Consider the following 57,671-nt stretch of genomic DNA (forward strand, 5'->3'; position numbering starts at 1 on the left):
GGAACCGGGCTGGGGTAAATCAAGGCTACTCAGGTACTCCTTTATCTTTGTCTGATCAAGAAATCTTTTCATCAGACTCATCCCGCCAAATGGGGTCACTGGCTTGTCTGAATATTCGATAGGAAGATTAACCATTTTGGTGAATGTTGATCCTATTAAAAATCCCCTTTTTTATCCTCCATTCAAACAATTATCAATGTTTTTCTATTCCTAATGCATAATCACGGTTAAACCTTTTATCTTTTTCTACTATTTGAAAGTCGTTGTCGAATACTGTTTTTTGTTTTGTCATTAAAATGTTACTAACTAGTTTATTTATAAACATCCGCTGTACTTATTTGAAAGATTCTGTCAGATAAATGCACCACGATCACCTTTACACCTCCACACATTCGCATTTCACGTCCTCCAAAAAGCTCCTAAAAATACATTTCCTTTCCTTCACCCACAAGATTTAGTTTTGGAATAGAAGTAAAAAGTTTAAACAGCAGAAATGAGCACTTACCCCTTCCTCAACAAATCAAACTCCACCTTCCCATGTCCGTCTGGAGTAGTGAAAAATGGTCGCTTTTCAATTTCGTAGTTAGTATCAGAAGCAATTCCCAATGCATGATAGATGGTCTGGTGAATGCTGTCAATTTTGATGGGATTTTCTATGCTTTTGCATGGTCGTTCATCAGCGGTCTTGCCATAGACATGACCTTGCTTTATACCACCACCAAATAGCAACATAGAGCAACCATCCGTAAAATGTCGGTGCATTCCGTAGTTTTTCATGTCTTCGATCACGTCAGGCACCTCCACTTGGTCCAGCACTTTCAGGCCAGGTCTTCCCTCTGTCAGCATATCCCGGCTAAACTCACTCGCTACGATAACCAGTGTTCTGTCCAGTTTCCCACTTTCATCCAGATCAGAGATAAGTTGGGCAATCGGGGAATCGATCATTTTCTTCATATCCTTCAACCGGGTATGTCCATTGTCATGCGTATCCCAGCCCATAAAGGGTTCGTATTCCGAAGTCACTGTAATGTATCTTGCTCCTTGCTCTACCAGCCTTTTTGCCAGAAGGCAACCTAGTCCAAACTTGCCATTATTGTATTTGTCATAGCTTTTTTTGGGTTCCAGACTTAGATCAAAAGCCTTTGCTTCCGGGGAATTAAGCAGAATATAAGCTTGCTCCATGGATCTCTTCAGGGATTCTTTTTGATAATCAGAACCGTACTCGCCCATCGCACCGGCAGAAAGCAGGTTTTCATACAATTGATTTCTAGACTCAAATCGTTGAGTGGACATCCCGATAGGAGGGCGTACACTTTCCAAACCAGCGGAAGGGTCTGGTATCAAAAATGGTCCATGCTCGCTTCCCAAAAAACCCGCACTATGAAAGGCTTTCAATTCTTCGCCTTCGCCAACTGAAAAGCGCTGTCCAATATTAATGAATGAAGGAATCACGGGATTTAGAGGGCCTAGCTCCTTAGAAATCCAGGAACCAAGATGCGGAACGACCACTGATTGTGGAGGCTCATAACAGGTGTGAAAATGGTATTGGTGCCGCGTATGTAGAATGTGTCCCAGATCTGCGGCCACATATGATCGGATCAAAGTTCCCTTGTCCATCACTTTGGCGATAGATTCCAGACCTTCGGAAAAGTTGACACCATCTAATGCGGTAGGGATGGAGGGGAAAGTGCTTAGAACCTCTTTGGATTCCATTCCTTTACGAAATGGAGTGTATTTCTTTGGATCAAAAGTTTCGGTGTGAGCCATGCCACCTGCCATGAAAAGCAAAATAACCGAGTCTGCCGTTGCCGGGATTTTGTCAGTTCCGCATGAAGATAAAAGCCCAGCCAAGGGAGCACCCATTCCCATGGTTGCCATCGCAGCAGCAGAGGTTTTTTTGATAAAGTCTCGTCGGTTAAGTGGTGTTTTCATGATGTTTCTCTACTTATGTGTTTTAAACTTGAAAGTAGCTATAACTTGACGATGGGATGCTAGATTGACCAACTCCCCCTTTTCCAAAGGGGGTAGGGGGATTTAATACAAGGATTTTTTCAAAATCTTTTTGCACGTGTTAAAATTACTAGTTGTCATGTTCTCAAATATATCTATTCATAATTAACCTTATTACATTTGCGGATTGCGAAATCCCCCTTGCCCCCTTTAAAAAAGGGGGAGTACCTCAAATGGACCTCAGCCTTTCTCTTGATTACTAACTCATCCTCACTGAAGACTGATCACTGCGACTGAAATCTTCGATTGACCACTCACCATTTGTCTTCTCACAGAGCATACATCGGTCACCCGACACCCCGACATCGGACATTAACTCACTCCACCATCTGAAATTCCGGCAGCAGAATCACCGCCCAGAATAAATCCTGAATCTTGGCTGCATCCGGGTTCTGTCCCAAGGCTTTGGTTGCGATAGCCAACTCATTCTCATTGGGCTTTCTGTTCAGTGCTTTTTGATATAATTCCTCCGTAATCTGAACAGGATCACTCAGATGCGATTTCCATTTTTCAGCACCTTTTTGCAAAGCTGTATTCAATCTTTCCCCATTTGTGAGTTCGAGCGCCTGCAACAAATTCCCCTGGGCATCTCTGCTTGTTGAGACAATCTCACGATTTGGTCTCCCCAAAGCGGTGAGAAAAGGGTTATTGGCGACAAGTGATGCTCGCGCAAAAGAAGGTTTGATATGCTCTGGTTTCTGAAGTTCAAAAGGATTGTACTTGATTTCTTCTTCAGGGAATAGCGGATATACGATTTCACTTACAGCATCAGAAAACTGCTCGGCTGTCATTCTCTTTCGAACCATCCCATTGAATTTATAATCATCGGCCATTACGGCATCGTAGGATTCGTAGCCAACGGATTGCGATTGGTAAATCCTGGAACTTGCTATCTGGTAAATAAGCTCCTTCAAGTCATAGCCATTTTCCACAAAATCAGAAGCCAGCCAGTCCAATAGATCCTGACTCCACGGCATATTGTCCATTTCGTCTACCGGCTCCACTATCCCGCGACCCATCAGTTGCTTCCAAACCCGATTCACAATCGTGCGGTACATTCTGCCATTCGCTGGCTGCACTAATTTATCCGCAAGCTGTCTGAGTTTCTCAGCTTTTGTGGCCGTACTGTCGATGTCTCCTAATTCTTCCCAAAGGATTTCGGTCTTGGCAAACTTGCCTGTAGGGATCTCACAGCGGCTGACTTCTAGGGTGCTGTCTGCGAAAATATTTGCAAAAGCATACGATTCTTCCAGTTTCCAGTCAGAGATAAAACTATCGTGACATGAAGCACATTTCAGATTCAAGCCCAAAATAACCTGCCCCACATTTTGCGCAGCCTGCATTTCTGTTCTTTGACTGGCATTTACTGTTCCGCGCCAGCGAATTCCTTCGATAAAACCCTTCGACTTTTCAGTAGGATTGAGTAATTCCCTGACAAATTGATCGTAGGGTTTATTGTCGCGAAGGGAAGTATAAAGCCAGTCCGTGATGTTGAAGCGGCCATTGGTGATGTAACCCGTTCCGGTGTAGTCATTACGAAGCGCATCATTCCAAAAGCTCAGCCAATGAGTCGCATAATCATCTGATAGGTTTAATAAATCCTGAAGCCAAATGTCGCGTTTATCAGGCCTTTGATCATTTCGAAATTCTTCAAGGTCTTGTGGACTTGGGATTAAGCCTGTGATATCTAAATAGATTCTTCGGAGGTAGGTTTTGTCATCTACTACCTTATTCCATTTTAATTTATTTTCTTGGAAATATTCATCTACCCAAAGATCAATGGGGTTGTCCAGACCTGCTTTGTAAGCTGGAAGTAGGGGATTTCGGGGTGCTAATTCGGCTACCCGATATACAGATTGCTGGGCAGCGCCATCTGGCCAAGGCGCACCTTTCTCTATCCAAAGTGCGATTAGCTCCCTCTCTTGTTTGCTTAGCAATTTACCTTTGGCTGGCATCACATCATCGTGATTTTTGCGCAAATTAATCCTTCGGATAATCTCACTTTCTCCGGGATTTCCTGGGATCAAAATTTGCCCCGATTTACCTCCTGCAAAAACAAACTCTTTTTCATCCAACCGTAATTCTCCTTCTATTTTGGCTCCGCTGTGGCATTTGTAGCAATTATGAGCCAAGACCATCCGGACTTCTCCGATCAGTTTCATTTCTTTTTCCGGAGAAAGTTCTGCTTGGTATGAGGCTAGGTTTATCGGGGTTTTTTCAATTTCTGATTCAATGGCATTGACGGGTAAAACTTCCGTAAGGAAATCCTCACCATGCGTTAGCGATCCTCCAAAATGCCCAGCGACCGCTACACAAATGGCTGTAAGAAAAAGTGAAGTTCTAAAGACTTTTATCTGAGAAGGATTGGGATTGCTTCTGATTTTGGAGAGGAAAAATAAGGTAACAATACTCAAGCCGGCCGTTCCGATTCCTACCCATTGATGCAAATCCAGAAGGTCACCAGTTGTGCCTTCATTAGTGGCTAAAAGCCATCCCATAGGAGCAGCGATGATTGCGCTCACTGCACCAATAGCTGCTAAAATCAAAATTCCGGGCCTGATCTTAGGGTTGAATTTCCCGAAAGTAAACAGCTCCATCAATGCCGCAACAATGATTAGGGCAATCGGGAAATGGACAATCAAGGGATGCAACCTTCCAATAAATTGCCAGAGCCAGAAAGATGCTTCCTCCGCAGAATCAACAGGTTCTGTTTGTCCAAAAGTTGAGAAATTAATCAAAACCATGCCTCCTATAAAAAAGAGGTATAGCCAAAGCATGGAATATTTTTGAGATTGATTTTTCAAGACTGTACTGTAAGTGCGACCAGTTTAATACTTGCTGATTATGAGCAGAGTACTTATCCAACAATTGAAAAATAAGGGTTTTGTTGAGTAAATGTATCCTGTTGTGGGATTGATTTGATGGGTGGGGGTATTTCCCGCAGATGGACGCTGAAAAGGTTTGCAGATAGGTGAGGAATTTTAATCCAGCTTCTGGAGAAGCAGGATAACAGGAACCGCCAGATTGAAGAGCGTAATTTCTTTGAAGGAATCTGTGATAATCAGCGTCTTTTTCTGCGATAATCTGCGGGAACCTTTATCAATAACCTTTATGATTCTTTGAGGTTTAAAAAAACCGACCTAGTAATGAAACAGAGCTTTATGCTATCAAAGTATTTCGCTCTTTCAGAGCTTTGGAGACTCTATGTATTCAAAGTGATCCAGTCCTAGCGAACTGGGCTTTGTTATAGCGGGCTTTCAGCCCTAATTCAAATTTTTTAAACAATGGTCTCTGTGGAAATCTCTGTTATTCTCAATGGTTAAAAAAGTTAGACAGAAAAAGCTAAATCCAGCTTCTGGAGAAGCAGGATAACTGCGCTCTCCGTGAAAAACTCCGTGATCCTCTGTGGTTAAAAAAAGCCCTGTCTCGTAATGAAACAGGGCTTGTGCTATGTAAAAGAACTATTAATTTATTTTGTCGGAGAACTGGACTTCATTTATACTCATTAAAATCTCTTCTCCTTTTACTTCAGGGTTTTTGAAAATGATATACACATCGTGCTTACCGCTAACCGATGAGACAGCTACTTTACCAAGACTGGAGTTTTGCCTTCTCCAATCTATAAAGTTCATATTTGGTGGTGGTCTGAAACCGGCGACTTGTTTTGGTATCAGAGGTTCAGTCTGTCCAATTATTTCTCCGGTAGGTGAATCAATTCTGATTTCCACCGATCCGCCTTTGGCGTCTACCCTTTGCGAGATACTGGCAAAAACTATGATTTCCTTGATTCCGGTTAAGTCTAGGTTTTTGAAACCTATATGCGAATGATCACCTACCATAAAGAAATTTACACTTGGAGTGGTCAGTAGGTTTACTCCTTTCCTGATTTCGGCAATTTGTGGATCTAAATACGGGTTTTTCAAAGCGACGAAGTCACTTCCGGTCAAAGCCGGGACATCTCCGTTTCCTTTGTCTATATAGGTCGCCTGCAACAAGAAGCTGCCTTGGCCATCCTCACCGTTAGGAATGGAAGTGTTCACAATTCCCTCCAAAGGCAATGTTTTGGCGGTTGCTTTAACGGCGTTCATATTCATGATGTAGTCAACCATTCGTTTTGCATCAGCTTTCAAAAGTTGTGGATGGGCACTCATCGCATGCTCACCCCATACGCCAGCTCCGCCATTGATGATTTTGCCTACCAGCATGTCTACATTTGCTGGTGTGTTTTCATACTTGGCAGCTACAGCCTCATAGCTTGGCCCGATTGAAGTCTCCGCATATTGGTGACAAGACTTGCAGTCGCTTGCCTCAATCAGGTTTCTTCCAATATTACTTACAGCCTCCGATTCTACACCACTTTGCTTAGACGCAATCTCAATTGGATCAAATCCTGAAGGAACATAATCAAAGGTGACCGCAACTTCATTCGCTTGAATTTTGCTGTCCGTCGTGCTGCCATCCTCATTGTCAGTGACAGAAATACTGTATGGCAGGGGCTGGTCTCCGAAATAAAATGAAGTATTCGCTCCTTTGAAGTCAATGGAAACCTTAGGGGCTTCATTCCCGGCGATTACATCAAAAGATGAAGTATTCGCTTCACCTTTCGTATCAGTCACTGTTAGGGTTACCTGATGTTTGCCAGCTTCTTCAAAAGTGTATGTTGCATCAGCGCCTTTCAATTCAGTAGTCTTTCCATCTTCACCGGTTATTTGCCAAGTGTAATCGAGGTTGTTTTGGTCATAATCATCGTCGTCATTGGTGCCTTCGGAAGAGAAATTAGCGGTAAATGGAATTACTCCTGACATTTTATCTGAAGTCGCATTTACGTTTGGCTTACGGTTGCCGGCATTGTATTCGATTTTTACGATTCGGGAATTCGCATTTCCACGAAACCAGGCACTTCCATACTCTAAAACATACAGCGCTCCGTCGGGGCCAAAGTCCATATCAATTGCGGAGCTGAATGTTTCATTAGGCAGGAACCGCTCCATAGATTCAAAGTCCCCATTTGCATCCATAGTCACGGACATAATCCATCCGCGCATAAAATCCACAATCAACCATTTTCCTTCGTAATATGCAGGGAAAACGTAAGGGGAATCTGACTTAAAATCTGTTTTTCTAAATACAGGGCCACCTGTAGCACTTCTTCCCGAACTTCCTAAAATCGGAAACTCTTCAGAAACTCCATAAGGATACCAAATCATGGCAGGAACCACTGGAGTTGGCAAGTCACGAAGTCCAGTATTATTTACAGATTCATTCACCGGCTGATTTACATCATAAGGCTCTCCATACGTCTCAGTCTCTAAGTCGTGGCGGTTGTAGGGAATATTATCGCCAATGAAATATGGCCAGCCAAAGAAGCCAGGGCCTTTTGCCTGATTGAATTCGTCATATCCACGAGGTCCCCATATCGAGTCTTTTGCAGCATCAGGGCCCACTTCACCCCAGTATAAATAGCCAGTTTCGCTATCCAAAGTTGGTCTCCAGGGATTCCTGTGTCCCATAGTGTAGATCTCGGGTTTTGTTTTTTCTGTTCCTTCGGGAAAAAGATTACCATCAGGAATGGTATAGGTTCCATCATCTTCTGGGTGGATACGAAGGATTTTACCTCTTAAATCATTCGTGTTTCCAGGAGCTCGCTGATCATCTGAGTTTTCATGTCCTGGCCGCTCATCGAGATTGGATGTTCCAGAGCCTGGATTCACCGTGTTGTTTCCTACGGTCAGGTATAAGTTTCCTTCTTGGTCAAAGACCATTCCGCCTCCTGTGTGGCAACATTCTTCCCGTTGGGTAGGCACGGCCAAAATCACTTTTTTGGAAGATTCAACTAATGTATTCCCGTCTAGTTCCCACCGCGTGAGTATATGTTGGGTGTCATCGGGATCAGCATAATACAAATAAATCCAATGGTTTTTCGCAAACTCAGGATGAGCGATTACGCCCATCAAACCTTCCTCAGCTTCACGGACTACTCCTTCTTTGTTGGTGTATTTGGTGTTGACCGGAATGGTGGCTACAAGCGTCACTTCACCAGTGCTTTCATCCAGAATTTTAACTCCTCCTTTGCGCTCTACAAAAAGGATCTTTTTGTCTGGCAGAAAAGTCATTTCCATAGGCTCATCCATTCCTTCGGTGAGGACTACTTTTGTGAAGCGGTTATCTTCAGGTTTCTCAGTGGACTCTATCTGCTCGGGTTTGTTGCAGGAGAAAAAAGTAAGCATCAGCGCTAGACCCTGCATGCAATAGGATCGGTAATGTTTTGTCATGGGCTATTTTTTGGGAAAATTGAAAAGGTATATAGAAAGAAGAACTGCAAATACTGTGTTGATACTGGCTAATAGTCTTTGCAAAGGCAGGTTGTCTATTTCCTTCCAGCAATTTGCAGATATAAGAAGTAGATCCTTAAATATATTGTGTCACATTGAAAAAATACAAAAAATGAAGTTATTTATTTTGCCTGTTCTCTGATTTTTGAGGTGATAAAACAAAAAGCTGAAGACTTTCCCTGGAATCCTTTTGAGTTGTATCAGGATTTTTGGGGAAAATCTTCAGCTAAATTAAAGTGGTCTGTTATTTTAAATGATTGATCTGACCAATCCCCCCTCTACCCGGATGGAAGCTCCATTGGTAGCGGAAGCCAAAGGGCTGGAATAATACACCACGGTGTCTGCCACTTCTGCCACCGATGCAAATCGCTGTATCAATGAAGTAGGACGCATATTCTGGAAGAATTCCTCTTCAACTTTCTGTATTGATTTACCAGTCGATTCTGACAAATCTTCTATGAATTTGCCTACTCCTTTTGATTTGGTAGGGCCAGGCAAAATCGAATTTACTGTGACATTGGATCCTTTGGTCAATTCTGCCAATCCTCTTGCCACTGCAAGCTGAGCTGTTTTGGTCATGCCGTAATGGATCATTTCATCTGGTATGAAAACGCCTGACTCACTGGAAATAAAGATTATTCTTCCCCAGTTTTTTGCAAGCATTTTCGGGAAATACTGTCTAGAGAGACGAATTCCACTCATGACATTCATCTCGAAGAATCTAAACCAATCTTCATCAGGAATATCTGCAAAGGCTTTTGGTTCAAAAATCCCTACGTTATTAACCAGAATATCGACTTCAGGAAGAACCTTCAGCAGGTTGTCAACTTCTTCCACTTTTGAGAAATCAGTTGGAATTCCAGTGATCTTATTGCTTCCTGTTTCAGATTTTAATGCTTTAATAGCTTTGTCTACACCTTCCTGAGATCTGCCGTTAATGATTACTATGGCTCCTTCCACTAGGAATCTCTTTGCGATAGCAAATCCAATCCCTGCTGTGGAACCGCTTATAAATGCTTTTTTGTCTTCTAATTTTAAATCCATTGTTTATTTTTATTAAAAATATTCCGATGCAACGTGGCTAAGTCCCACATGCTAGAGTAAACTAAAGTGGAGGTTAGAAAATTCGGATGAGGGCGAAAATCCAGAGAAATTTTTTGCGGAGATTGCTGCCGTTCGTGTCCTCACGAACGGCTTAAATTTTAAGTTCATTTCGGTTTGTGGAGACACAAACCGAGGCGAAGATGTCTACGAACATTTCGGTTTGTGAGACAAAAAAGCTAGGGAATAATTAAGAAACGAATTCTTTTTTCTCATTCCATTAAAAGTGGATTAGCTTTTAATCTAACGGATTTTGTGAACTATTTAAGTCTATTTTTCCACTTTTTAGGGTGCTGGTTTGTATTAAATATAGATATGACATCGATATTGTTTCCATTAAGGATATACAAAATTAAGTATGGAAAACGATGCACTACAAAAGCCCTTACAATCTTTTTGTAGCGTATTGGATATGTTTCTGGATTGCTAGTTATAGCGTGCGAAGCAGCATCAATTGACTCTAAAAAATCTTCCCCCAACCCCTTTGTTTGCTGTTCATACCAGAGGTAGGAGTCGTAAAGGTCTGATTCTGCTTCTTCGGACAGCCGGTAATTAAAGGGCATCTTTAGCGCGGCTTCGTACCCTTTCCTTTACTTCGTCCCATGGAGAAAATTTTATTTCCCCATTTTCATATTTTTCAAGCCTGCTGTCCAGTTCCTTAATTTGTTTTTCACTTAAATCAAAGAAACTTTCCTGTTGCTCCTTAAGTCCTTGAAGCTGTTTAAGGATGGATTTGTCTTGAAGCTCAGTAAGCCAATGGATAAGGTCAATTTTAACAGATTGTACGTCCATATTCAAAGGATCATTTATATGTGTTCGATAAAGTTAACGGTTTTTATGTTTGGAAAAGTTTCCAACAAAATTCCGGTTGGTGAAGTCACGAACCGAGTGAGATAGGGACTTAATTGCATAGAAACAAGCTGTGCCCGCTGCGTTTCCTTTGTGCTCTTCGCGGTTGAGAAAATTTTAGACTTTTTCTTTCACCAGTTGATCCATCACCCAGTTCGCTCTTGCTCCACTCACTCCAGTACTTTGGCAGGTATCTGTTCCTAAAAGATCGCCCACTATGGTTTTGATCAAGGGTTGCTGAATATGTTTTGGAAGTTCGAACGAGAAGGTTTCTGTTCCCTTTTCATCTGTAATGAGGGTAAATTCTCCTTTTCCGAAGGTCTCAAATTGGATTGTCCCTTTACTTCCATAGATCGTTGTTTCATCTATTTCAGCATTTGAAGAGGTGCTGAAGCACCAATTCCCCGTACCCAGAACTCCGTTTTCGAATACAAAACTTCCTACGACAATGTCTTCAGCTTTGTAAGTATTTGCTTGATTCGAGGCAAATCCATTTGCATGGGTGATTTTTCCAAAGAAAAAGTCCAACAAGTCTAACTGATGAGAAGCTAGGTCAAAGAAGTATCCACCGCCAGCTAGCTCAGGATCTACCCGCCAATTGGTGTCAACTTTTGTGATCAGAGATGCATCAAGCTTTTGCTTGAGATTGATATGAACTGTACGGATTTCTCCAAGTATTCCTTCGGTAATCAGTTCTTTGATTTTAAGAAAGTGCGGCAGCTCTCTGCGGTAATAGGCTACATAAAGCGGGACATGTGCTTTCTCGCAAACATCAATCATCTCCAAGCATTCGGCGTGTGTTCTCGCCATTGGCTTTTCCACATAAACGGGTTTGCCAGCTGCTGCCGCAAGTGTAGCTAGTTCTAAATGTGCATTTGGAGGAGTTGCAATATAGATTGCGTTTACTTCAGGATCATTGATCAAGTCTTCTGCGGAAGTGTACCATTTGCCGATTCCATGCCGCTGGGCATAGTCCTTAACTTTCTCTTCCGAGCGGCGCATTACCGCAATTATTTTGCTATTGGGAAGGAGGTTCATTGCAGGTGCGGATTTGACTTCGCAGACATTTCCCACTCCTAAAATACCCCATCGTACTTCGGTGTCTTGAATTTTGCTCATAACTTAAAAATAGGGCATGCGATTCATTCCCAGACTATCAAATACCCTAAATTTTAAGATTGTTTATTCTGCTGGAGGAGGACTTCTTCTTTTCATTACCAAACTATCTGCTGGATAAGTAGCCTTCAAGTAGGCCATTTGGTCTTTTGCCCAGTCAATAATCACTTGGCGATCCGCATCAGAAAGATTTGCTTCAGGATGAAGTCCAAAGTAAGTGTAAGACTCCAAGGGCATCTCCTTCTCTTCCACCAATTCTATAACTTCTTCAAACTTGTGATTTTGCCATGCCAAAGGGCGATTAGTGAATTCGTCAAAATTCAAATCCCCTTTTCCATCTTGTATATGGGTGTTTAGCCAATAGCCAATGGGTTCCACACTTGCATACCATGGGTATTCGGACGTATTGGAGTGGCAATTTTTACAGGCATTAACAAGTAACTTATTGACATTGTCTGGGATGTCGTAGCTTCCAGCGATTGGGTGCTCAGCAGGTTTGCCCTCATTCTTCTCATAAGGGATAAACTGGATTGCGACTAAGACGACTAAAATGACTAATCCGATTTTTTTCAACATGGCTAAAAAGATTTATTAAAAGATTTGTCAGTTAGACTCAGAGAATATGGCCGAGTTTAATTTATCAAATAATTTATTGAAAGACAATTCAAGTTGAGTTTGCAATAGGGCTAAGTATGATTGTAATCAAGTTGCCTGCATTCACTTATTGAATTGCTCTTTCAAATAAATTTTCTGACCTCAACCTATCTAATAACACTTATTTTTTAAGCAGAAAAAGCATCTGTACTTTAAAATAGGGAGTGGCTCAATGTCTAATTAGCTTCTTGCATGGGGCCTTTTAGATATTTCAGAATAATTACTACCGCTTGTGCCAAGATTTTCCTTTGTTCTTTGAGTAAAAACTCCCTTTTGGACTTTCTCCTAATAATTCTTTTCCGCCGTCGGCTAGGTCTGTAAACTCCCCCGGACTGGCTGGATTTCCCATATATCGTTGATTCCAAGTCTCGCCCTCATCGACAGAATATTCAATTTTAAGCGAGTTGGTAGGGCAGATACGAATTAGCTCTTTCCCTTTTTTAATCATTTGTGCCATTTATCAATTATTTAATTATCGCCAATCTAAGAATGCTTGTCGTTTAAAAAAAAACTAAGCAAAGTTTTTATGGATAAAATCCTATTTATTATTACTTCCTTCTAGAATATTTTTTTGATTTTCATACTTAAAATACCCTATTGTCCATCCAATAGTTGCCCTAAGTCCACTTAAAAAAAGCATGAATTAAGGTTTTTGGTTTGGAAGGTTCTTCATTTGGCTGGTTTGTACTACACTATTATAATATCGAAACCCGTTCAAAATCAACTTGAACGGGTTTCGAATGATTTATTTTTAAAGGAAAATTACATTTCCCATCCTTCTCGATACGTACGTCCAACAAATTGGTTGGCTTCTTCGAAGTTTGTGATGAGAAGTTTGTCTCCATCCCAAAGCAATTTCTTACGTCCGTAGAATTCTGGTTGCCCTTTGCTGTTTTCTCTTCGAAGCATATAACTACGGATAGCTAGATTACCCATCAATACAGTTTCGGTCATCGGACCAGCATAGTCAAACGAGGAAGTCAGTCCTTTGTGTTCGTCACTTCCAAAACCTGCTTTACAAGCATCTACCCATTTTCTCTGGTGTCCGTATTCCGGCTCAATGTTTTCTTCCGTTTGAGGACCAAACTCTTGTGTTCCATCATTCAGATATAACTTTGGCATCAATGGAGAACTGTCGTTGATATTGGTAGAAATGATTCCCTTATCTCCAATAATCAAAACTCCATTAGCACTTCCGCCTCCTCCGATATCATGATCTGCGGGGATGATATCTGGGTGTGCAGGACGAATACCGCCGTCACTCCATGTCATATTGATAGGAGATTTACTTTTGGTTGTTTCCTTAAAATTTAAGGATATAAATGAGGAAGCAGGGCAGCCATCTGGGTGATAATCTGGTGTCCACATACCACTATATACTGAACCTACACTACATTCCGCGTCAGTAGGATAATGTAAGCCTAATGTTCTAAAAGGAATATCGATCAAATGGCATCCTACATCGCCTAGTGCACCTGTGCCATAATTCCACCAGCCTCTCCAGCTGAATGGGTGAAGTTCTGGAGTATAAGGAATCTCCGGAGATGGCCCTAACCATAGATCCCAGTTCAATGCATCGGGCTTAGCGCTGGGCTGAGGCTTAGGAAATGCACCGCCTTGAGGCCAAACAGGCCTATTTGTCCAAACTTCTACTTTGGATATCTTACCGATTTTGTCATCATCTACCCATTTCTGAACCAGTTTCAACAGTTCATTTGATCCGCCTTGATTACCCATTTGGGTTACTACTTTCTGACTTCTTGCCATCTCAGTCAGCATTCTTGCTTCCTTGATATTATGAGTCATTGGCTTCTGTACATAGACATGCTTGCCACGCTCCATTGCATATTTGGCTGCTGGTCCGTGGACATGATCGGGAGTAGAAATGGTCACCGCATCGATATCCTTTTCCTTGTCAAGCATTTCTCTGAAGTCAGCATATCGCTTCGCGTCTGGGAATCTCTCTACTGAAGCTTTGGCAGATCCCGAAAAATCAACATCACAAAGTGCTGCTACTCGCTCACGCCCATTTACTGAGGCATTTCTAATATCGCTGGCACCTTTTCCTCCAGCACCGATTGCTGCTAAATTCAATTGATCACTTGGAGCAATAAATCCTACTCCACCCAGAACGTGCCGGGGAACAATCATAAAAGAGGAGGCAATTGCAGCATTTTTGATAAAATCCCTTCGGGTTTGTCCCTCAGAATTTTTCTTGGGGTTACGCATGAGGTTATTAGTTTAAGGTCAAATAAGTATCCTAAAATAGACATTTATTTTTTTGGAAGAATCCTGTTTGTTTTTAAACCATGAATAAGGAATGATCAGTGGTAAAGTCTAAAATTGTATGAAAATCATATTTTTATAAATAATGGGTTCTGACTTCTTACTTATTTTAAAAAAATGGTTACTCAATGAAAAATCCGGTTAAGATTTATTGTGCAATCGATAGCATTAGCGGTGAGTTGTCAGTTTTTTGGTTTAAGTTTTATTTTATGAATTTTCTTTTTGTCAATAGAAAATATCATGAAATAGTAAAAAATCAGGATAATGCAGGTAGCTCATGCAATAATTTCCTACTTTCTTTGAATTATTGAAACGTAATAGCTTTGAAATAAACAAATTCAAATAGCCTGAAATGAAAATAGGAGTTTTAAAAGAGACGAAGGAGGGTGAAAAGAGGGTAGCACTTAGTCCTGATGTCATCAAGCAATTGATCAAAAAGGAGTTTACGGTCATTGTAGAGCAAGGAGCTGGTATCGGATCCAATTTTTCTGATGAGGACTACAAAGAAGCAGGAGCTACAGTAGTTAATACACAGGATGTATTTGCGACAGATGTTCTACTTAAGGTCAATCTTTTTACTAAAGAGGAAATTTCTCAGATGAAGAATGGCGGTGCCTGTATGTCCATTATGTATGCTTATAACTATCCGGAAATTCTGGAAGAATTGAATAAAAAATCCATCATGTCTTTCTCTATGGATGCGGTGCCCCGCATTTCCAGAGCACAAAAAATGGACTGCTTGAGTTCGCAAGCCAATCTTGCCGGCTATAAATCCGTGATTCTTGGCGCAAATTACCTCGAGAAGATTTTTCCATTGATGATGACTGCCTCGGGCACAATTACTCCTGCTAAGGTCTTGATCTTCGGGGCTGGTGTGGCTGGTCTTCAGGCCATCGCTACTGCCAAGAGACTTGGCGCGGTGGTTGAAGTCAGTGATGTGCGTCCCGAAACCAAGGAGCAAGTGGAGTCTTTGGGGGGCAGATTTCTGACCGTGGAAGGAGCGGAAGAGGTTAAGGTAGAGGGTGGATATGCTTCTGAGGTTTCTGCTGAGTTTTTGCAAAAGCAGAAGGAACTCATTCAAAATAAAATCAAGGATTCAGATCTTGTGATTACCACTGCTTTGGTCATGGGAAAAAAATCACCAATTCTAGTGACTGAGGAAATGGTCAAAACCATGAAAAAAGGTGCAGTGATCGTAGATATGGCAGTGGAGTCCGGAGGGAATTGCGAAATCTCTGAGAAGGATCAAATAATCAGGAAACATGGAGTGACCATCATTGGTGAGTCAAATTTGCCCTCGCTTCTGTCCACTAATGCAAGCCAGCTTTACGCTACCAATATCAGCACACTACTGCTACACTTAGCTACCAAAGATGGATTCAATCTTGACCGGGAGGAAGAAATCACCAAAGGTGTTTTGATTACTCATGAAGGTCAAGTAGTGCACGAATTCACAAATAAAATTTTAAATAAATAAGAATTAACCTTTTCAAATTATGAGCTCAGAAGCACTGATTATTCTGATTTATATACTTGTTCTGGCAAGTTTTCTGGGATTTGAGCTAATCGCTAAAGTTCCCCCAACCCTTCATACGCCGTTGATGTCTGGTTCAAATGCAATTTCTGGAATTACCATCGTGGGAGCACTTTTGGCCTGCAACGAAATGGGCTACACCACCCTAAGTAAATGGTTGGGAATGGCAGCCTTGGTGCTAGCCACCATCAACGTAGTCGGCGGCTACACTGTCACAGATCGTATGCTTAAAATGTTCAAGAAGAAATGAGTATAGCCATAGAATTAGCTTATTTGATCGCCTCCATCTTGTTTGTGGTGGGGATGAAAATGTTGAATAAAACCAAGTCAGCTCGAAAAGGTAACCGCCTTTCTGCGTTGGGGATGTTAATAGCCATTTTGGCAACCTTGATTCAAATTGATGCGATTTCTCTAGTCGAGATTCTTGCATGTATAGTCTTGGGATCAGCTATTGGTCTTTATTATGCCAATAAAGTTGAGATGACCAAAATGCCGGAAATGGTTGCGATTTTCAATGGATTTGGTGGTTTGGCCTCATTTTCAGTAGCTCTTTCGGATTATTTTCTAAGGACGGAAGTCAACATGGAATCTATCGGACTAGTTACAGTGATCAGTATCATTGTCTCAGTCTTTATCGGTGGCCTTACCTTTACGGGTTCCTTGGTAGCTTTTCTGAAGCTAAATGGAAATATTTCAGGTTCGCCCATTACTTTCAAAGGTCAGCATCCAATAAATCTGATTTTATTTTTAGGGTTTTTGACCGCAGCAGTCTTTACCGTAATTGACCAAACTGACCCTATGCTCATTATCATTTTGATAGTGATTGCGTTGGTGCTGGGTGTCTTAACTGTAATTCCTATAGGAGGAGCAGATATGCCAGTGGTGATTTCTTTGTTGAATTCTTACTCAGGGATGGCGGCTTGTGCTACTGGTTTTATCCTAAATAACAATGTGCTGATTGTTGCTGGCTCATTGGTAGGGGCATCGGGTATTATCCTGACACAGATCATGTGTAAAGCGATGAACCGATCTTTAGTCAATGTACTTCTAGGTGGATTTGGACAGACAGTAAATGAGGCGCAAGGAGATGGTCCATCCATTACTGTAAAAGAAATTGGAGTCGAGGAGACGGCGATGTTGTTTGACGGGGTTTCTTCTGTGATCGTAGTTCCAGGTTATGGGATGGCAGTTGCTCAGGCGCAGCATGTGATCCGCGAATTGATGGAGCAATGCGAAAAGCGTAAGATTGAGTTCAAGTTTGCGATTCACCCTGTTGCGGGAAGGATGCCGGGGCACATGAATGTGCTATTGGCGGAAGCAAATATCTCTTACGACAAACTGATAGAAATGGAATCCATCAATGATGAATTTCCAAATACAGATTTGGTGCTGATCGTCGGAGCAAATGACGTGGTAAATCCAGCAGCTAGAAATAATCCGCAAAGCCCGATTTATGGTATGCCTATCTTAAATGCAGATAAAGCCAGAACGGTAATCGTCTGTAAGCGAAGCATGGGTAAAGGCTATGCCGGCGTAGAAAATGAGTTGTTTGGCTATCCAAATTGCCTGATGCTCTTCGGGGATGCCAAGCAGACTATTACAAAAGTGGTCTCTGAAATGAAGGAGATGTAAGTAGTATATTTTCTCAAACCTATTGAACAGGGCTATCTGAATTTCAGATAGCTCTTTCTCATTTTATAGCTCTTTCTCATTTTAAGGTGAGATGTTTATTAGGGAGTATGTATAAAATTTTGAGTTTTATAACTTTATTTCGCGAGAAAGAGCTGTTACAACAGCCTCTTTTACAGTGTTATACTTTTCTTTCAACGCTTCTTTTTCCGTTTCATTGAAAGCACAAAGTGGCAAAGCTAAAATCCCCTGACATAGTCCTTTAAAAGACATGGATGCTTTCAAACCTTTTAAGTAATTGGATTGATAAGTTCCATGGCTATACAGATTTTTGCTAAGAAATTGTACGGTAGCATTTAGGACTTTTATCCTTTCCTCGTCCTGATATTCTATCGCTTCGAAAAGTCTGACATAGAGTTCAGGAAATAAGTTTGCACCACCGGTAACTCCTCCATGTCCTCCCATATTCATTGTTTCAACCAATATTTCCTCAGGGCCCACTAACACGGTGAATTCAGGGTATTCCCGAAAATTATCGCAAAGAGATTCAAAGTACTTTTGATCTCCCGAACTGTCTTTTATTCCTTTGATATTTGGGTGGTCAGCTAGAATCTTAACGGTTTCTAAATCAATATTTATCCCAGTGTGGGAAGGCATATTGTATAAATAAAGCGGGAGATCCACATCATCAGCCAGTCGAGAAAAATAATAAGCCAATTCATCCTGATCCACATTCATGTAGAAAGGCGTTGTTGCGACTAAAATATCCGCTTTAGCTTCTTTGGCGCACACAGCCAAATCCAAACTTTCCTGAAAAGAACAATCCGTAATTCCGACTAAAACGGGAATCCTATGATTAACTATTCTGCAGGTCAATTCAATTAGCCGTTTCTTCACTTTTGAGCTTAAGCTGGCAAATTCTCCTGTGGTGCCCAAAATGAAAATCCCATGAACTCCACCCGCAATCATATGCTCAATAATGAGATCAAGGCTCTTTTCATCTAAGGAAAAATCTTGATTTAAAGGAGTAATCATTGGAGGGATGATTCCTCGAAAAGGTTTTGGAAATGACATAGATTAGGTTTGAAAAGTGTAATTATTCTAAGCTTAGGGAAACGTATTTTATTTTCTCTCTATTATAAGTATAAGTCATGTGAACTGAACCATCCTTTGCCTGTATGATGGCGGGGTAACTGAATTCACCTTCAGGTTGGTCTTCTAGCACATATAATTCTTCCCAATTCACTCCATCCATTGACATCAGAAGAGAAAGCTTATTTCTACCCTCTTTAATCGGATTGCAAAGCAGTAATTGTATCCCGCTTTGTAAGGTTACCGCATCTATACCGGAATTGTTGTGGATCAATCCTGTGGATTCTACGGTAGTCCAGGATTTTCCTCCATCCGAAGACCATGTCGTCCCGATTATATCTTCTTGGGTACGGGCGAGCATCTGGAGTTTTCCATTTGGATAAAATAAGACAGTAGGCTGAATCGCATGAAAAGAGCCGTTATCGATTTCTATCTTCTGCCAATTTTGGATGTCAGAGGTGGTAGTTTCCACGTGCATGCTCCAAACTCCATTAGTTTCGAAACTGCTCGGATGGAGTAGGGTGCCATCTTCCAGGCTCACTGATTTGTTTTTCACTGGTCCAAGCATGCCTGGTGGAATTTGAATAGCTTCAGACCATGTCTTTCCACCGTCCTCTGAGGTTTTGTAGAGCCCCCACCATTCTCTGGGGTTTGGGCCTTCCTTGTAGAAAAGGACAAGTTGTCCATCCGGATTCTGGTGCAGGACGGGGTTCCAAGTGGGATTTCGGAAGTCTTTGTTTTCCACCCCATCAGCTACCATTTCTGGAGTAGACCATGTTCCATTTTCTAGAATGGAAGTGTAAATACTTACATCAGGATGTCTTTCGTATGTCCCTCCAAACCACGAAGCTAATATGCCGCGGTCAGTTTCCACCAATGTAGAGGCATGACAAGAAGGGAATGGTGCAGTCTCGTAAATGAATTCAGATTTTAGGATTTTAACTGTAGGTTTTTCAAACGGCGAACTTAAAAAACTTGAAGTAAGTGCTAGAAATATAGTGATCACTTGAAACATAAATGTTCTGATTTAAAGAGGTTGATTAAAGGTTTAAAATAACAAAAAGCAGTTAATAGTTGAGAAAACCATCTTGTACTCACCTGAACTTTCATTCTTTGTTCTGAAAGTTTAATTCCATAAAATCCATAAAATGTTTCCAATCCTCTAAAGTCAGATTGTGCTTGCCATTTCTGATGTGATATCCCGCATGGTTCTGGATAATTGGATCCTTAAGATTTTCAAATTCTAATGGGAAAGAAAGGTTCATTCCATAGATCTCTGAATAAACCCTGCTTCCCAATTTCATAGATAAATACTCACCTTTTGGATCCGCCCATAAATCTTCTTTAGCACTTGAAAAATAAATGGCTCTTGGAGCTACCAACATGGCTAGCATGTGCTGGTCTATCGGTAGGGAATTTTCATCATCATTATACTTTTTAAAATTGTCATTAAACCAATGTGGGAAGGACGTATTGATAATCTTTATTGTTTCTCCAAACTTGCGTCTGGAAATTGCTGCACCACCGCATCCAGATTCATTAGGTATCACTACTGCCCAGCGAGAATCATTTGCCCCTGCCCATAAGGCTGTTTTTCCAGCCCTGGAGTGCCCAATCAAAGCAGATTTTTTAGAATCGATTTTAGGCTCCTGTTCGAAATAATCCATTGCCCTCATAGCTGCCCATCCCCAAGCACCAAAAGTTCGCATGCCATCAGGTTTTGAAAGCTCCCCGGGATAAAGGGAAGAAATGACACCTTCGGAAAATTTATCAGCATCATCTGGAGCAACTGTTTCTCCATGAAATGATGCGGTTGCATAGCCTCGGTTGATCAGTTCCTCAACGGGCCAGTATCCTTCTTCCACAATAGTCCCATCTGTATAAGCCGGCTGGTAATTAATTAAAAGGGCCACCGGAACTGGGGATAGTGCAGATTTTGGTAAAAACACATTCAATCTCATTGTATGTGAATTTCCGTTTCTAGAAACTGTAATGTCCAGCTCTTTGAAAATTGTTATTTCCGGAAATGGGTTGGCATTTTCTGATACTTCTTTAAAAGAAATGTTATCATAATCTGTAGGAATTGGGCCATATACCTCTTTAGTAAAGAGCTTGATCAATTCTGGCTTTCGGATACTTTCCCAATCTGCTATACTCTTGATCAATAGCCCTTTTTCACTGACGAAAGGATCTGGTAATACTAAAGGAGGAACTTTATTTTCATCTTCATTTACTACATGCTGAGCCATAATCGTTAGGTTTATAGAAAGGAGAAAAATGAAGGAAAGAATTAGAGAGCTTTTCATTTTTAGTTATTAGAACTTGTACTAGCTGAATGTGATGGTTTCAATTCTTCAAAGGGATACTCCGTAGGTAAAACTTCTACTCCGCTTGTTACCTTGAGAGGGGATTGACCTGCGAAAGTCACTTCCATTAAATATGCCTTATAGCCCTTTTCGGGTTGATTCATTTGATATTCGTAATGACCATTTGTTTCCGGTGACAGTTCAGACGATGTCCAATTGGGACCAAAAACATCTACTCTAAAATCTCTTGTGTCTTCATTATATGCTGTCCAAATCTTAACAGAAATAGGTGGATTTGAAGCGTCAGCTTCAAAAGAAATCAAATCTCCCTCTATTTTCCAATTGTACTTCGGTCTAGGATTTTGATTTAAAATAGAAGAGTAAAAAGCGATCATATTAGGTAGTGCGTCCGATTGGCTGAGATCATGACCGAAATTTGGAACATATTGAATATGTTTTTCTCCCGGAAGATCATCCCAGTAAAACTCCCAGCTATCAGGCTGAAAGAATTGATCTCCTGCAGCATTGATCAAAAGCTTGGGGAGATTCATTTTCGTAGCGAATGTATATGGCTCGGTAATCGCTAAGAGTCGGTCGAACTCTGGAGTACCCATCCATTCCATAATTCCTTCTTGTACGTAGTCGTCTACTGCTGGTGCCCAGAAACCATAGTTTCTCCAATGATGCGTAAAGGATGGCTCCAAATTCAACATGTCAATTACTATTGGCACAATTGCAACTACACGATCATCCACTGCGGCGGTAGTCCAAGTGGTCCATCCTCTTTTTGATGCTCCACCGACCACATAGGTTTTTAGATCTTTATCGTAAAATGTTTTTACCACCTCAGAGGTCGCATCCATTGCCAATTTTACCGCTTTTGTCATCGGTAAGCGAGCCAGCCATATCGCATCTTCATCTTTGGCCCCTCCTTCCAGAAACTTCCTCCATCCATAGGCAATGATCGCATCCTCATATCTTTCTTCCACGGTATCATTGGCAAAAGTCAAAGGTTGGAATGGGATGTTATGGACTTGAGCGACGATAGAATTAGTCTGCATGGCGGCAGCCAAAATCAGTTCATCGGGATTCTCGGGTAATTTTGTATCGGTGCTCCCCCCACCAATCCACATCATGCCTGTTTCAAAAGGACTGTCACGTGGCACCACGATGGAAACCCAATGCCACCATTCTGTTTTATCGACCAGATCAGTAGTGAGCCAATGCTGAGAAGTCATTTTGAGTACATGATAATCGTAATCAGCCCCCGTGACTGTACGAACAATTTCAAATATGAAAGTAGAATCAGGAGCCATTACATAATCCTTCAAAAGGTTTTCAGTAGCGATCTCAGGTTCCTCGATTTTCTCTTCAGCTTTCTGACAGGAAGATATTATAGAAAGAAAAATGATTCCAGATAGGAACAGATGGACTAGCCTTTGAAAAAGTAATTTCATAAGAATTGGGTTTAAGTAATGGTTTAAAAGCTAACGATTTATAGGCTCATCGACAACCTGAACTCGATTGATTCTTAAAAAGTGCATGAGTTTGCTGGGTATATTGTAAAGTAGAAGTCTCATTTTACCATCTTATTGAAGAGTGATTTTTATCTTTTTGAAGTAGAACGGGACCAAACCTAAGAGGTAGAGAACCCCAATTAACGATTTTAGGGCTTCCACAGTCATCTGAGTTTTTGTAGTGTCATTCACATCGTGGGCAAGGAGCTCCAATTTGGGACTTCGGGATTAAAAAAAATCACTTTTTTATTATATTTTCTAAAATATATTGATCTGTGTGATTTATGTTTTATTAAATTATTATTTATTTCTTATAAAATCTCAACTTTTTCTATTTAATTTTCATGTAAAGAAATATTTTATAAATGTGTGTATGTTTAAATTTATAGTGTTATGTAATGGTTAATTGAGGAGAGGATAAATTTTTGTTCTTTTTGTAAATGCTCACTCTTTTTATAACTTAAATCTTTTTGTTAAATCATTTATCCGGTGCGTTTTAACAAAGTTCCGCTATCTCCAATAAAACAATAAAATGTCCCGTGGTTGATTAATATGCTGTAATACAGATAATTAGTTAATTTGAAGGCTTTTTAAATTTGATCCAATACCGGCGATTTCACGCATTGGGTGACCTTCTTCTGGAAAAGAGTAACTACTTGCTGTTACTTGTTTAATTGGATTTCTTATCAAATTAATCTTTACTAGACGTATTATATTGTTAATAATGTGCTTTTATATAATTAATATAACCCTAAAGATATCTTAACAGCAAAATAGTATATATAAATTACTTTTGGGTTGAAAAAAAATAGCCTGCTGTAATAGACCCACTTAGAAAGGATTAAAAAATTCTCAGTTATTCAACACTTAAATTTTATGCATTCAAAATTACGATTATCTAAAGCCATCTATGCTTCTGCGTTTATGGTTATATGGGCAGGGTCAAGTACCAGCCCATCGCGACTAGTCGCCAAGGGTCTTGAAAATGAGGGCAATTTCAAGGCAAACTACCCGATTACTAATTTAGTACCCATTCAGCAACCCGTCTCAGGTACGGTAACGGATGAAACAGGAGTGCCGCTACCTGGTGCAACTGTTCGAATAAAGGGATCATTAAATGGTACGGTTACAGATCTTGATGGTAAGTTTTCTATTGAGGTTGGAGAAGATGCTGTTCTTCAAATTTCTTACGTGGGATATATCTTGCAAGAGGTTTCAGTAAATGGGCAATCAACTATAGCTATCCAGTTAGAACCAGATGCTACTCAGTTGGATGAACTAGTGGTAGTTGGTTATGGTACGCAAAAAAGATCTGATGTTACTGGGGCAATCGGATCTGTTAAAAGTGAAGATTTCAATAAAGGGTTGGTTTCAAATCCTGTTGATCTGTTACAAGGGAAAATTGCCGGTGTGAACATTGCTTCTACAAGTGGAGAACCTGGAGCAACACAAAATGTAATTATTAGAGGTGTAGGAAGTTTGCGTTCAGGGACTCAGCCTCTTTATGTGCTTGATGGCTTTTTGCTTGATAATTCCAACACAGGTATTGCCTCCAATCCTCTAAACTTCCTAAACCCTAACGATATTGAAAGTATTGATGTGTTAAAGGATGCTAGTGCTACTGCCTTGTATGGTTCGAGAGCCTCTAACGGCGTTATTGTAATCACCACCAAAAAAGGTAAATCAGGAACAACTCAGTTGAATTTTTCAGCTTCCACAGCATGGTCTTCTATGGCTAAAAAAATTGATGTATTTGGTGCAGATGAATTTCGAACCCAGGTCGTTGCAGCGGGTGGAGCTTTGGAAGATTTTGGAGGTAATACAGACTGGCAAGATGAATTGACTCAAATTGCCTTTTCACAAGATTACAATTTTTCAATGAGTGGAGCCAATTCAGAGAAATTTTCCTATTTCACTTCAGTAGGCTATCAGGATCAAGAAGGTATATTGAAGAATAGTGAGCTGAAGCGATATTCTGGAAAATTGAATATGAATCAGAAGGCATTTAATGGAAGGCTGATTGTCGATTATAACCTGACTGCCTCTCACACTAAAAATTTGCGTCCTAGCATCACATCGACCATAAGTGATATGCTTAGCTTAAATCCTACTATTCCAGCATATACTAATGGTGAGCCTACCTTATTGAATACCAATGCCTTAAATCCACTAAAGAGGTATGAGTTATATAGTGATGATGCAGCGAACAACCGCATTTTGGCAACGATTTCACCTTCTTTCGAAATAGTTGATAATCTTACCTATAAGTTAAATCTCGGGGTGGATTACTCCAGTACAAACAGGTATCAACAGTACAAACCCTATACGGGAGTGATCAATGAATCCAATATTTCAGATGGGTCATTGGACGAAGGAATAAGTGCTAACACCAATCAATTGGTCGAGAATACACTGACCTATAATTGGAATTCAAATGTCCACCGCATAACTGTATTAGCTGGACATTCTTATCAGACATTTTTGGATGAATATAGAATAACTTCATCTCGAGGCTTTGCAGATAATAATATTGAGCCAAGATATCAGGACCATAACAGTACCAGTGAGTATCCTACTACAGTAAATTCGTCGGCTGTTAGAAACGAATTGCAATCTTTCTTTGGCAGGCTGAACTATACCTATGCCGATAAATATCTGTTTACAGCTACAATACGTGCTGATGGATCTTCTAAGTTTGGTGAAAATAACAAATATGGTTACTTTCCTTCTTTTGCAGCAGGCTGGAATTTGAGTAAGGAAGATTTTATGACCAACTCAATCTTTGATAATCTAAAATTGCGTGCAAGTTGGGGTAAAACCGGTAATCAGGAAATCCCATCCAAGATCACAAAAGCCAGTTATTCCGAAGATAGATTGTCAGAAGGAGGCGGAAGTCTTAATACTTATCCAATAGATACCGACGCCAATTCCTTGGACGGTTATCCTTATGGCATTGTATTTACACGCTTGGCTAACCCCGATTTGCAATGGGAAGTATCTACCCAGGTAGATGTAGGACTTGATTTTGCATTCTTTGATTACCGATTGACTGGTACTTTAGATTACTTCAATAAAGTTTCTTCCAATATTTTACTGGAAGTGGTTCCTGCGGACCCTGTTCAACCTACTTCCACCTATTGGGATAATATCCAAGACATGAAAATTCATAACAGCGGTTTCGAATTGGCTCTGGATTATGCTAGCAATGAGCAGGGGGGCTTCTCCTATAACATTGGTGGTAATGTCACTTTTATTCAGAATGAAGTAAAAGATTCACCTTATTCTGTTTTGACCACTGGGGCAGCTCAGGGTGCCGGACAAACAGGCGCAACTATTAACGGCTATATCAACAACCAACCTATCGGGGCATTCTACATGTTAGAATTTGACGGAATTAGTGAAGATGGTGTTAATAGGTTTAGGGATATCAATGGAGATGGTGAAGTCTTGGACAATGACCGTAGTGTAGTAGGAAGTGCCATTCCTAAATTCATCTATGGGTTCCATATGAACTTTAACTACAAAGCTTTCGACTTAGGGTTGAATTTCAATGGTACATCTGGAAACAAGGTTTATAATCATACAGCCATGTCACTGTTTACAAAAGCACAATTATCCAGATCAAATAACACTACTGATTTTGCAAACGAATTCCCTGAAGAATCCTTTAATAATTCGAATACAGTATCTACCAGATTCTTAGAGAGTGGCTCATTTTTTAGATTAAATAATGCTACTCTGGGCTACAACCTTCAATCTGATATGATCGGATTAGGGGATGCTTTTCAAAATATCAGACTTTCTGTCACAGGACAAAACCTGTTTGTTATAAGCGATTATTCTGGATTTGACCCCGAAGTTAACACTGGTTCCACGTCTGCTGGAATTCAAACCTTTGGTATCGACCGTTTTACATACCCAAGAGCACGGACATTCTCGGTCAGCCTTAATTTAACCTTCTAGAAGAAAGTAGATGATTATTAGATCATATAGAAAATCAAAATCAAATGAAAAATAACAGATTTCACAAAATACTTCCCATAGCTGCTTTTTTACTCGCATTTCTAAGTTGTACTACATTAGATGAAGAAATTCTCGATGAGTCATTAACAGGTACCGGCGAAGCAGAAGTTGTAAGCGGATCTATCGCTCCAGTATATGGTATGCTCCGTCAAGTATGGTTGCATACAGTCAATTTTGGACTTCAGGAAGTTGCTTCTGATGAAGGAATACTTCCTTATCGTGGTGGTACAGATTGGTTTGATGGAGGCAAGTTTATTGCGGTACACCAACATCTTATGACACCTGGAAACAGTTTGGTGGGAGATACATGGACTTACATCACCTTGACTTTGTCCAGAGCGGTTTTGGCAGAGGAGAGAATGAAACTGGAAGTAGAGAACGGTAATTCCAACGCACAAGACGCTTTGTATGAAATGATAGCTATGAAGGCCTATCTAAATATGTTAGCTCTTGATAATTGGGGGCTTGTTTTCAAGAAAGATGGTTCAGACCAACTTTCAGAAATTCTTAGAGGCCAGGAAGCTATCGACTATATAGAGTCAGAACTACTATCGGTGGTGGATTTAATTAGCAGCGATAAAGGACCAGGTAGAATGAACAAACATGCGGTTAGTGCATTGTTGGCCCGCTTATATTTGAATGCTGCAGTTTATAGAGATCCATACGGTACACCTGATTTTAGAACAGAGGATATGGATAAGGTGATCCAATACACAAACAGTATTATCAGTGGACCATATTCCTTATCTGCTGAATATTTTGAATTGTTCAATGACGATAATAATACTAATCCTGAAATTATATTTTCACTTGACCAAAGGGGAGTACTTCAGACCGAACACAGTCGATGGGCTTATTGGCCAATTTCCGGAGACCTTATTCCAAGACCGGAATTTCCAAATACACGTGGAACTGATGCAGTAGCTGTTACGCCAAGTTTCTACCAGACCTGGGTAGATGCTTATGGCAATGTGGATCCGGCTGAAGCCGATGCCCGTTTCTATCAGGAGAACACGGTAATACCTGAAAATCTTAGGGATCTTTCCGGTGTAAACCCAACTAACGATGCCGATCATTTCTATTCCGTAGAGGCCACCGAATTTGAAATTAATAGGGGAATACTTCGTGATATTATATGGGGACCTAGAAAAGATGAGGGAGGGAATATTTTGACTGACGATACCGGAAAAGTAAGAATATATCCAGTGATTAATAGAAGAAGTAGTGGTGCTGACATACGTTATGTGGATCATACACTTAAAGTTGATTTTTCTACTGAAGGCAGTTTACATAACGCTGGATACCGATTTTCGAAATATCAGTTTAGCCATACCGCGCCCAACTGTTGTAGTAATAGTAGTGTTGATTTAGTATTGATCCGCTTAGGAGAGATTTATTTGATGCGCGCAGAGGCCAAATTGAGAAGAGGTGACAATGCGGGTGCTTTGGCCGATATTAATGTGTTAAGGACTTCTAGAAATGCTCGTCCTGCACAGACACCAGCTGCATTAAATGCAATTGATCTTGATGTGCTCTTCCGGGAATCTGGATTTGAATTGTATTGGGAAGGTCATAGAAGGACCTATCAAATAAGGTTTGGTAAATATGAAGACAGCTGGACAGAGAAAACAGATTCCGATGTCAATAAAAGATTGTTTCCTATCCCTCAAAAAGCAATGGATGGGGCATCTAGTGAAGTAGGGTTTTTAGTACAGAACCCTGGTTACTAAAACTTATAGATCTTATAAATTAATAAAGCCGATGAAATTTTTCATCGGCTTTTGTTTGTGTGATACTTGCTGAGTTAATAGCTCTATTATTTAAGGTCAACAGTGAAATGATCGGAATGTAAGAAGTGATGAGTTTATGGGAAATCCCGATGAATTCTAGTAGTTATCGATGCTGATATGGTTTTTTGGTAATCGTTTTTTAGCTCCAGTAAGAAATTGATATATGGCTAATCTGACTTGCGGAATTAGTCGTTAACCAAGATAATTTTAAAGGCAGAAGTCATCTATGATATGCTGGTTTTCTTTGGAGTGAAAATTTGGTTTTAAGCTCTTCCAGTTTCTTGATAAGAAAAGCTATCCCATTATTTTTATCCATTGTGTCCAATAGGATGGTGAGTTGGAACAGGCTAATTGTGAAGACTCCCTGGACTTGTTTGAATGAGATGGTTTTTACAAATTCAAAGCCTGAGTCTCTAATTTTTATTCAAAACAGGGTCGAGCCTTTGGTATAGCCCTTCTTCAAAAATGACTTTATAGCTGGATTCGAAGAAGGAAGACGGCTGGTAATAATCTGTGGAAATCACCTGAGCGCCTGAAGATTTGGCTTTTTCAAATCTCGAATAATCAACATTTCTTGCTTCTTTTGTGTCTGAATCCGCCCGGGTTCTGATCATATATCCTTTTTTTACCAGATCTCTGATGTATTCTTCATTTTCTACAGGATCATTGATGATTCGAAACCCAGCAGCAGAATTACCTTCTTTTTTGTTTACAAAAAGTACTGCGTTCGTTAGTTCTGGTTTGGCACTCAGGTAACGATCGATTTTTTCCTCATTTTCATCTAATACAAATAAGAATTTCCCTTTCATATCATCGAGCATGGGCCAGTTTCCGGCGAGGGCGGCTGTTTCCAGATTAGGGTAGTTTCCCTTCACTAGATCAGGAGTGATAAGGTTATCCCTTCCCAAATGCGTTCTGATTTCCAGATCAATGCTATCCAGAGCTGTCGCAGTAAAGGGAAGCGTGGAGCGAGTGCCTGGAATATTTCCATCTTTTGCATTGATCAAAATAAAAATAGGATAATGATCGGGGTTGTTTTCACTCCATGTTTTGAGTGCTTTCAGTGCATCAGCAAAAAGCAGATAATGAGATTGAAAATCCAGATCCTGCACATGAAAAAGCTTTAGCCCTGGTTTGGAAAGTACATTATTAGGGTCGTAACTAGGAATGTCTCCTCCGTTGCCTTTGATGATTTCCAATCCTTTTGGGTTTGAATACCTTCCTCCTTCAGGATCATGGAAAACATCCAGTTCCATATTCCTTAATCCTAAATCGAGCTGGGCCTCCAGTGAAATATGTGCGTATTCTAAGCTTTTCGAAGCAGCAGGGTTCACTTTAGCTAAGTACTCCAATAGCTCAGGAGCCATTTCACTTTTGTAGCTATTGTGACTACCAATTACCTGAATTTGATTTATTTTGAGGTTTTGTGCTGACAGATGCAGGGAGAATAAAATGCATAAAGCAGTAAAGATACTGGTGAAGGTGGTTTTCATGGAATTCAGTTTATTTGGCAATCTTCAATTTTTTGACAGTAATTCTTGAAATTGTGCTTCACCTTTTTGTTATGAATTTTTGAACATATGAAAGAGATAATTTCTTATAATCAAGTTAATTAAAGTTGTTTCGATGGGTCTGTCTGCTGTTTCACCAGGTGCTGGGGATCTTGACTTTATCGATATGTTAAGCATCGGTTAATTCCTGGTTTTACTACTCTTAAATCCCTTTGAAAAACCTATTTTTGGCCATGCGTAAATTCTTTTCACTACCTCTTTTTCTGTTGCTTTTTACTGTTCAGCTGGCAGCTCAGGATTCTAAGAAATCTCAAATCCACTCGCACAACGATTACTTGCAAACAGTTCCATTTTGGACCGCATTTTCAGCTGGAGCCTCTTCTATTGAAGTAGATGTGATTTTGCAAGATGGCAGATTATTGGCGGCTCATGAAGCTGCCAGCATTGATCCAAAGCGAACCATTGAAAGCCTTTATTTGGATCCAATTGTAGAGGGGTTAAAAAATGGACTGATTTCTCCGATCAATTTTCATCTGCTCGTAGATCTGAAGACAGAGGCGTATTCCACACTGGAAGTTTTGGAAGAAAGCATGGCGGACTATAAAGATGTTCTCTACAGCTCGACTAACCAAGATGGATTGAAATTGATAATATCAGGGAATAGACCAAAGCCTGAGGATTATAAAAATTATCCTGATTGGATGCTTTTCGATTACCAAAGCAAGGAATTGACCAAGGATTTGCCATGGAGCAAAATAGGAATGGTAAGTCTGAGTTTCCGTCAGTTTTCTGTCTGGAATGGGAAAGGGCGGATGGTGGAAAATGAGCGCGAGAAAGTTCAGGCCTTCATCGATCTGGTTCATAGCTTCGATAAACCTGTTCGTTTCTGGGGTTCTCCTGACAGTAAATCTGCTTGGAAAGCATTTCATGAAATGGGAGAGGATTATATCAATACCGATCATCCAATAGACGCGGCAGTGTACCTAAGTAAATTAGGAGAAAATGTCTATCAGAATACGTCAAAACATGAAGTTTACCAGCCAAAGTTCGAGGTAGACGGGGCGGAAGTTCCCGTGAAAAATGTGATTTTGATGATTGGTGATGGGAATGGCTTGGCTCAGATATCATCAGCTTTAGTGTCAAATAACAATCAGCTTAACCTCACACAGCTGAAGAATATGGGCTTGGTCAAAACTCAGGCTGCGGATGATTTTACCACAGACTCAGCTGCGGGAGCGACGGCATTTGCGACTGGTAAGAAAGCAAATAATCGAGCTTTGGGTGTTGATTCAAAAGGGGATTCATTACCCAATCTCCCTGATATTCTTTATGAATATGGATTCTCAAGTGGAATTATTACCACAGATCAACTGACTGGCGCTACACCGGCAGCATTCTATGCTCATCATCCTGAGCGTGATGATTCTGATCAGATAGCTGCTTACTTATCTAAAAGTAAGTTGGATTTATTCATCGGTGGAGGTGGAGATAGTTTTGATTCTCAAAAAGAAAATCTGAAAAGTGCGGGCTTTAATTTGATGGAAAGTTTAGAGCAAACGGATGCCGATCGTGTAGGTTATTTTGCCGCAAAAGGATCTTTGCCTAAAAAACTTGATGGTAGAGGGGACTATTTGCTGAAGAGTACAGCTTTTTCCCTCGAATTTTTTGACCAGAAAAGTAGGCCCTTCTTCTTGATGGTGGAGGCTTCGAACATTGATTCAGGAGGGCATTCGAATAGTACCTCCATGATTGTATCTGAGATGTTGGATTTTGACGAAGTCATAGGAAAGGTGATTCAATACGTGGATGCTAATCCAAACACCTTGCTGATTATCACAGCAGATCATGAGACTGGTGGTGTTTCCATTCCTCAGGGAGATGTAGATTCCTCAACTGTTGAACTGGCTTATCATAGCGATGACCATACAGGAATTATGGTTCCAGTTTTTGCGTATGGAGCACATTCAGGAGACTTCAGGGGAGTGTATGAAAACTCAGCCCTTTTCCATAAGATCATGAAACTGGTGAAAGAATATCATCAGAAGTAGTAAACTGTACAGAATTTACCTTCTTCCAGCAATGGTGAAAGGAAGCATAAATAGATTTCGGACAAAGTCGAATGAGAGATCTATGGCGAAACCGAGAAGTCTAAAAGGGAGTAAAATCAACCAGAAGATGGGATAAAGTAATAGCCCAATAAGTGCCAGAGGCCAGCAAAGGACAAATAGAATGCACCAGAGGAGAAAGCTTACCATAGTTTTTTTATAGCAGTATCTTCAATACCTGTTCCAATCTGAAAAAAGTAGATTTTGTGCAGATAAAACAGTATTAGCAATGAGATTCTGTATCAAAACCGTACATATTTTAGCGTGTATCGTACATTCTAAAATTTGACTTAAGGTGCATTCTCCTTCAAGAACAAGTAACAATTTTTCCAAGCAGACAAAATGCATCGTGCAGTAAGTAAAATCAATACATGGCTCAAATAATTGGTGTATTTGAAGGGTTTTGTAGTAGAAGTGTTTACTGAGCCGATTTTCAACTCAATAAATAAGCTTTGATCTGCTTATATGCTCTCATGAGGTTAAAAAACTAACTCAGTAGCGTTGAGCATTATAGCCTTTATTAAGATTAAGTTTTATTGATTTTTTTATTAAGTAGGATTATAAGATGTATTTTTTTTCTAAATTAGATTGATATGAAGCTGTAAGCCATGCATTGGGTTATTATTTTATTGATGTAAGAAAGAGGTTTTGTCCAATTTTTCTTGGGTATGTCTAATTGTGTATTAGAATGTGATTAATTCTATCTAATACTTGGTGATTTTAGGAGCTAAAATGAGGCATTGAAATTACTATATAGGGGTCTTTTATTATAGTTTAGATCCATTATTGTAATATTCATTGAAAGGCGTATTGATGTTAATAATAGTATAATACAAATGTTAAACTCAGAATATGTTTGTAACTGACTGTTTTTCATTTGTTTATAGTTCTATTAGACATGATATAATCCACATATTCATCAGAGAGAATCGGTTTTTTGCAGGTAGTAAATTTTCTATAACATATAGTAACTAATTTTTAATTCGAAACACATTGCCAATGATATATTCAAGCAGACCTTTGTAAGGAGCAGTTGATATTTCAGAGAATTCCTCGCTGCACTATACCGGACACCTGTATTTTTAAAATATAAATACAGGATTATTTCTAGTTAATTATACTAATAAACCTCTCAAAACATGAAATCAAATTTACATAGACGACTCTTATGGATGTCTAAGAAAATCCTATATGGGTTTTTAATTCAGCTTATGTTCAGCGCTATTGTACTTTCAGGTGCTAACGCCGCTCCACTAATGAAATTATTTCTGGAAGATGTAACCGTCACTGGAAAAGTTCTGGACGAAACCGGATTACCGCTTCCTGGTGCTACAGTGTCTGTAGCAGGAACTACTTCGGGGACTATTACCGATATAGATGGGGAATACTCGATTACAGTGCCTGAAGACGCAGAGTTGATATTCTCTTATATAGGATATGAGCCTCAGCGAGTAACTGTTGGAACACAAACTGTCATAAACGTTACACTTCGGCCAGATGCAACCGCACTGGATGAGGTTGTTGTAATTGGTTACGGTACGGCTAAAAGAAGCGATTTGACTGGCTCAGTAGGGTCAGTGGATGCTGAGGCACTTAGAGAACGTCCAGCGGCATCCTTAAATCAGGCTTTAGCGGGTAGAGTTTCTGGTGTACAGGTTAACAATAACTCAGGACGTCCAGGAGGAAGAACTACGGTAAGAATTAGAGGCTTTAGTTCAATCAACTCATCCAATAACCCACTATATGTGATAGATGGTGTTCAGATGCCAATGGGTACTCTGGATCAGCAAAGTAGTGCAATTGATTATATCAATCCCAACGATATTGTATCTGTAGAAGTACTGAAAGATGCTTCATCTACTGCTATTTACGGTTCTAGAGGAGCAAATGGAGTTATTCTAATTACCACTAAGAAGGGTAGATCAGGTGAAGGGACTGTGACTTACAATACGGATTTGAGTGTTCCAATTATCGGCCCAAATAGACCTGAAGTATTGAATGCTGAACAATATCTTGCTGTGGAGGATCTCGCTTGGGCAAATATGGAAAAATACGATCCGGAAGGATGGAATGATGGGAAATGGGCTTACCTAAATCCTGCATTAAGGAGAACGGATCCACGTATCTTTGATAGTCAAGGAAATCCTCTTTTTGATACTGATTGGCTGGAAGAAACAACTCAAAGCAAGCTTTCTCAAAACCATCAGTTAGGTTTTACGGGAGGAAATGAGCGTACCACCTATTCACTTTCTCTGGGATATAGAGGCGATGAGGGCTTAGTAAAAACCTCCTATCTAAAGAGATATTCTGCTCGCTTTAACATAGAGGATCAGGTGAAAAGCTGGTTGAAAGTTGGTGGTAGCCTTAGCTATAACAATCAGTCGGAAAATCTAGTCGATGTGAGTGATGCAGTTGCAAGACAAATGGTGGAAGATTTCCCATTCTTGCCGGTGAAGTATGAAGATGGGACCTTTGCTAATAACAGAGACTATCCATTTGCCGAAGGCACGATGAGTTCTATGCACAGGCTGTATGGTAGAAAATACATCCTCAATACTCAAACTACTTTGGGAAGTTTGTACACGAACATCAAATTTTCTGATGCATTGGAAATGAGAACTGCTCTGGGAGTCAATATCCTTACTCAGGAAAATAATAGGTCTGAAACCAGGACTTTGGCAATCAATCAAAACGGAACTGCTTCTAAAAGCATGCGAAAAGACACTTTCTGGTCTCTTGAAAACTATTTGACATATAACAAAGTCTTTGCTGAAAGACATACTGTAACGGGACTTCTTGGTATTTCATGGCAAGAAAATAACTACACGGCTATGAGTGCTAGTATTCAAAACTTCTCAACTGATTACTTCTTATACAATAATTTGGGTGCAGGTAGCCAGTTGCCAAGAGTAGGCTCTGGGGCAGCGCGGGAAGCGTTGAATTCATACTTTGCCAGAATAAATTATATTTTGGATGATAAGTATTTATTTACTGCAACAGGGCGTGCAGATGGTTCTTCCAAATTCGGTGAAAATAATAAATATGCTTTTTTCCCTTCTGCTGCATTGGCATGGAGAGTTTCTGAAGAAGGATTCCTGAAAGGAAACCAAACTATTTCAAATCTAAAAGTAAGAACTAGTTATGGGTTGACAGGTAACTCTGAGATTCCTCCATACTCTTCCCTTTCCCTGTTGAGTTCTAATTATTCTGCGATATACAATGAAACCCAGGTAGGTGGAACTGGAATCAACAGATTGGCGAACCCAGATTTGAGATGGGAGAAAACAGCTCAGGCGGATTTTGGGATTGAGCTAGGAATGTTTAATAATCGATTGAACGTGGAAGTTGATCTGTATTATCGAAAAACTACAGATATGCTATTGGATTCGCCCGTACCAAGAACAAGTGGATATGCAACTATCCGTAGTAATGTAGGTTCTATGGAAAATAAAGGGCTAGAATTCACACTCAATTCTGTGAATGTAGACAAAGAGAATTTCAGCTGGAATACCTCCTTCAATATATCGCTTAACAGGAATGAAGTATTGTCTCTAGCCACGCCGGCAGATATTTTTGGAGTTGGTGGACCAAATTTTACCAATCAGACCAATATTATTAGAGTTGGTGAGCCAGTTGGTTCTTTCTGGGGATTAGTTCGATTGGGCACTTGGAGTGAAGCAGAGAGAGCAGAAGCTGCTGAATTTGTGAGTTATAGAAATGGACTTACAATTCTTCCAGGAGATATCAAATATTTGGATGTGAATGGTGACAAAGCAATCAACGATTCGGATAGAATGATAATAGGTAATGGTAGTCCGGATTTCTGGGGAGCTTTTTCCAATAGTGTCAGACTATACAATTTTGATCTTACAGTAGAGCTTCAGTACAGTGTGGGTAATGACGTGTTGGATATGACTCTTCACCCAAGTGAAGATCGCCAGGCGCTGGCCAATAGCTACACTTCTGTATTGAATGCCTGGACTCCAGAAAACCAAAACACCATGATTGCAGAGATCCGTGATACACGTGCAGGGTATGTCACCAATGTGGATTCTCACTGGGTAAAAGATGGTTCGTTTTTGCGAGGCAGAAATATACTGCTGGGATATAATTTTCCTTCCGACGTTACTAGCGCCATCAAATTAAGCAGATTGAGAGCTTATGCTTCCGCTCAGAATTTCTTCCTATTGACAGGTAAAGATATCAACGGAGATCCAGAAACTACTCCTATACGTGGCGGAAACGGTGATAACGTTTTCTCTCAGGGTATGAACTGGCACAGTTATCCAAGACCAACAATTTTCATGTTTGGTTTACAGGTAACTCTTTAATCCTTTTTTTACTTAAAGCGATATAACAGATGAAATCGAGCATGACAAAAGCGTCACACAGAGGGATGATTATCTGGAGTGCGAGATTCCATCCCGTTTCCTTCGTCACGGGACAGGTTATGACCTATAAAAAACAAATTATAAACACATGAAAAATAACATATATAATAAAGCAGGTAGATTGTTCCTATTTGGAGCATTGGTGGCAGGATTTGTAGGATGTTCAAGTTTTTTGGAAGAAGAAGATCCTTCTAATTTGACTCCGGAAAGTTTCTATACTATCCCCGACCACGCAGAAGCAGCACTTGCTTCTGTCTACGCAGATACTCGGTTTATTGGAGATGGAGCTGGGATATTCTCATCCACATGGCAATTATTGGAAGCTCCTACTGGGACATCTACAACAGAGACAGCTCAAAATTCCGATCTAAATAACCTTTATGGACTTATCTATGATGGTAGAACCCAACATGTGATCAACTGGTGGAATGGCTTATACAGGGTGATTGCCCAAGCCAATCTTGTATTGGATAAGGTACCGGCTATTACACCTATGGATGAGGCACAGAAGACTAAAGTACTCGGTGAAGCCAGATTTCTACGGGCTTGGGCATATTTCTATGCAGTGAGACTTTGGGGAGATGTACCGTTGATTACTATGCCTCAAACTGCCAGTTCGGAAAATTTCAAGCCTTCTCCAGCTTCGCAGGATGAAGTTTATGCGCTGATTTTAGAGGATTTGAAAGCAGCTGAAGCGGCAGGTTTGCCATGGATGGATGAAAGTGGCAGAGCTTCCTTAGCTGCTACCAAATCTATGCTTGCCAAAGTGTATCTGACAATGGCGGGATTTCCACTTAGCAAAGGTGCATCTCACTATCAAATGGCAGCTGATAAAGCAAAAGAAGTGATTGACTATGCAAATAGTAACCCGCTTTCGATTAATTTATTTCCCACATATACGGCAATTCATAATGAGACTAACGACAACAGACTGGAGCACATATTCATGCTTCAGTACAATGTGATCGTTTCTGGTAATCCTATGAATAACATGTTTCCAAACTTTAAACCGGTAACATTTGCGGGGCCATCAGGTACGGGTAGTACTGTGCCTACCGAGGAGTTTTACAATTCCTATGAACCTGGAGATATTCGGGCAGTTGATCAGGAGGGATTTTTCTATACCACTTACTATGAGAATGGCAGTGGGGCAAAATTTGATCTAGGGGCTCCGTATATATTCAAGCATTTCAACCAGCTTGCATTAGGAACTAAAGATCAGCCGGGCAATAGAGCCAATAACCTGAATGTTCCTTTGATCAGATTTGCGGAAGTACTTTTGATCTATGCAGAAGCACAAAATGAAGTTGGTGGTCCAAATGCACTAGCTGTTGAGAGTTTGAAAAGAATTCGTGACAGAGCTGGTTTGACGACTCCGTCTATTGGTGGATTTACTGCTGATACATTCAGAGATGCAGTCTTGAGAGAGAGATGGCATGAGCTGTGCTATGAGCAGATTACCTGGTTTGATATGCTTCGCTTGCGCAAAGTCTATAATGAAGCCACTAATGGATTTGATAATTTTGAAGGGCATGTAAATCCAAGTTCTAATCAGACGCTTCAGGCAAGACATTACCTAATGCCGTATCCTCTTCCGGAAATGCAAAACAATCCAAATCTTACTCCACAGAATCCGGGGTATTAAGTTGAATTAGCAGATCTTATATAATTGAAAAGGGTTCCAAATAAGGAGCCCTTTTTTTGTGTATGTTAAGACAATTAATGGGTAGTTAGTATCCTGGGTTTTGTACAAGTTCCAAAGTATTTGACGCGTTGAAATAGTAGAAAAAGAGTTTTGTTATATTATACTGAACATATACCTTCAGATTTAACTGATAGTTGAGAATTCGATCATATTCCTACGCAACCCGTTACTATTGAAAACCAAAAAAACATGAGCAATTATAAAAAAGCATACATCGCAGGAGGCTGTTTCTGGGGAATGGAAGATCTCTTTAGGACTCGTCCGGGGATTACCAATACAGAAGTCGGATACCAAGGCGGACAAAACCAGAACCCGACTTACAGAAACCACCCAGGTCATGCAGAAGGTCTAGAATTGACTTATGATCCTAGTCTAACATCCTTCAAAGATATCCTGGATTATTTCTTTAGAATGCACAATCCTACCACGGTTGACCAGCAAGGAAATGATAGGGGATCTAGCTATCGTTCTGTGATTTTTTATCAAAATGAAGAAGAAAAATCCGTCGCTCAAGAAATGATTGATATCGTCGATAAATCAGGGAAATGGCCGGACAAGGTGGTGACTACGCTGGAGCCTTTTGCACCATTTTGGCCAGCAGAGGACTATCATCAGGATTATTTGGTGAAAAACCCTAATGGCTATACCTGCCACTTTCTAAGATTTGAAGACAGTTTTATCAAGGGATGATTTCTTTATAGGAAATGATGCCAGTTACCTTAGATCCTTTGCTTATCCTGCCGGAAGACAGGTGACCGAAGACCGGAGAGGCCTCAATTCTTAAGCTCGATTTCCTAGTTGGTTTTTCCTTCTTACTGGCAGAAATACGGTTAGACATAAACAACAATTATTGGGAATAACCTTCCTTTTTATCTAAAATAACCCAACCTAAAATGAAGCACATTTTAAAATCGATTTTCTTCAGCTCCCTGGCTATTCTCGCTTTTTCCTGCAAGACCAATGAAACTGAGAAAACTGCTGAACGCCCCAATATTATTTTTATCATGTCGGATGATCATGCCTATCAGGCAATTTCCGCTTATGACAATAAGTTGATAGAGACTCCTAATATCGATAGAATTGCAAAAATGGGAATGCTTTTTACCAATGCTTCTGTGACCAATTCGATCTGCGCACCGTCTCGCGCTACTATTTTAACGGGTAAGCATTCTCATATAAACGGTAAAGTCGATAACCATTTCCCATTCGACACGACGAATGTGACTTTTCCACAGATCCTTCAGGATGCTGGTTATCAGACAGCCATGTTTGGAAAGCTACACTTTGGCAACAGTCCAAAAGGATTTGATCAATACAAGATTTTGCCAGGTCAGGGTGCTTACTACAATCCCGATTTTATCACCAAGAATGAAGGGAATATCAAAGTAGAAGGTTATGTAACGGATATTATTACTGATATGACATTGGATTGGCTTCAGAATGACAGAAAAGAGGATCAACCTTTTTTCTTAATGTATTTGCATAAAGCCCCACACCGGGAATGGCTACCTGCAGAGCGTCATGTGGAGGAGTTCACAACCAGAACGTTCGAAGAACCAGCTACACTTTTTGATGACTATTCTGGAAGAGGGAGGGCTGCGCACGAAGCAGAAATGAATTTGCTGACCGATATGCATTGGGCTGGTGATTCTAAAGTTTACCCAGAAGTGATGGATGAATTAGGGATCGAAGGCACTTCTGGCTGGGACAAAGCTGCTTTTGAAAGAGAAGTTGGGAGAATGAATGAAGCTCAGCGGGCTAACTGGGATAAAGCTTATATGAAAGTCAATGAAGACTTCAAAAAAGCCTATCCTACCATGACAGAGAAAGATAAGATGAAGTGGAGGTATCAACGCTACATGCAGGATTATTTGGGTACAATTAGGTCCGTTGATGAGAATGTTGGTCGTGTTTTAGATTATTTGGAAGAAAACAATATGATGGAGAATACCATTATTGTCTACACTTCTGATCAAGGTTTCTACCTGGGTGAGCATGGCTGGTTTGACAAGCGATTTGTTTACAATGAGTCTTTCAAAACGCCTCTTTTGGTGGCTTGGCCAGGGGAAGTACAGGCTGGGGCTAAGTCTGATGAGATGGTTCAAAATCTTGATTTTGCCCAGACTTTCCTAGCTGCGGCGGGAATCGAAGCTCCTTCTGATATGCAGGGCGAAAGCTTATTGCCATTATTAACTGGTGAAACTGACAAGTGGACTCGCGAAGCTGTTTACTATCATTATTACGAATATCCGTCTGTCCACATGGTCAAACGTCACTACGCGATTGTGACTAAAGAATACAAGTTGGTTCATTACTATTTCGATGTCGATGAGTGGGAATTGATCGACAGAAAGAAGGATCCTATGGAATTGACAAATGTCTATGATGATCCAGCTTATGCCGAGATCAGAGCAGATCTGCATCAGCAGCTTGATGGATTGAGAGAAAAATATGGAGACAATTCTGAAATCAGTAAAGAATACATCAAAAGATATTTGGACTATTTACAAGAAAACGATTCCTACGCCGGGGGCAAAAATACTGAGCTGATCGATAAGATATTCGAAAACCGGGAAATGAAATAATCGCCATTTCTGACAATAAAATCAACTCTACAAATCTTTCAGTCTTGAGGATTTATCTGATTAACCACAATTCCTTTTAGCTTTAAGATAACATCCATTTCAGATTTAAGAACTATTTCCCAATATCTATGAAACCCAATCTAAGATTGTTCACGCCTGCTTTATTTGTATTGCTGAGTTTTGGCTGTCAAAAAGCTGAAGAGGAAAAAACTCAGCGCCCCAACATTATTTTTATCATGTCGGATGATCATGCCTATCAGGCTATTTCTGCTTATGACAACAGTCTGATTGAAACACCTAATATTGACAGAATCGCAGACATGGGGATTTTGTTTACCAATGCATCAGTCACAAATTCCATTTGCGCTCCATCACGTGCCACTATCCTGACAGGTAAGCATTCTCATATCAATGGAAAAATCGACAATCATTATCCTTTTGATACAACCAATGTGACATTTCCCCAACTCCTTCAGGATGCAGGATATCAGACCGCCATGTTTGGTAAGCTTCATTTCGGGAATAATCCAAAGGGTTTTGACCAATTCAAGATATTGCCAGGACAGGGATCCTATTACAATCCAGATTTTATTACCAAGAATGAAGGGAATATCAAAGTAGAAGGCTATGTGACTGATATCGTAACTGATATGACCTTGGACTGGCTGGAAAAAGAAAGGGACAAAGAAGAACCATTTATGCTAATGTATCTGCATAAAGCTCCACATAGATCATGGATAATGGCTGAACGACATTTTGAGGAATTTACTAACAAAACCTTTTCAGAACCAGCTACTCTTTTTGATGATTATTCCGGAAGGACCCATGCTGCGGCAGAAGCGGAAATGAGCATTTTGAACGATATGGGCTGGGCTGGTGATAATAAAGTTTATCCGGCTGTAATGGATGAATTAGGGATAGAAGAAGTGGGGTATGATAAAATCCGCTTTGAAAACGAGTATAAGAGATTTACCTCTTCGCAGCGGGAAAATTTTGACAATGCATATTCTAAAGTCAATGAAGAGTTCAAGAAACTCTACCCTTCCATGACCGAAGAGGATAAAATGAAGTGGAAATATCAGCGGTATATGCAGGATTACTTGGGAACTATTAAGTCTGTCGATGAAAATGTAGGCCGCCTGTTGGATTACTTAGAGGCTAATGATCTTTTGGAAAATACCATCATAGTTTATACTTCAGACCAGGGATTTTATCTGGGAGAGCACGGATGGTTTGATAAGCGTTTTGTCTACGATGAATCATTTAAGACGCCACTTCTAATGGCTTGGCCAGGAAAAACCAAGGCTGGAATCAAGTCCGATGCGATGGTTCAAAACCTGGATTTTGCGCAGACATTCCTAGATGTGGCAGGAGTGGAAGCCCCGGCTGATATGCAGGGAGAAAGTATGGTGCCACTACTTACCGGCAATGAAGATCAATGGACAAGGGATGCTGTGTACTATCATTATTATGAATATCCGGCTGAGCATATGGTCAATCGGCATTATGCCATCGTAACAAAAGAGTATAAGTTAATCCACTATTATTTTGTGGAAGATGAGTGGGAACTGATAGACCGGAATAAAGATCCCAATGAGTTGAAAAATGTCTATAACGATCCAGAGTATGCTGAAATAAGAGCGGACTTACATGTACGGTTGGAAAAGCTGCGAGAGAAGTACAAGGACAACTCAGAGCTGAGTCAGCAGTTTGTAGATCGATTTGTCGAGGATGCTTCCGAGGGTAAAATATTTGGAGTCAGCAAAGAGAAAGTTGATGAAATCCTCGAAAGGAGAAAAAAATAAGCAGCTTAAAAGACCTAAGGGAATTATTCCCTGAGGTTTTTCTTTCGGTGAGGGTTATCCTGCTTCTCCAGAAGCTGGATCAAATTTGGATATTTATCTCTATCTGCCGGAGGCAAGAAGTTGTATTTTAGTCAGGTTTTAAATTTCAGAAAAATAACCCAAGCCATGAATAACCTTAATCAACCCTACCCAATCTCTCCTGAAGCCAGAGCTTTTTATCAGGAAAATAACTACATCAAACTGAAGCAGGTGCTAAGTCCGGAAGAAGTCACTCACTTTAATGAAATTATTTCGGCAGAAGTCCATCGAAAAAACACACAGGATAAACCATTGGAGGAAAGAGATACCTACAGTAAAGCTTTTTTGCAGATTTTCAATTTATGGACGGAAAGTGAGGAGGTTAAAAAGCTTGTGATGAGTAAGCGGCTGGCTCAGATAGCCGCAGATTTGATGGGCTGTGCACAGGTGAGGATTTATCATGATCAGGCCTTGTTCAAAGAGGCAGGAGGTGGCATTACTCCCTGGCATGCAGATCAATATTATTGGCCAATTGATACAAATAATACGATTACTGCATGGATTCCACTGCAAGCGACTCCCTTGGAGATGGGGCCTTTGGAGTTTTCTGCCAAAAGCCAACAGCTTGTTTTTGGGAGAGATCTGGAAATCGGAGATGATTCTGAAGTGAAAATCCAGCAAAATTTGAGAATCAATAACTTTGATCATGTGATTGAAGCATTTGATTTGGGAGAGGTAAGCTTTCACTCAGGCTGGATATTCCATCGTGCGGGTGCCAATCAAACTGATCAGATGAGAAAGGTAATGACGGTGATCTTCATGGATGCGTCTGCTACACTTAAGAACCCAGAAAACAAGAATCAGATCAATGATTGGAAAACTTGGTGTCCAGGAGCGAAGATTGGAGAAGCGATCGATACACCTTTGAATCCAATTGCTGGAATTTTATCCTAAGGTTTAGGCGCTTGGCTCAGTGGAGTGATTTCAAAGCACTAGACTGTTCCAGTACTAAACATGATACAAGGCACACAACTTCATCTGAGAGATTCACAACCTGTCCCAATAGCAAAGCGTATCGGGATACGGTTCTGTGAGAGGTTTAGGGGTGGGAGTCCCCTTTACCTACCCGACTTATAGTAGTGGTCATTCCAATTTAACATCGGTTAATTCATAGTTTGCGTTTCGCCCTTTATCATTTGTTTGCTGTAAGATTCCTTTTTCAATCAAGTCTTTGATGTCGCGAAGAGCGGTGTCGGTAGAGACTTTTACCATTTTCGCCCATTTTGAGGTTTGCAGTTTGCCTTCGAAGCCGTCAAAAAGTTTGTTGAGTATGAAGCGTTGACGTTCGTTTATTGGCGTGTTTTCGTGTAATTTCCAAAATTCAGCTTTAATCAAGATTCTTTGGGTGGTGTCTTCGGTGGCGAGCATAGCATTTTTTAGACAATGTAGAAACCAGTTTATCCATTCGGTTATGTCTTTTGAACTATGTTGGACGCTTTGTAATACCTCATAATAGCGTTTGCGTTCTATCAATATTTGGCTTGACATACTATAAAAGCGTTCTCCGCTTCCTTCTGCCTGTGCAAGCAACATATCGGTGATAGCTCTTCCAATCCTACCATTTCCATCATCGAAAGGGTGAATGATAATAAACCAAAAGTGCGCTATGGCGGCTTTTAGAACAGGGTCAAGATGGTTGTCGTTGTTGAACCAATTCAAAAACGTATCCATTTCCGCTTTTACAAGATTGGATTTTACGGCTTCATAGTGCACTTTTTCTTTGCCCATAGCTCCGGAAACCACCTGCATTTCGCCTGTACGGTATTGCCCAACCTCTATTTGGTAAGGTCCGCTATACCCTGTTGGGAACAGAGCTGCATGCCAACCAAACAAACGTTTTTCGGTTAAAGCTAAGGCGTGCCGTTGGGTGGCGTCAAGCATCATTTCTACTACACCTTCTATATGACGGCTACTCGGCACAAGTCCTGCTGTGTTGATGCCCAAGCGCCTTGCTATAGACGAGCGGACTTGGTCATAATTGAGCAATTCGCCTTCTATTTCAGATGATTTAACCACGTCTAAGGTTAATGCGGTAAGCGTAGCTTCTTCCTTAGTAGAAAAGCCAAGGGCGTTCATCTGTCCGATAATTTTGCCTTGCATTAGCCGAACCTCGCCAAATACAGCATTTATTGCTTTGTCATCCCACGAAAAATCCGTCCAGTTTTTATATTCGTAGATATATTTTGCCATTGCCAAAATTTATTTGCGGTAAATATACGAGTCATTTACCGCAAAAATGCGGTGATTATTTTATTTTTTGTCGCAGGAAGTAAGTTGCTAGATTTTTAGATTAGTATTCAAGATCGTCCTGATATTAGCTATAACGCTGTGTATGCCCAGCATGTGCATCTGTAATCCATCGGGCGGGTGCCAATCAAACTGATCAAATCGAGCATGACTCAAGCGTCACACACTTTTATGATTATCTGATATGCGAGATTCCATATGGCCTTTAAAAATCAAATTATAATCATATGAAATGAGAAAGGTGATGATGGTGATCTTCATGGATGCGTCTGCTACACTCAAAAACCCAGAAAACAAGAATCAGATCAATGATTGGAATACCTGGTGCCCGGGAGCAAAGATCGGTGAGGTGATTGATACGGAATTGAATCCGGTTGTGGGGTGAAAAGCGAATGAATTATATAAAGAGTTGTTTTAATGCCCCATTATACATCATTTTGTGTAGTTTTTTCTTGAGGTTTTCCAATTTCATTTTTCGTGTTATCATCTTTCAGGATTATATCGTTATACACTCGCCATCTTTCTATTTGAGCATAAAATTCATACCCTACTTTGGATATAATTATTAAATCGAGCTTTAGAGTATCTGCTTTATTCTTACAAGGAGTCAATTCCGTTAATCCATATGACATTAATGTTGGACCAAGAACATAGTATAAGAAATTTCCTTGTTCACCACCTTGACTCCATTCAGCTCCCATATTCAATTGTCTTTGGTAAAGGATGAATAGGTTTAAAAGATCTCCTTTCCTATCTGGTGAACCGGCCATAAGTGACATTGGAAGTTCGATTCTATGAGTCAATAACGCATTATATAATTCTCTAAAGTTAAAATTCCCAATAGGTTGCTCAACATCAAATTTCCCGATGTGTTTTTTTCTTTTTCGCCTGATTTGAAAAATAATTCCATATGCCAAAAGCATAAAAACCAATATTATAAATATTAGCCATAGAGGTAGGCTATAGTTTATTGTTTCTGTAAAAGCCTCTGAGAATGACACTTCCTTAAGTTGAGTTGAAAAGAATGAATAGAGCAGTCCAACAAAAAAGATAAGTGCAGCGTAAATTACTTTACTCCAAATTGGGTCGTACCAAAGTTTATTAAGAAAACCAGGGTATTTTATTTTTTCTTTTTCTTCATTCATATTGATTTACATTCTCCGCAAATTTTGTGTGTTATTTGAACTTATTACGATTTTTTATTAAATTGCTTAATTTTAAGTTTTCCCTTGTTACTTCAAATGGGGATTAATTAAGTTAGTTGTGACTATATATCTTTTTTCTCAAAATTTCAACTGTCATACATTGAAATACAACTTATCAATAAAGAAACTTTTAAGTTGTATTTCAATCTATTTATAATTATTTATAAAAATGGCTTTTCCGCCAAATTTAAATGAAAACAAAATACTTAATTGGAATACCTAGTGCTCGGGAGCGAAGATTGGCGAGGTGATCGATACAGAATTGAATCCTATTGCGGGAGTTTTATAATAAAGTCTCTTGTATAGTGCATTTGCATTTCGAAGGGTGCATATTCACTATAAAAATTGCTGCATAAACTTTTTTTATACTACATAAAATATTTAAACTCATATGGTTTGTCTTTCACTTCTTGCATCCTTTTAATTGTTCTAGCCAATACAGACGCAAAACCGAGAGTGACAGGAAGGCGGTCGTATAAACCGTCATGATTCCAATTCATTTTCGTTAACCCCAATATTGCTTGACAATTTTGATCCCATCCACCACTTCCTGCATGTCTGCGTATTAGTAGAGGTGATGGAATTCCTTTTCCTTCTTTATAAAATGATCCCCCATTGACCTTGACAATACCTTGAGTCCAGAAAAGAATTTCGCGAGAGTTTAACACTAGATATGAACCCCTATTGATTGGATAAGTGTCATTTTTCCATTTTCCGTAATTATTATACTTGATTCCACGCCATGGTGTGTCTTGAATAATTTGGAGTAGTTCTAGGTCAACATTTGCTGGTATTGCATCGAAAGCACCATCCATTTCGTTCTTTGTGAAATGAGTTGTCTTGTGTACAATAAGCCTTTTTGGTAATCGACCGGAATGTCTTCTTTGATATAGTGCCAGACTTTTTGACATAACTTTTCTCATCTCTTCTCGAGTTAAGAATGGGTTTGCACCTTGTGTTGACTCTATACCACTTGTATCATATGCTAAAAACTCTAATCCAGTGCCATCGGAATCAAACACTTGACTGCAGCAAGTTATGAAGTCAAATTTTTCAGTAACAGGATTCTTCCGGGCAGAATAACTCAGACCAATAAATGCAGACTCATTATCTATACTTGCAAGTTTCCACGGCGTTCCACCAGCTTTAACATAGAAAGCTATGGAAAGTCTCCACATAACACTGCAGCGACATTTATACACCAAGGCACCGTTTTCTGTTACTATTTGGGTTGGTATATTCCTAATAGCTGTAGCAGCCTTGAGGAAGTCATGCAAGTCAAAATTACTTTCAACATCTTCAAATCCTTTACTCCAAATATCAGGTAAGTATATCACGAGTAAATCATAATCCTGTGTTCTTTGTGACATTGAACGAATGGCATTTCCTAGAGCATCGCTTAGAGAAATATGATCTTCTAATGAAGGATTGAAAATTTTATCCGCCTCAAGCTCCAATGAAACTGATTCCTGATAAAAAATCTCAGCACCGAATATTTTTTTAAACCCCTCATAAACTGGTAAATATTTTTTCCTTTCCTTAGGGAGGTGAGATTTTTCAAATTCAGCGAACAACGATCGCAACAGATGCTCAGTTCCTTTCAAATGAATAGTAGCAATTCTTATTTGGTCAATTGGAAATAAATCTGCGCTATATGGACCGAAGTTTTTTAGCCCTTCAAGTGGATGAATATTTAAAGGAGAGGCCTTTGAAATATTGAACTCGAGTTGAGGCTCTGATATTGTTGACAATTGTGAAAGTTCCATTATTATTCTGATTTACTGAATGCCGTCCTACGCTTTAATTCGAAAGATGCGTTTATACCTTCACTATTAAATTCAAATGCATTAATCAATATTTCTTTATTATTACCAAAGAAAATTGACAACCAAGCACTAAGAATTCTATCGAATTTGTCATTATACCATCTCGCCATTAACTCTTTAATAAATGGAGCGATTAGTTTTCTTTCATCTGCGTTGTCTGATTTACTAGCTAATACACTTGGTATTGCCAGTAAATATGCAAAACCTGCTTTGTGCTGCAAACTAATTTCAAGACATGGCATCCAGATGATGCTTGTGCAAGCTACTTTTCCATAAATTTGTCCCCCGAGTTCTTTTTTTAAATCTTCAAAAATCGGATTATTTCTATCCTTAAACTTAGGGACAATAAAGTGTTTAGATCTTCTTTTAACGTATTGAAGTTCGCTATTCAAAATGAGAGCTCGTCCCATTGTCTCTGTAAGCAAACCTTTTATTGCAGAATCATCATAGGCGAGATGTTTTTCGTGAAGTTCGATAGTGTCAAACTTGAAATCACCATAAATTTTAAAAGCTCTTTCAAACTCCTTGTCAGCTCCGAATCCAACTATTCCTTGTTGTTTTCGAATTGCTACTATATCTGCTTCAGTTTTTTTAATGAGCTCTTTTATTTCTTTAGTATTCCCTGCATCGCATTTGAATAATCGGGCATTTACAGGGAACTTAGTTACTGGAATAGCATTCAGTCTAATCATTGGAGACCGTTTTCCCTTAGGTGGTATACTAGAGTTTTTTCTACGGTGGTAGCTCTCCCCTAAAGTTTCGAATTCTAATGCCGAAATATCAGTGAACCCCTTTATTATTTCACCCCACGCACTATCAAAAGTTTCAATTTCAACGATGAATGCCTCTATTCCTTTTGTTTTTGCTATATCAATGAAATTACTTACTGCAGGTAAAACTTCACCGCCAGATCTAGTAAACCAAAATATCCCATTTGGAAAACAATTATCTTGATCCAATGCACTGTGTAGAGCTTCCATTATTGAATCATCTCTGCCGCTATACCCCATCAAGCCAATACCATTAGTATAACTTGTAGTTGTTAGTATGTGTCTCAACTTAGTGTCTTGAGATTGAAGTTCTGCAGTTGTGTTTTTTAGTTTTTCAGACAAATAATCTCCGTGCATTTTTATAATTAATGGAACTTTAGATGCTTGGAATAATTTGAGTCCATTCTCGGCTGAATCTAAATCTGTTTTATACCAATCCTCAGTATTCCGAAAGACCTGTACTGCTGTATTTTCAAAAGCTTTATCAAAGTTTGTAGTAAAAATATTATTGATATGACCTTTTTTCATTAGTAAGCCTATGACTTTGTGTCCATAAGATAATTGCATACCAGAAAGAAGGTTGTCTAGGTATTCTTTTCTGTCAATTGCTTTTGGAAATGTTTTTTCAAAATAATATGAATACTCCTGAGGAGTATCTTTTGATGGGCAATTATCATTTTTGTCGAAATAACTTTGTATTTGAGTTCTTAGTCCACGATCAGAAAGATTTGAAAAACGATTTAGTGCTATTCCTTGCTCTGAACAATAAATTCTCCTCTTGAAATCCCAAATAAGATCGTATGCTGAAGGTAGTCCTGCGGATACAGATGTTCCAGCACCAAATAGCCAAGAAATACGTTTTGCACGAAGTGGATATAATCTTACAAATTCGGGGAAACTTAGCTTCATTAAATGGATTTAATAATTAGTTTAAACTTCACTCTCAATGGCATACAACGTATGTTTATACACAACTATTTGCCTAAATTTCCTATTCATCTTTTGATTTATCCTCCCCAAAATCAAAGCTTTCTTCCCCTGAAGATTCAGTTCTCTAAGAAAGGAAGTTTTAAGTTGTAATTCATACCCTGTACAGGGTATTTTATGCTTTTCCCCAAATCCTAACCTGATCCCATGAAGCCGACCTACACTTACAACCAAACTTATATTTCGCTGATTAGCCTCGTAGCAGTATTGGACCGGTTTCAGTTTTAGCAAATCGGGTTTGTATCTGAGCTGTTTTAATAGCTTAAAGCCTTCGTTTTTTGCAGTTCAATTTATCTTTTCAAAAAGTAAGTTTCGGACTCGACCATTGGACACTTTACAACCTGTGATTAATTTATTTTCATCTCTAGTGAACTCGACTTGTCCAAAAAACCAAGCTTCACCGAAAAACATATCGTCCTTTATGTGATTCAAATTGAAATCACTTAATCGGCTGTGTTTGGCAACTAGGCTATCACCGACAACAGTGAATGTGTAAGTTGTAGATAATTCTTCGCTATAGAATTCTCCAGAATAGTCAGCAAGAATCACAGAAGACTTGTTGGATTCAGTTACTCTTGGTGCATCCATTATTTGACCTCCCTGATGAAGTTTTATAAGTTTTATATTTTCTCCTTCATTGGGAATAAACTCAATTTTAGCTTCAACTCCTTCGACATTAAATTCGGTAGTAGATATTGGGGTCAATGGAAACTCTGGTTGTCCTGTCGCTTTTCCTGATAATTGCCCACTTTTTAAATTAATACTAATTACGAATCCAGGTTGTAACTCAAAATCACCCACATAAGTATTTAATACATTTTCATCCACTGTAATTGCTTCAGAGTTGCTGGCTTCTTTTATTTCATCCGGTTTGTCTTCGGGTTTTAGTTTATCCTTTAGATAGATATCTACAACTTTATGTGCTATACCGCCTGTGTTGAATTCGGCTGAATTACTAAAAACTATTACTGCAAAATTTTCAGTAGGATAACGAGATAAATAAGAACGGTACCCAGCGTCTGCACCCCCATGTTGTATTTCGTTTAATCCTTTATAGTCACCAACAAATTGACCAAGAGCTCCTCCGAAATTTTCACCATTGTTCAGTACAGCCAGTGTATTCATTTTATTTATAATTGTTGAATCTCCTACTTTTAGGTCCGTAAAATTCATTGCCCATAGACTCAAATCCTCAACAGTAGTAAAAAGACTTGTTGCTCCAACATTCGCATAATTCAAAACACTTTTTTTATATCCACTAGAATCAGGTCTGTATGAGTAGGCTCTATTCTTTACAATTTTCTCATGATCATCGTAAAAAAGGGTGTTATTCATTTCTAAAGGTTCAAAGATGTTCGTCTTGGTAAATTCAGCAAAAGACATGTCAGAAATTCTGGAAACTACTTCAGCCAAAAGCGTGAAGCCCGTATTACAATAGGCAAATTCATCACCTGGATTAAAGTTTAGTTCCTTTTGCTTACTTACAAGTTTTAAAACGTGCTCCTTGGTAATGACATCATCCAATCTCCAGCCAGCCATTGATAATAAATTCCATTGATCTCTTAACCCACTGGTATGAGAAGCTAAATGTCTTAGCGTAATGGTTTTGCCAAAGTTCGGTACTTCAGGAATGAATTTTCTGATATCATCATCTAAGCTTAGTTTGCCTTGTTTTTCTAATAATAAAATCGAAAAAACAGTAAACTGTTTTGATACAGAGGCAATGTGAAATATTGAAGATGGGGTTATAGGGATGTCGTATTCTAAATTAGCAATACCATAACCTTTCTTATATATGATTGCCCCATCTTTAACGATTGCTACCGCAGCTCCCGGCGTATTATCCGTATCCCATTTCGCAAAAAGTTCGTCAACTTGTTTCTGTTTCTCAATTTGAGCTTGGATGGTACTTATTGGAAGAAATAGAAAAATAAGTAGTGATAATCTAGTCAGTATCTGATTCATAACTAAAAGGTTTAATTGAGCAAACTTCTCCTGTCTGTGTGCCCAAAATATTGCATATATTTTAAATATACCTATTTAATCCTTTCTGAAATCTCCTGCTCCTTATTTCGAATTGTCGTTACATCAGACAGAAGTAAGCACAGGATTGCTGAAATCAGAAAGTGCCCTATTTATTGTTTTAACTAAAATGTTTAAAATTCTAATTCCATTCTTAAAGAATTTTGTCTGATTTCATCATGATTCCTCCGTAGGCTATCAGGATATGGAAAAAAGAGAGTGTCCTGTTCCAACTTTGTTGTCAATGGCTTTATGAACTGTAATTTCTCGTTATCGCTGATGGAATCTATTAATAATAAGTTAAACCAATCAATCGAATAGCTTGCGAGTTCACCAAACTCTTTTGAAAAATAAATGCAATAATCACAGTCATCGCACCTTCCAATATAAGCAAAACAGTAAATTTTAAACTGCCTTTCTCCAATAGTATAATTGCGAAAATCGACGTAATTAAATTGCTCAACTGTGTCTTGTGGATAAGGTGAGTCCTCCAATATTTTTGGTCGTGAATAAGTAATTCTTTTAAAGGTAGAGCCATCGTTATCTTCCTTTAGTTCAAGGTGACTTTTGTTTTGATTATGCTCGATTACAATTCCGTCATTCAATCCTTTATTCTTTAAGTAATCATATACGACAGTATCGATAAGACTGAAATAGAATTTTTGAATTTCATTTCCATCAAATCTGTAGATGGAGTCAAGAATATTCTCGGTAAACCAAGTGGAATTAGAAGCTGAAATTTTTTGTCTTTCATAATAGATTCCAGATGCTTTTTTTGGTTTGCCATTCTCGTAATAGGGATAATCCTTGTAAGTAACAACCTCATATTCAGTTGGTTTTTCAATTGTGCATGAACCTAGAATTATAATCAAAACGTAAAATATATTCCTCATTCAGTTTTTCTTAAAAGTTAGTTTATGTAGAGCATTTGCGGGCATTCTTTAACAGTTTTTTAATAAATATTTTCCTCTTTTCTACCTTTTCAAATGCGAATGCTGTGCGTTCACATTTGAAAAGGTTTTGAAAGGCATCCGACAAAGTTCTAAATAGTTGCAGTAACCACAGGATTGCTGAAATAAGAAAATGCACTATTTTATCGCTTTGATTTTCTCTTTTTTTTACTAACCCAAACCTGAACCCATGAAGCCTACCTATACTTACAACCAAACTTACATTTGGCTCATTAGCCTGACGGCTGCTTTAGGAGGATTTTTGTTTGGCTATGACTGGGTGGTAATTGGAGGTGCCAAACCATTTTACGAACCATTTTTCAATATTACCTCTGTTGCAGATCAGGGCTGGGGAACGAGCTCGGCGTTGGTTGGTTGTATGATAGGCGCGGGAATGTGTATACTCATCAGTGATAAGCTCGGAAGGAAAAGGCTGCTCATCTTCTCAGGATTGCTATTTTCTCTTTCGGCTATTGGTACAGCCCTGGCTGGGACTTTTTGGGAATTCAATTTCTATAGAATTATTGGTGGCGTGGCCATGGGAGTAGCTTTAAATCTCTCACCCCTTTACATCGCGGAACTTTCTCCTCCGGAAAAGCGAGGCAAAATGGTGACTATTAATCAACTCCTGATTATGATCGGAGTTCTTTTGGCTCAGTTGATCAACTGGCAAATATCGCTGGCCGATACACAATTGGCTGATGATGCAAGTTTTGAGTTGATAGCAGCGAGTTGGAGCGGGCAAAATGGCTGGAGATGGATGTTTGCAGCAGAAGCAGTTCCTGCTCTCTTGTTTTTTGTGTTGATGTTTTTTGTACCTGAATCTGTGCCCTGGTTGATTAAGAATAGGGAAGAACGACGAGCGCGACAAATACTTGTGAAAATCGGAGGTGAAGAGTATGCGGATGATACTATTGCTGAAGTAAAAACCACTTTGAAAGAAAGTGATTTTGGCCGTGTAAATCTCAAGGAATTACTTCAGAAGAGGGTTGTGAAGCTACTCGGAATTGGTGTTTTCTTAGCTTTTCTCCAGCAGTGGAGCGGGATCAATGTTGTAATTTATTACGCGGCAGATATCTTCCAGGCAGCAGGCTACAATCTGAAGCAAATGATGCTGAATATTGTGGTGATCGGTGGAGTCATGGTTCTTTCTGTTTTCATTACCATCTTCACCGTGGATAGATTTGGGAGAAAGAAACTCCTATTGATCGGTACTTCTGCGATGGCGATTCTGTATGGCTTGATCGGATATTTTTTCTTTATAGACCTTGGTGGAGATCTGGTTGTATTAGCTGTATTGGCCAATGTGATGTTTTATTCCTTCACTTTGGCGCCACTACTTTGGGTGGTGCTTTCGGAGATTTTTCCAACACGGATCCGGGGAGCGGCTATTTCTATCGGTGCCTTAGCACATTGGGTTGGGAATTTTACATTGACCTATTTCTTTCCTGCGATTCGGGAGAATCTAGGTTGGGCGAACAACTTTTGGTTGTACGGAGCAATATGTGCCTTCGGTTTCTTGGTGATTTACTTTGTATTGCCTGAGACGAAGGGAAAGTCTTTGGAAGAGATAGAGAAGGAGTTGGTTGGCTGATGCTGAATGTTACAATAAGCCATGTCCCATTGAAATACAGAAACCAATCTGACTCCATACAGTTTGTTAGACCCATTGTTCAGGTAGTGTCCTGCTTTTTTTGAGTTAGAAACTTAAATTACACTTAACAGGAATTTTTAGCTTTTGAAGAAGAGACCATACAACTTTGCTTTGAGCAAATTCAGAAATGGAAAACTTGTCAGATAGCGAATTGTATGCCTTAATCCAACAGAGGAATTATGTTGCATTTAATAAGCTATTTGATCGATACTGGGATAAACTTTTTAACTATGCCTACAACATCCTAGCGGATAAACAACAATGTGAGGATGTTATTCAGGAGGTGTTTACCAGTCTTTGGGAAAATGCTCACAGTCGAAAAATACAATTCATTCCCACTTACTTGTATAACTCAGTTAAGTATCAAGTTTCCAATGTGATCAGAACAAAAAAATGGCACCTGGAATTTGATTTGACAGAACAGACCGAAAGGCATGATCCGGAGGAGGCATCTTATGATGTGAAGGGAACACGGCTGATACAGCTTGAAAAGTCTCTTGCAGAATTGCCGCCTAAGTGCAGGGAAGTAATGGAGCTGAGAGGTAAAAAAGGGCTTACTGCAGGCGAAATAGCCGAAAACTTGGGGATTTCCACACGGACAGTTGAGGGTCATATGCAGAAGGGTATGAAATTGCTGAAAGCCTCTTTAACTCAAGTCTTTCTTTTTTTCTGAAAGTTTTTTAGCCACTGAGGGCGCAGAGGGTTACGCGGAGGACACAGTTAAAAGTTTTTATGTGTATCCTCTTAACTGCACGTATGTGCTTTGAATTAATGCTAGAAGTTCAAATTTGGCAATTCCCCCTCCCGATATCGGGACTAAAAAGGACGAGAGCTAGTCCTGACGACTGTCGTGAGGGATTTTTTCAGGCTGTCTTGAAAATTAGAGATTATACACGCGGCATCATCTGAGCTATCGGATGCGGATAATCATATTTCCTAGTCTTCTTTCATCCAAAAAGAGCAAGGATTTATTAATTCTATAGGGTGATACCGTTACCCTTTTATTACCGGTGTTACCAAATTATTACATCTGAAATACGACCGAGTATTTTTTAAAGTTCATGTTACTACCCTTCAAAAGTAACATAATGGACAAAAGGCAGTTTGTAGATCTACTTCATAAAAAAGCGTCAGGAAAGGCCACTGCTACTGAGCTGAAGCAGATAGAGGATGTTTTTGAGAGATTGCAGCAAAACGATCAAAATCTGGTTTGGACAGAAGCTGAGCAGGAGGAAATAAAGCAGAGAATTAAAAGTAAACTTCCTCAAGCTGTGTCCAGAGAGGTCTTAATTGACTGGAAAAAATATCTAATTGGCATGGCGGCTTCAGTATTGATTTTTGTGGCTAGCTACACTGCATATCAAGAGTATAGTTTTGAGCCTGAAATCCCGATTCTTCATCGTAGCACTACTTCTTCACAGCGTGCGAAGGTCATATTGCCAGATGGAACCCTTGTTCATTTAAATGTAAACTCTAGCCTAAGTTTTCCTGAATTTTTCGATGCGGATCAGCGTGTAGTTGAGCTAGTAGGAGAAGCTTTTTTCGAAGTAGTAAAAAATCCAAATAAACCTTTCATAGTACAAACTGAAAGTCTGACCACCACAGTCTTGGGTACGAGTTTTAATATGTATGCGATGGATGGAGCAACTCCTACAGTCACTGTAAATACAGGTAAGGTGAAAGTGATGCCAGCCGACGACAATCAAAAGGAGGTGATTCTACTACCTGACCAACAAGCTGTTTTATTACCATCACTAGAATTGGAGGTTTCTCGGGTGAATAGCCAAGCCATTTCTAAGTGGAGATCAAATGAGATAAAGTTTGATTTGTTGCCTTTTGACGAAGTAGTGGCTCTGATAGCAAGAAGCTACCATGTAGCTATTGATTTGAGAGGATATAAAAAGAATGGTTGCTTAATAAAGGCATCGTACGCCAATAGTGGGGTTGAATTTATTCTGTCTGGACTTCAGAATTTAGCTGATTTTGACTATGAAATTCAACAAAATGGAAATGTAATTATTGACTATAAAGACTGTAAAAACTAATTCAAGCCTATGGAAAAAACCTTTTGAAGTATTAAACCCGCATTATGCATTAGCAAATCTACTACGGCTTCAAACCGCCTCAAAATCAGTCGCTATGCTTCACTTTTCGCTCTCACCGTAGCGGTGCTACGACTCGATCTCCAAAGTGACTGATTTTCTTGCAGTTTGAACCCTCGCTACGAATCCTAATGCATAGTCCGGGTTAAACGAGGGTCGAACTGCGTCAACAGCCCGACCACTCTAACTGGGGAAAAGCCCAGCTTATTTGAAAATCAAACATTTAAAAATATGAAANCGAGGGTCGAACTGCGTCAACAGCCCGACCACTCTAACTGGGGAAAAGCCCAGCTTATTTGAAAATCAAACATTTAAAAATATGAAAAATTATTTACCTACTAGAGTAGTAAAATTTTGTAAGGGATGTATAAGTATATACTTACTTCAATTCCTTTTTACCCCAAGTCTTTTTGCAACTTCTTCTAACCACCAGGATCTCGCTAGCTACAAAGTGAAATTATCCGTAGTCGAAGTAAAACTTGTGGAAGTTTTCAGGCAATTGGAAAAACAGACTGATTTTGAGTTTGCTTATAATCAGGATCTAGTCCGTTCCAAATCCAGAATTTCATTGAATATAGATTCAGATCTAAGAAATACTCTTCAGAAAATTTCAGAGCAAAGTGAGTTTGATTTTAATAGAATCAATCAGATTATCTATGTGAAAAATCATAAGGCTCCCGCGGATCTGAAAGCAGAAGAGAGAACAATTACCGGAGTTGTAATGAGTGCAAGTGATCGAGAACCAATTATTGGAGCTTCAATCTTAGTGAAAGGAACAACTGCTGGTGCGATTACTGATCTTGATGGTAAATTTACATTAACTGTAGATGATGAGGCTGCTGAGTTGGTTGTTTCTTATTTGGGATACAAAACTCAAACTGTAACCATAACCAATTCTAATGAGATTACTGTCACTTTAGAGGTGGAAGACTCACTTCTGGAAGAAGTGGTAGTCATGGGATATGACTCTCAAAAGAAGAAAGACCTTACAGGATCTGTATCTGTAGTAAACGTAGAGGATATGAAATCTATGCCAGTGGCAAGTGTAGAAACTATGCTAGCTGGTCGTGCCGCAGGTGTGCAGGTGCTTTCAGATAATGGGCCAGGTGGAAATGTTACCATTAGAATTAGAGGGTTTGGGACTGTAAATAACAATGATCCTTTATATATCATTGATGGTACTCCTGTCACCAATGGACTCAATACAATTAATCCTCAGGATATAGAGTCTCTTCAAGTATTGAAGGATGCAGCAGCTTCTTCTATTTACGGTTCAAGAGCGGCTAATGGCGTAGTCATTATCACAACAAAGAAGGGCGGAAGTTCTGAAGAGGCAACCATCACGTTGGATGCATATGTAGGGCTGCAGAATGCTTATAATCTGCCAAGAATGCTCTCTGCTCAAGGATATGGCGATATGCTATGGCAGGCTTTCGAAAATGATGGTAAAACTCCAGCCAGCGACGTGTATGGTTCTGATCCAAATAAC

The 57,671-nt window shown here is 39.6% G+C and carries 38 protein-coding genes (1 of these 38 running past the window's edge); 17 read left to right on the forward strand and 21 right to left on the reverse strand.

Features of this window, described 5'->3' with window-relative positions; translation table 11 throughout:
- Positions 1-501 precede the first annotated feature (501 nt).
- From SYJ56_RS21370 to SYJ56_RS21415, 10 genes are all read right to left on the reverse strand, one after another.
- The gene (locus SYJ56_RS21370) at positions 502-1,932 is read right to left on the reverse strand and encodes a DUF1501 domain-containing protein (protein ID WP_323837739.1); all 1,431 of its coding nucleotides are present in this window, start codon (positions 1,930-1,932) and stop codon (positions 502-504) included.
- 395 nt (positions 1,933-2,327) lie between these two features.
- On the reverse strand, positions 2,328-4,754 hold the full coding sequence (locus SYJ56_RS21375; RefSeq protein ID WP_323837817.1) for a DUF1549 domain-containing protein: 2,427 nt from the start codon (positions 4,752-4,754) through the stop codon (positions 2,328-2,330).
- 720 nt (positions 4,755-5,474) lie between these two features.
- Complete coding sequence (locus SYJ56_RS21380; protein WP_323837741.1) at positions 5,475-8,282, reverse strand: PQQ-dependent sugar dehydrogenase; 2,808 nt, start codon at positions 8,280-8,282, stop codon at positions 5,475-5,477.
- A 309-nt stretch (positions 8,283-8,591) separates the two neighbouring features.
- Entirely contained in the window at positions 8,592-9,386 is a 795-nt protein-coding gene (locus tag SYJ56_RS21385; protein WP_323837743.1) for an SDR family NAD(P)-dependent oxidoreductase, read from the reverse strand.
- A 317-nt stretch (positions 9,387-9,703) separates the two neighbouring features.
- Positions 9,704-10,006: a type II toxin-antitoxin system RelE/ParE family toxin gene (locus SYJ56_RS21390; protein ID WP_323837744.1), complete on the reverse strand. Its 303-nt coding sequence runs from the start codon at positions 10,004-10,006 to the stop codon at positions 9,704-9,706.
- On the reverse strand, positions 9,996-10,235 hold the full coding sequence (locus tag SYJ56_RS21395) for an addiction module protein (RefSeq protein WP_323837745.1): 240 nt from the start codon (positions 10,233-10,235) through the stop codon (positions 9,996-9,998). Before SYJ56_RS21395 ends, SYJ56_RS21390 begins: the two co-directional genes overlap by 11 nt.
- A gap of 174 nt (positions 10,236-10,409) precedes the next feature.
- Positions 10,410-11,411, reverse strand: a complete 1,002-nt coding sequence (locus SYJ56_RS21400; RefSeq protein ID WP_323837747.1) for a Gfo/Idh/MocA family protein — start codon at positions 11,409-11,411, stop codon at positions 10,410-10,412.
- Positions 11,412-11,474: 63 nt separating this feature from the next.
- Complete coding sequence (locus SYJ56_RS21405; RefSeq protein WP_323837749.1) at positions 11,475-11,984, reverse strand: heme-binding domain-containing protein; 510 nt, start codon at positions 11,982-11,984, stop codon at positions 11,475-11,477.
- A gap of 301 nt (positions 11,985-12,285) precedes the next feature.
- The gene (locus tag SYJ56_RS21410) at positions 12,286-12,519 is read right to left on the reverse strand and encodes a sialidase family protein (RefSeq protein WP_192351013.1); all 234 of its coding nucleotides are present in this window, start codon (positions 12,517-12,519) and stop codon (positions 12,286-12,288) included.
- A 305-nt stretch (positions 12,520-12,824) separates the two neighbouring features.
- Positions 12,825-14,291, reverse strand: a complete 1,467-nt coding sequence (locus SYJ56_RS21415) for a Gfo/Idh/MocA family protein (RefSeq protein ID WP_323837751.1) — start codon at positions 14,289-14,291, stop codon at positions 12,825-12,827.
- 409 nt (positions 14,292-14,700) lie between these two features.
- Between SYJ56_RS21415 and SYJ56_RS21420 the strand changes: the two genes are divergently transcribed.
- Genes SYJ56_RS21420 through SYJ56_RS21430 form a run of 3 tightly spaced genes read left to right on the forward strand, consistent with a single transcriptional unit; the run spans position 14,701 to position 17,514 of the window.
- Positions 14,701-15,825 (forward strand): Re/Si-specific NAD(P)(+) transhydrogenase subunit alpha, encoded by a 1,125-nt coding sequence (locus SYJ56_RS21420; protein WP_323837754.1) that lies wholly within the window; start codon positions 14,701-14,703, stop codon positions 15,823-15,825.
- A gap of 19 nt (positions 15,826-15,844) precedes the next feature.
- Positions 15,845-16,132 carry an NAD(P) transhydrogenase subunit alpha part 2 gene (locus tag SYJ56_RS21425; RefSeq protein ID WP_057935611.1) on the forward strand — a complete coding sequence of 96 codons (288 nt, stop codon included), beginning with the start codon at positions 15,845-15,847 and terminating at the stop codon, positions 16,130-16,132.
- A complete protein-coding gene (locus SYJ56_RS21430) occupies positions 16,129-17,514 on the forward strand; it encodes an NAD(P)(+) transhydrogenase (Re/Si-specific) subunit beta (protein ID WP_323837759.1) in 1,386 nt (461 codons plus the stop codon). Before SYJ56_RS21425 ends, SYJ56_RS21430 begins: the two co-directional genes overlap by 4 nt.
- 126 nt (positions 17,515-17,640) lie before the next feature.
- Here the strand turns inward: SYJ56_RS21430 and SYJ56_RS21435 are convergent, their stop codons facing one another.
- From SYJ56_RS21435 to SYJ56_RS21450, 4 genes are all read right to left on the reverse strand, one after another.
- Complete coding sequence (locus SYJ56_RS21435; protein WP_323837760.1) at positions 17,641-18,585, reverse strand: dihydrodipicolinate synthase family protein; 945 nt, start codon at positions 18,583-18,585, stop codon at positions 17,641-17,643.
- 22 nt (positions 18,586-18,607) lie between these two features.
- Positions 18,608-19,618, reverse strand: coding sequence for a sialidase family protein (locus tag SYJ56_RS21440; protein ID WP_323837762.1), 1,011 nt, complete (start codon positions 19,616-19,618; stop codon positions 18,608-18,610).
- A 91-nt stretch (positions 19,619-19,709) separates the two neighbouring features.
- Positions 19,710-20,852 carry an alpha/beta hydrolase family protein gene (locus tag SYJ56_RS21445; RefSeq protein ID WP_323837764.1) on the reverse strand — a complete coding sequence of 381 codons (1,143 nt, stop codon included), beginning with the start codon at positions 20,850-20,852 and terminating at the stop codon, positions 19,710-19,712.
- Positions 20,853-20,911: 59 nt separating this feature from the next.
- Positions 20,912-22,366 carry a PhoPQ-activated pathogenicity-related family protein gene (locus SYJ56_RS21450; RefSeq protein ID WP_323837766.1) on the reverse strand — a complete coding sequence of 485 codons (1,455 nt, stop codon included), beginning with the start codon at positions 22,364-22,366 and terminating at the stop codon, positions 20,912-20,914.
- A 936-nt stretch (positions 22,367-23,302) separates the two neighbouring features.
- On the opposite strand from SYJ56_RS21450, the gene SYJ56_RS21455 reads away from it, so the two are divergent.
- Both SYJ56_RS21455 and SYJ56_RS21460 read left to right on the forward strand, forming a co-directional pair.
- Positions 23,303-26,389, forward strand: a complete 3,087-nt coding sequence (locus SYJ56_RS21455; protein ID WP_323837768.1) for a SusC/RagA family TonB-linked outer membrane protein — start codon at positions 23,303-23,305, stop codon at positions 26,387-26,389.
- Between the two features lie 44 nt (positions 26,390-26,433).
- Positions 26,434-28,179: a RagB/SusD family nutrient uptake outer membrane protein gene (locus SYJ56_RS21460; RefSeq protein ID WP_323837770.1), complete on the forward strand. Its 1,746-nt coding sequence runs from the start codon at positions 26,434-26,436 to the stop codon at positions 28,177-28,179.
- 473 nt (positions 28,180-28,652) lie between these two features.
- Here SYJ56_RS21460 and SYJ56_RS21465 read toward each other — a convergent pair whose 3' ends face one another.
- Positions 28,653-29,732, reverse strand: a complete 1,080-nt coding sequence (locus SYJ56_RS21465; RefSeq protein ID WP_323837771.1) for a phosphatidylinositol-specific phospholipase C1-like protein — start codon at positions 29,730-29,732, stop codon at positions 28,653-28,655.
- A gap of 251 nt (positions 29,733-29,983) precedes the next feature.
- Here SYJ56_RS21465 and SYJ56_RS21470 point away from each other — a divergent pair, with 251 nt between their 5' ends.
- The 7 genes from SYJ56_RS21470 to SYJ56_RS21500 all read left to right on the forward strand — a co-directional run bounded on the left by SYJ56_RS21470 (position 29,984) and on the right by SYJ56_RS21500 (position 43,313).
- Complete coding sequence (locus tag SYJ56_RS21470; RefSeq protein WP_323837773.1) at positions 29,984-31,798, forward strand: alkaline phosphatase; 1,815 nt, start codon at positions 29,984-29,986, stop codon at positions 31,796-31,798.
- Between the two features lie 1,196 nt (positions 31,799-32,994).
- A complete protein-coding gene (locus SYJ56_RS21475) occupies positions 32,995-36,186 on the forward strand; it encodes a SusC/RagA family TonB-linked outer membrane protein (protein ID WP_323837775.1) in 3,192 nt (1,063 codons plus the stop codon).
- 148 nt (positions 36,187-36,334) lie between these two features.
- The gene (locus tag SYJ56_RS21480; RefSeq protein WP_323837777.1) at positions 36,335-37,891 is read left to right on the forward strand and encodes a RagB/SusD family nutrient uptake outer membrane protein; all 1,557 of its coding nucleotides are present in this window, start codon (positions 36,335-36,337) and stop codon (positions 37,889-37,891) included.
- Between the two features lie 249 nt (positions 37,892-38,140).
- Complete coding sequence (gene msrA / locus SYJ56_RS21485) at positions 38,141-38,641, forward strand: peptide-methionine (S)-S-oxide reductase MsrA (RefSeq protein ID WP_323837779.1); 501 nt, start codon at positions 38,141-38,143, stop codon at positions 38,639-38,641.
- Between the two features lie 203 nt (positions 38,642-38,844).
- A complete protein-coding gene (locus SYJ56_RS21490) occupies positions 38,845-40,536 on the forward strand; it encodes a sulfatase family protein (RefSeq protein WP_323837780.1) in 1,692 nt (563 codons plus the stop codon).
- Between the two features lie 128 nt (positions 40,537-40,664).
- On the forward strand, positions 40,665-42,341 hold the full coding sequence (locus tag SYJ56_RS21495) for a sulfatase family protein (protein WP_323837782.1): 1,677 nt from the start codon (positions 40,665-40,667) through the stop codon (positions 42,339-42,341).
- A 165-nt stretch (positions 42,342-42,506) separates the two neighbouring features.
- Positions 42,507-43,313, forward strand: a complete 807-nt coding sequence (locus SYJ56_RS21500) for a phytanoyl-CoA dioxygenase family protein (RefSeq protein WP_323837784.1) — start codon at positions 42,507-42,509, stop codon at positions 43,311-43,313.
- 189 nt (positions 43,314-43,502) lie between these two features.
- On the opposite strand, the gene SYJ56_RS21505 is transcribed toward SYJ56_RS21500, so the two are convergent.
- Complete coding sequence (locus SYJ56_RS21505) at positions 43,503-44,609, reverse strand: Fic family protein (protein ID WP_323837785.1); 1,107 nt, start codon at positions 44,607-44,609, stop codon at positions 43,503-43,505.
- A gap of 289 nt (positions 44,610-44,898) precedes the next feature.
- Here SYJ56_RS21505 and SYJ56_RS21510 point away from each other — a divergent pair, with 289 nt between their 5' ends.
- The gene (locus tag SYJ56_RS21510; protein WP_323837787.1) at positions 44,899-45,051 is read left to right on the forward strand and encodes a hypothetical protein; all 153 of its coding nucleotides are present in this window, start codon (positions 44,899-44,901) and stop codon (positions 45,049-45,051) included.
- Positions 45,052-45,091: 40 nt separating this feature from the next.
- Here the strand turns inward: SYJ56_RS21510 and SYJ56_RS21515 are convergent, their stop codons facing one another.
- The 5 genes from SYJ56_RS21515 to SYJ56_RS21535 all read right to left on the reverse strand — a co-directional run bounded on the left by SYJ56_RS21515 (position 45,092) and on the right by SYJ56_RS21535 (position 52,369).
- Positions 45,092-45,811: a hypothetical protein gene (locus SYJ56_RS21515; RefSeq protein WP_323837789.1), complete on the reverse strand. Its 720-nt coding sequence runs from the start codon at positions 45,809-45,811 to the stop codon at positions 45,092-45,094.
- Between the two features lie 428 nt (positions 45,812-46,239).
- On the reverse strand, positions 46,240-47,637 hold the full coding sequence (locus SYJ56_RS21520; protein WP_323837791.1) for an argonaute/piwi family protein: 1,398 nt from the start codon (positions 47,635-47,637) through the stop codon (positions 46,240-46,242).
- Positions 47,638-47,639: 2 nt separating this feature from the next.
- Positions 47,640-49,376 (reverse strand): SIR2 family protein, encoded by a 1,737-nt coding sequence (locus tag SYJ56_RS21525; protein ID WP_323837793.1) that lies wholly within the window; start codon positions 49,374-49,376, stop codon positions 47,640-47,642.
- Between the two features lie 363 nt (positions 49,377-49,739).
- On the reverse strand, positions 49,740-51,419 hold the full coding sequence (locus SYJ56_RS21530; protein WP_323837795.1) for a serine hydrolase: 1,680 nt from the start codon (positions 51,417-51,419) through the stop codon (positions 49,740-49,742).
- A gap of 191 nt (positions 51,420-51,610) precedes the next feature.
- Positions 51,611-52,369 (reverse strand): hypothetical protein, encoded by a 759-nt coding sequence (locus tag SYJ56_RS21535; RefSeq protein ID WP_323837797.1) that lies wholly within the window; start codon positions 52,367-52,369, stop codon positions 51,611-51,613.
- 247 nt (positions 52,370-52,616) lie between these two features.
- Between SYJ56_RS21535 and SYJ56_RS21540 the strand changes: the two genes are divergently transcribed.
- From SYJ56_RS21540 to SYJ56_RS21555, 4 genes are all read left to right on the forward strand, one after another.
- Entirely contained in the window at positions 52,617-54,020 is a 1,404-nt protein-coding gene (locus SYJ56_RS21540; protein WP_323837799.1) for a sugar porter family MFS transporter, read from the forward strand.
- A gap of 187 nt (positions 54,021-54,207) precedes the next feature.
- Positions 54,208-54,753: an RNA polymerase sigma factor gene (locus SYJ56_RS21545; RefSeq protein WP_323837801.1), complete on the forward strand. Its 546-nt coding sequence runs from the start codon at positions 54,208-54,210 to the stop codon at positions 54,751-54,753.
- 415 nt (positions 54,754-55,168) lie between these two features.
- Positions 55,169-56,125 carry a FecR family protein gene (locus tag SYJ56_RS21550; protein WP_323837803.1) on the forward strand — a complete coding sequence of 319 codons (957 nt, stop codon included), beginning with the start codon at positions 55,169-55,171 and terminating at the stop codon, positions 56,123-56,125.
- 376 nt (positions 56,126-56,501) lie between these two features.
- Positions 56,502-57,671 carry the beginning of a SusC/RagA family TonB-linked outer membrane protein gene (locus SYJ56_RS21555; RefSeq protein WP_323837805.1) on the forward strand. The gene runs 2,241 nt beyond the window's last position, so only the first 1,170 of its 3,411 coding nucleotides appear in the window; its start codon is at positions 56,502-56,504; its stop codon lies off the right edge, out of view.

It is taken from the genome of Algoriphagus aurantiacus, from assembly GCF_035156405.1.
GTDB classification, from domain to species: Bacteria; Bacteroidota; Bacteroidia; order Cytophagales; family Cyclobacteriaceae; genus Algoriphagus; species Algoriphagus aurantiacus.

Bases quoted from the DNA above. Each gene is read 5' to 3' on its own strand.
- SYJ56_RS21530 (WP_323837795.1), bottom strand. From the start codon at position 51,419: ATGAATCAGATACTGACTAGATTATCACTACTTATTTTTCTATTTCTT.
- SYJ56_RS21475 (WP_323837775.1), top strand. From the start codon at position 32,995: ATGAAATCAAATTTACATAGACGACTCTTATGGATGTCTAAGAAAATC.
- SYJ56_RS21490 (WP_323837780.1), top strand. From the start codon at position 38,845: ATGAAGCACATTTTAAAATCGATTTTCTTCAGCTCCCTGGCTATTCTC.
- SYJ56_RS21415 (WP_323837751.1), bottom strand. From the start codon at position 14,291: ATGCGTAACCCCAAGAAAAATTCTGAGGGACAAACCCGAAGGGATTTT.
- SYJ56_RS21505 (WP_323837785.1), bottom strand. From the start codon at position 44,609: ATGGCAAAATATATCTACGAATATAAAAACTGGACGGATTTTTCGTGG.
- SYJ56_RS21445 (WP_323837764.1), bottom strand. From the start codon at position 20,852: ATGGCTCAGCATGTAGTAAATGAAGATGAAAATAAAGTTCCTCCTTTA.
- SYJ56_RS21470 (WP_323837773.1), top strand. From the start codon at position 29,984: ATGCGTAAATTCTTTTCACTACCTCTTTTTCTGTTGCTTTTTACTGTT.
- SYJ56_RS21410 (WP_192351013.1), bottom strand. From the start codon at position 12,519: ATGGCACAAATGATTAAAAAAGGGAAAGAGCTAATTCGTATCTGCCCT.
- SYJ56_RS21405 (WP_323837749.1), bottom strand. From the start codon at position 11,984: ATGTTGAAAAAAATCGGATTAGTCATTTTAGTCGTCTTAGTCGCAATC.
- SYJ56_RS21380 (WP_323837741.1), bottom strand. From the start codon at position 8,282: ATGACAAAACATTACCGATCCTATTGCATGCAGGGTCTAGCGCTGATG.
- SYJ56_RS21535 (WP_323837797.1), bottom strand. From the start codon at position 52,369: ATGAGGAATATATTTTACGTTTTGATTATAATTCTAGGTTCATGCACA.
- SYJ56_RS21545 (WP_323837801.1), top strand. From the start codon at position 54,208: ATGGAAAACTTGTCAGATAGCGAATTGTATGCCTTAATCCAACAGAGG.
- msrA (WP_323837779.1), top strand. From the start codon at position 38,141: ATGAGCAATTATAAAAAAGCATACATCGCAGGAGGCTGTTTCTGGGGA.
- SYJ56_RS21460 (WP_323837770.1), top strand. From the start codon at position 26,434: ATGAAAAATAACAGATTTCACAAAATACTTCCCATAGCTGCTTTTTTA.
- SYJ56_RS21375 (WP_323837817.1), bottom strand. From the start codon at position 4,754: ATGGTTTTGATTAATTTCTCAACTTTTGGACAAACAGAACCTGTTGAT.
- SYJ56_RS21500 (WP_323837784.1), top strand. From the start codon at position 42,507: ATGAATAACCTTAATCAACCCTACCCAATCTCTCCTGAAGCCAGAGCT.
- SYJ56_RS21385 (WP_323837743.1), bottom strand. From the start codon at position 9,386: ATGGATTTAAAATTAGAAGACAAAAAAGCATTTATAAGCGGTTCCACA.
- SYJ56_RS21540 (WP_323837799.1), top strand. From the start codon at position 52,617: ATGAAGCCTACCTATACTTACAACCAAACTTACATTTGGCTCATTAGC.
- SYJ56_RS21520 (WP_323837791.1), bottom strand. From the start codon at position 47,637: ATGGAACTTTCACAATTGTCAACAATATCAGAGCCTCAACTCGAGTTC.
- SYJ56_RS21400 (WP_323837747.1), bottom strand. From the start codon at position 11,411: ATGAGCAAAATTCAAGACACCGAAGTACGATGGGGTATTTTAGGAGTG.
- SYJ56_RS21465 (WP_323837771.1), bottom strand. From the start codon at position 29,732: ATGAAAACCACCTTCACCAGTATCTTTACTGCTTTATGCATTTTATTC.
- SYJ56_RS21390 (WP_323837744.1), bottom strand. From the start codon at position 10,006: ATGCCCTTTAATTACCGGCTGTCCGAAGAAGCAGAATCAGACCTTTAC.
- SYJ56_RS21370 (WP_323837739.1), bottom strand. From the start codon at position 1,932: ATGAAAACACCACTTAACCGACGAGACTTTATCAAAAAAACCTCTGCT.
- SYJ56_RS21495 (WP_323837782.1), top strand. From the start codon at position 40,665: ATGAAACCCAATCTAAGATTGTTCACGCCTGCTTTATTTGTATTGCTG.
- SYJ56_RS21525 (WP_323837793.1), bottom strand. From the start codon at position 49,376: ATGAAGCTAAGTTTCCCCGAATTTGTAAGATTATATCCACTTCGTGCA.
- SYJ56_RS21395 (WP_323837745.1), bottom strand. From the start codon at position 10,235: ATGGACGTACAATCTGTTAAAATTGACCTTATCCATTGGCTTACTGAG.
- SYJ56_RS21450 (WP_323837766.1), bottom strand. From the start codon at position 22,366: ATGAAATTACTTTTTCAAAGGCTAGTCCATCTGTTCCTATCTGGAATC.
- SYJ56_RS21510 (WP_323837787.1), top strand. From the start codon at position 44,899: ATGAGAAAGGTGATGATGGTGATCTTCATGGATGCGTCTGCTACACTC.
- SYJ56_RS21440 (WP_323837762.1), bottom strand. From the start codon at position 19,618: ATGTTTCAAGTGATCACTATATTTCTAGCACTTACTTCAAGTTTTTTA.
- SYJ56_RS21550 (WP_323837803.1), top strand. From the start codon at position 55,169: ATGGACAAAAGGCAGTTTGTAGATCTACTTCATAAAAAAGCGTCAGGA.
- SYJ56_RS21420 (WP_323837754.1), top strand. From the start codon at position 14,701: ATGAAAATAGGAGTTTTAAAAGAGACGAAGGAGGGTGAAAAGAGGGTA.
- SYJ56_RS21455 (WP_323837768.1), top strand. From the start codon at position 23,303: ATGCATTCAAAATTACGATTATCTAAAGCCATCTATGCTTCTGCGTTT.
- SYJ56_RS21425 (WP_057935611.1), top strand. From the start codon at position 15,845: ATGAGCTCAGAAGCACTGATTATTCTGATTTATATACTTGTTCTGGCA.
- SYJ56_RS21430 (WP_323837759.1), top strand. From the start codon at position 16,129: ATGAGTATAGCCATAGAATTAGCTTATTTGATCGCCTCCATCTTGTTT.
- SYJ56_RS21480 (WP_323837777.1), top strand. From the start codon at position 36,335: ATGAAAAATAACATATATAATAAAGCAGGTAGATTGTTCCTATTTGGA.
- SYJ56_RS21515 (WP_323837789.1), bottom strand. From the start codon at position 45,811: ATGAATGAAGAAAAAGAAAAAATAAAATACCCTGGTTTTCTTAATAAA.
- SYJ56_RS21435 (WP_323837760.1), bottom strand. From the start codon at position 18,585: ATGTCATTTCCAAAACCTTTTCGAGGAATCATCCCTCCAATGATTACT.